The organism is Virgibacillus sp. JSM 102003, from assembly GCF_041949995.1.
GTDB lineage: Bacteria > Bacillota > Bacilli > Bacillales > Amphibacillaceae > Lentibacillus.
In genome coordinates this window covers 57,672-115,182 of record NZ_JBHFQH010000012.1, presented here as the reverse complement: position 1 = coordinate 115,182, position 57,511 = coordinate 57,672, and the positions used below count along the sequence as shown (strand labels likewise).

61 protein-coding genes, 1 pseudogene and 1 riboswitch (2 of these 63 only partly in view) are annotated in these 57,511 nt (G+C 37.0%); of the genes and pseudogenes, 21 read left to right on the top strand and 41 right to left on the bottom strand.

Going from position 1 to position 57,511, the window contains the following annotated elements; genetic code table 11:
- Positions 1-1,356, bottom strand: the 5' portion of a protein-coding gene (locus ACE1TG_RS14065) for a cation:proton antiporter domain-containing protein (protein ID WP_375053028.1). The gene continues 465 nt to the left of window position 1, outside the view; 1,356 of the gene's 1,821 nt are visible here — the first part of the coding sequence; the start codon lies at positions 1,354-1,356; its stop codon lies beyond the left edge, outside the window.
- 224 nt (positions 1,357-1,580) lie between these two features.
- On the opposite strand from ACE1TG_RS14065, the gene ACE1TG_RS14060 reads away from it, so the two are divergent.
- Positions 1,581-2,087, top strand: coding sequence for a hypothetical protein (locus tag ACE1TG_RS14060; protein ID WP_375053027.1), 507 nt, complete (start codon positions 1,581-1,583; stop codon positions 2,085-2,087).
- A gap of 189 nt (positions 2,088-2,276) precedes the next feature.
- Here ACE1TG_RS14060 and ACE1TG_RS14055 read toward each other — a convergent pair whose 3' ends face one another.
- Complete coding sequence (locus tag ACE1TG_RS14055) at positions 2,277-3,308, bottom strand: tellurite resistance/C4-dicarboxylate transporter family protein (RefSeq protein ID WP_375053026.1); 1,032 nt, start codon at positions 3,306-3,308, stop codon at positions 2,277-2,279.
- Positions 3,309-3,521: 213 nt separating this feature from the next.
- On the opposite strand from ACE1TG_RS14055, the gene ACE1TG_RS14050 reads away from it, so the two are divergent.
- The gene (locus ACE1TG_RS14050) at positions 3,522-4,430 is read left to right on the top strand and encodes a Gfo/Idh/MocA family protein (protein ID WP_375053025.1); all 909 of its coding nucleotides are present in this window, start codon (positions 3,522-3,524) and stop codon (positions 4,428-4,430) included.
- Positions 4,431-4,649: 219 nt separating this feature from the next.
- Here the strand turns inward: ACE1TG_RS14050 and tnpB are convergent, their stop codons facing one another.
- The 3 genes from tnpB to ACE1TG_RS14035 form a co-directional block, all read right to left on the bottom strand.
- Positions 4,650-5,822 (bottom strand): IS200/IS605 family element RNA-guided endonuclease TnpB, encoded by a 1,173-nt coding sequence (gene tnpB / locus ACE1TG_RS14045; RefSeq protein WP_375053047.1) that lies wholly within the window; start codon positions 5,820-5,822, stop codon positions 4,650-4,652.
- Between the two features lie 78 nt (positions 5,823-5,900).
- Positions 5,901-6,263: a nucleotide excision repair endonuclease gene (locus tag ACE1TG_RS14040; protein ID WP_375053024.1), complete on the bottom strand. Its 363-nt coding sequence runs from the start codon at positions 6,261-6,263 to the stop codon at positions 5,901-5,903.
- 185 nt (positions 6,264-6,448) lie between these two features.
- A complete protein-coding gene (locus ACE1TG_RS14035) occupies positions 6,449-7,951 on the bottom strand; it encodes a malate:quinone oxidoreductase (RefSeq protein ID WP_375053023.1) in 1,503 nt (500 codons plus the stop codon).
- Positions 7,952-8,371: 420 nt separating this feature from the next.
- On the opposite strand from ACE1TG_RS14035, the gene ACE1TG_RS14030 reads away from it, so the two are divergent.
- Both ACE1TG_RS14030 and ACE1TG_RS14025 read left to right on the top strand, forming a co-directional pair.
- Positions 8,372-8,536, top strand: a complete 165-nt coding sequence (locus ACE1TG_RS14030; RefSeq protein ID WP_375053022.1) for a hypothetical protein — start codon at positions 8,372-8,374, stop codon at positions 8,534-8,536.
- A 19-nt stretch (positions 8,537-8,555) separates the two neighbouring features.
- A complete protein-coding gene (locus ACE1TG_RS14025; RefSeq protein WP_375053021.1) occupies positions 8,556-8,681 on the top strand; it encodes a DUF6254 family protein in 126 nt (41 codons plus the stop codon).
- A gap of 542 nt (positions 8,682-9,223) precedes the next feature.
- Here the strand turns inward: ACE1TG_RS14025 and cudC are convergent.
- The gene (gene cudC, locus ACE1TG_RS14020; RefSeq protein ID WP_375053020.1) at positions 9,224-9,802 is read right to left on the bottom strand and encodes a choline uptake/conversion transcriptional regulator CudC; all 579 of its coding nucleotides are present in this window, start codon (positions 9,800-9,802) and stop codon (positions 9,224-9,226) included.
- Positions 9,803-9,996: 194 nt separating this feature from the next.
- A complete protein-coding gene (locus ACE1TG_RS14015) occupies positions 9,997-10,896 on the bottom strand; it encodes a glycine betaine ABC transporter substrate-binding protein (RefSeq protein ID WP_375053019.1) in 900 nt (299 codons plus the stop codon).
- A 542-nt stretch (positions 10,897-11,438) separates the two neighbouring features.
- Between ACE1TG_RS14015 and betA the strand changes: the two genes are divergently transcribed.
- Complete coding sequence (betA, locus tag ACE1TG_RS14010; protein ID WP_375053018.1) at positions 11,439-13,124, top strand: choline dehydrogenase; 1,686 nt, start codon at positions 11,439-11,441, stop codon at positions 13,122-13,124.
- Positions 13,125-13,820: 696 nt separating this feature from the next.
- Here the strand turns inward: betA and ACE1TG_RS14005 are convergent.
- Together ACE1TG_RS14005 and ACE1TG_RS14000 are read right to left on the bottom strand one after the other, a co-directional pair.
- Positions 13,821-14,300, bottom strand: a complete 480-nt coding sequence (locus tag ACE1TG_RS14005; RefSeq protein WP_375053017.1) for a DinB family protein — start codon at positions 14,298-14,300, stop codon at positions 13,821-13,823.
- Between the two features lie 165 nt (positions 14,301-14,465).
- Positions 14,466-15,419, bottom strand: a complete 954-nt coding sequence (locus tag ACE1TG_RS14000) for a nucleoside hydrolase (protein ID WP_375053016.1) — start codon at positions 15,417-15,419, stop codon at positions 14,466-14,468.
- 94 nt (positions 15,420-15,513) lie between these two features.
- On the opposite strand from ACE1TG_RS14000, the gene ACE1TG_RS13995 reads away from it, so the two are divergent.
- Positions 15,514-16,161, top strand: a complete 648-nt coding sequence (locus tag ACE1TG_RS13995) for a Crp/Fnr family transcriptional regulator (protein WP_375053015.1) — start codon at positions 15,514-15,516, stop codon at positions 16,159-16,161.
- Positions 16,162-16,274: 113 nt separating this feature from the next.
- On the opposite strand, the gene ACE1TG_RS13990 is transcribed toward ACE1TG_RS13995, so the two are convergent.
- A complete protein-coding gene (locus ACE1TG_RS13990; protein WP_375053014.1) occupies positions 16,275-17,186 on the bottom strand; it encodes an SDR family oxidoreductase in 912 nt (303 codons plus the stop codon).
- A 131-nt stretch (positions 17,187-17,317) separates the two neighbouring features.
- Here ACE1TG_RS13990 and ACE1TG_RS13985 point away from each other — a divergent pair, with 131 nt between their 5' ends.
- Entirely contained in the window at positions 17,318-17,494 is a 177-nt protein-coding gene (locus ACE1TG_RS13985) for an HTH domain-containing protein (protein ID WP_375053013.1), read from the top strand.
- A 221-nt stretch (positions 17,495-17,715) separates the two neighbouring features.
- Positions 17,716-17,883: a WYL domain-containing protein gene (locus tag ACE1TG_RS13980; protein ID WP_375053012.1), complete on the top strand. Its 168-nt coding sequence runs from the start codon at positions 17,716-17,718 to the stop codon at positions 17,881-17,883.
- Here ACE1TG_RS13980 and ACE1TG_RS13975 read toward each other — a convergent pair.
- Positions 17,873-19,066, bottom strand: a complete 1,194-nt coding sequence (locus ACE1TG_RS13975) for an aminotransferase-like domain-containing protein (protein ID WP_375053011.1) — start codon at positions 19,064-19,066, stop codon at positions 17,873-17,875. The genes ACE1TG_RS13980 and ACE1TG_RS13975 overlap by 11 nt on opposite strands.
- Positions 19,067-19,505: 439 nt before the next feature.
- Positions 19,506-20,153, bottom strand: coding sequence for an RNA polymerase sigma factor (locus ACE1TG_RS13970; RefSeq protein ID WP_375053010.1), 648 nt, complete (start codon positions 20,151-20,153; stop codon positions 19,506-19,508).
- A gap of 93 nt (positions 20,154-20,246) precedes the next feature.
- Here ACE1TG_RS13970 and ACE1TG_RS13965 point away from each other — a divergent pair, with 93 nt between their 5' ends.
- Entirely contained in the window at positions 20,247-20,672 is a 426-nt protein-coding gene (locus ACE1TG_RS13965; protein WP_375053009.1) for a VOC family protein, read from the top strand.
- Positions 20,673-20,719: 47 nt separating this feature from the next.
- Here ACE1TG_RS13965 and ACE1TG_RS13960 read toward each other — a convergent pair whose 3' ends face one another.
- From ACE1TG_RS13960 to ACE1TG_RS13945, 4 genes are all read right to left on the bottom strand, one after another.
- Positions 20,720-21,112 (bottom strand): MerR family transcriptional regulator, encoded by a 393-nt coding sequence (locus ACE1TG_RS13960; protein ID WP_375053008.1) that lies wholly within the window; start codon positions 21,110-21,112, stop codon positions 20,720-20,722.
- Between the two features lie 10 nt (positions 21,113-21,122).
- Positions 21,123-21,443, bottom strand: coding sequence for a hypothetical protein (locus ACE1TG_RS13955; protein ID WP_375053007.1), 321 nt, complete (start codon positions 21,441-21,443; stop codon positions 21,123-21,125).
- Between the two features lie 167 nt (positions 21,444-21,610).
- Positions 21,611-22,300, bottom strand: a complete 690-nt coding sequence (locus ACE1TG_RS13950) for an LrgB family protein (protein WP_375053006.1) — start codon at positions 22,298-22,300, stop codon at positions 21,611-21,613.
- Complete coding sequence (locus ACE1TG_RS13945; RefSeq protein ID WP_375053005.1) at positions 22,293-22,841, bottom strand: CidA/LrgA family protein; 549 nt, start codon at positions 22,839-22,841, stop codon at positions 22,293-22,295. The genes ACE1TG_RS13950 and ACE1TG_RS13945 overlap by 8 nt, the downstream gene beginning before the upstream one ends.
- Positions 22,842-23,112: 271 nt before the next feature.
- On the opposite strand from ACE1TG_RS13945, the gene ACE1TG_RS13940 reads away from it, so the two are divergent.
- The gene (locus ACE1TG_RS13940; protein ID WP_375053046.1) at positions 23,113-23,559 is read left to right on the top strand and encodes a staygreen family protein; all 447 of its coding nucleotides are present in this window, start codon (positions 23,113-23,115) and stop codon (positions 23,557-23,559) included.
- Positions 23,560-23,760: 201 nt separating this feature from the next.
- Here the strand turns inward: ACE1TG_RS13940 and ACE1TG_RS13935 are convergent, their stop codons facing one another.
- From ACE1TG_RS13935 to ACE1TG_RS13920, 4 genes are all read right to left on the bottom strand, one after another.
- Positions 23,761-24,360 (bottom strand): dihydrofolate reductase family protein, encoded by a 600-nt coding sequence (locus ACE1TG_RS13935; protein ID WP_375053004.1) that lies wholly within the window; start codon positions 24,358-24,360, stop codon positions 23,761-23,763.
- A gap of 12 nt (positions 24,361-24,372) precedes the next feature.
- Positions 24,373-24,825 (bottom strand): SRPBCC family protein, encoded by a 453-nt coding sequence (locus ACE1TG_RS13930; protein WP_375053003.1) that lies wholly within the window; start codon positions 24,823-24,825, stop codon positions 24,373-24,375.
- On the bottom strand, positions 24,809-25,267 hold the full coding sequence (locus tag ACE1TG_RS13925) for an ArsR/SmtB family transcription factor (protein WP_375053002.1): 459 nt from the start codon (positions 25,265-25,267) through the stop codon (positions 24,809-24,811). Before ACE1TG_RS13925 ends, ACE1TG_RS13930 begins: the two co-directional genes overlap by 17 nt.
- Before the next feature lie 535 nt (positions 25,268-25,802).
- Positions 25,803-25,943: a hypothetical protein gene (locus ACE1TG_RS13920; protein ID WP_375053001.1), complete on the bottom strand. Its 141-nt coding sequence runs from the start codon at positions 25,941-25,943 to the stop codon at positions 25,803-25,805.
- Positions 25,944-26,103: 160 nt separating this feature from the next.
- Between ACE1TG_RS13920 and ACE1TG_RS13915 the strand changes: the two genes are divergently transcribed.
- Positions 26,104-26,610: a CBO0543 family protein gene (locus ACE1TG_RS13915; RefSeq protein WP_375053000.1), complete on the top strand. Its 507-nt coding sequence runs from the start codon at positions 26,104-26,106 to the stop codon at positions 26,608-26,610.
- 529 nt (positions 26,611-27,139) lie between these two features.
- Here ACE1TG_RS13915 and ACE1TG_RS13910 read toward each other — a convergent pair.
- The gene (locus ACE1TG_RS13910) at positions 27,140-28,180 is read right to left on the bottom strand and encodes a DUF4179 domain-containing protein (protein ID WP_375052999.1); all 1,041 of its coding nucleotides are present in this window, start codon (positions 28,178-28,180) and stop codon (positions 27,140-27,142) included.
- On the bottom strand, positions 28,173-28,694 hold the full coding sequence (locus ACE1TG_RS13905) for a sigma-70 family RNA polymerase sigma factor (RefSeq protein WP_375052998.1): 522 nt from the start codon (positions 28,692-28,694) through the stop codon (positions 28,173-28,175). Before ACE1TG_RS13905 ends, ACE1TG_RS13910 begins: the two co-directional genes overlap by 8 nt.
- A gap of 194 nt (positions 28,695-28,888) precedes the next feature.
- Between ACE1TG_RS13905 and ACE1TG_RS13900 the strand changes: the two genes are divergently transcribed.
- Both ACE1TG_RS13900 and ACE1TG_RS13895 read left to right on the top strand, forming a co-directional pair.
- Positions 28,889-29,443, top strand: a complete 555-nt coding sequence (locus tag ACE1TG_RS13900; RefSeq protein ID WP_375052997.1) for a PadR family transcriptional regulator — start codon at positions 28,889-28,891, stop codon at positions 29,441-29,443.
- A gap of 2 nt (positions 29,444-29,445) precedes the next feature.
- Entirely contained in the window at positions 29,446-29,928 is a 483-nt protein-coding gene (locus tag ACE1TG_RS13895) for a DUF4188 domain-containing protein (protein ID WP_375052996.1), read from the top strand.
- A gap of 209 nt (positions 29,929-30,137) precedes the next feature.
- Here ACE1TG_RS13895 and clpP read toward each other — a convergent pair whose 3' ends face one another.
- The 4 genes from clpP to ACE1TG_RS13875 all read right to left on the bottom strand — a co-directional run bounded on the left by clpP (position 30,138) and on the right by ACE1TG_RS13875 (position 32,693).
- A complete protein-coding gene (clpP, locus tag ACE1TG_RS13890) occupies positions 30,138-30,719 on the bottom strand; it encodes an ATP-dependent Clp endopeptidase proteolytic subunit ClpP (protein ID WP_375052995.1) in 582 nt (193 codons plus the stop codon).
- Between the two features lie 24 nt (positions 30,720-30,743).
- The gene (locus ACE1TG_RS13885) at positions 30,744-31,433 is read right to left on the bottom strand and encodes a sigma-70 family RNA polymerase sigma factor (RefSeq protein WP_375053045.1); all 690 of its coding nucleotides are present in this window, start codon (positions 31,431-31,433) and stop codon (positions 30,744-30,746) included.
- Positions 31,434-31,581: 148 nt separating this feature from the next.
- A complete protein-coding gene (locus tag ACE1TG_RS13880; RefSeq protein ID WP_375052994.1) occupies positions 31,582-31,968 on the bottom strand; it encodes a nuclear transport factor 2 family protein in 387 nt (128 codons plus the stop codon).
- Between the two features lie 113 nt (positions 31,969-32,081).
- A complete protein-coding gene (locus ACE1TG_RS13875; RefSeq protein ID WP_375052993.1) occupies positions 32,082-32,693 on the bottom strand; it encodes a TetR/AcrR family transcriptional regulator in 612 nt (203 codons plus the stop codon).
- Between the two features lie 397 nt (positions 32,694-33,090).
- A riboswitch (cyclic di-GMP riboswitch) is annotated at positions 33,091-33,172 on the top strand.
- A 23-nt stretch (positions 33,173-33,195) separates the two neighbouring features.
- On the opposite strand from ACE1TG_RS13875, the gene ACE1TG_RS13870 reads away from it, so the two are divergent.
- Positions 33,196-33,378 carry an anti-repressor SinI family protein gene (locus ACE1TG_RS13870; RefSeq protein ID WP_375052992.1) on the top strand — a complete coding sequence of 61 codons (183 nt, stop codon included), beginning with the start codon at positions 33,196-33,198 and terminating at the stop codon, positions 33,376-33,378.
- A 181-nt stretch (positions 33,379-33,559) separates the two neighbouring features.
- Here the strand turns inward: ACE1TG_RS13870 and ACE1TG_RS13865 are convergent, their stop codons facing one another.
- From ACE1TG_RS13865 to ACE1TG_RS13840, 6 genes are all read right to left on the bottom strand, one after another.
- Complete coding sequence (locus tag ACE1TG_RS13865) at positions 33,560-34,126, bottom strand: TetR/AcrR family transcriptional regulator (protein ID WP_375052991.1); 567 nt, start codon at positions 34,124-34,126, stop codon at positions 33,560-33,562.
- A 4-nt stretch (positions 34,127-34,130) separates the two neighbouring features.
- Positions 34,131-35,396 (bottom strand): MFS transporter, encoded by a 1,266-nt coding sequence (locus ACE1TG_RS13860; RefSeq protein WP_375052990.1) that lies wholly within the window; start codon positions 35,394-35,396, stop codon positions 34,131-34,133.
- Positions 35,397-35,901: 505 nt separating this feature from the next.
- Positions 35,902-36,567, bottom strand: coding sequence for a DUF421 domain-containing protein (locus ACE1TG_RS13855; RefSeq protein ID WP_375052989.1), 666 nt, complete (start codon positions 36,565-36,567; stop codon positions 35,902-35,904).
- Positions 36,568-37,069: 502 nt separating this feature from the next.
- Positions 37,070-37,954: a restriction endonuclease gene (locus ACE1TG_RS13850; protein ID WP_375052987.1), complete on the bottom strand. Its 885-nt coding sequence runs from the start codon at positions 37,952-37,954 to the stop codon at positions 37,070-37,072.
- A 412-nt stretch (positions 37,955-38,366) separates the two neighbouring features.
- A complete protein-coding gene (locus tag ACE1TG_RS13845) occupies positions 38,367-39,413 on the bottom strand; it encodes a G5 domain-containing protein (protein WP_375052986.1) in 1,047 nt (348 codons plus the stop codon).
- A 445-nt stretch (positions 39,414-39,858) separates the two neighbouring features.
- Positions 39,859-40,812, bottom strand: a complete 954-nt coding sequence (locus tag ACE1TG_RS13840; protein WP_375052985.1) for an NAD(P)-dependent oxidoreductase — start codon at positions 40,810-40,812, stop codon at positions 39,859-39,861.
- 406 nt (positions 40,813-41,218) lie between these two features.
- Between ACE1TG_RS13840 and ACE1TG_RS13835 the strand changes: the two genes are divergently transcribed.
- From ACE1TG_RS13835 to ACE1TG_RS13810, 6 genes are all read left to right on the top strand, one after another.
- Positions 41,219-41,392 carry a helix-turn-helix domain-containing protein gene (locus ACE1TG_RS13835; RefSeq protein ID WP_375053044.1) on the top strand — a complete coding sequence of 58 codons (174 nt, stop codon included), beginning with the start codon at positions 41,219-41,221 and terminating at the stop codon, positions 41,390-41,392.
- A 302-nt stretch (positions 41,393-41,694) separates the two neighbouring features.
- On the top strand, positions 41,695-42,240 hold the full coding sequence (locus ACE1TG_RS13830; protein WP_375052984.1) for a dihydrofolate reductase family protein: 546 nt from the start codon (positions 41,695-41,697) through the stop codon (positions 42,238-42,240).
- A 227-nt stretch (positions 42,241-42,467) separates the two neighbouring features.
- A complete protein-coding gene (locus ACE1TG_RS13825; RefSeq protein WP_375052983.1) occupies positions 42,468-42,956 on the top strand; it encodes a MerR family transcriptional regulator in 489 nt (162 codons plus the stop codon).
- Between the two features lie 25 nt (positions 42,957-42,981).
- A complete protein-coding gene (locus ACE1TG_RS13820; protein ID WP_375053043.1) occupies positions 42,982-43,434 on the top strand; it encodes an SRPBCC family protein in 453 nt (150 codons plus the stop codon).
- A gap of 24 nt (positions 43,435-43,458) precedes the next feature.
- Positions 43,459-43,935 carry an SRPBCC family protein gene (locus ACE1TG_RS13815; RefSeq protein ID WP_375052982.1) on the top strand — a complete coding sequence of 159 codons (477 nt, stop codon included), beginning with the start codon at positions 43,459-43,461 and terminating at the stop codon, positions 43,933-43,935.
- Between the two features lie 253 nt (positions 43,936-44,188).
- The gene (locus tag ACE1TG_RS13810; RefSeq protein ID WP_375052981.1) at positions 44,189-44,476 is read left to right on the top strand and encodes a DUF771 domain-containing protein; all 288 of its coding nucleotides are present in this window, start codon (positions 44,189-44,191) and stop codon (positions 44,474-44,476) included.
- A gap of 61 nt (positions 44,477-44,537) precedes the next feature.
- Here ACE1TG_RS13810 and ACE1TG_RS13805 read toward each other — a convergent pair.
- Positions 44,538-44,805, bottom strand: a pseudogene (locus tag ACE1TG_RS13805) (recombinase family protein); the annotation flags it as partial.
- Positions 44,806-44,908: 103 nt separating this feature from the next.
- Here ACE1TG_RS13805 and ACE1TG_RS13800 point away from each other — a divergent pair.
- On the top strand, positions 44,909-45,286 hold the full coding sequence (locus tag ACE1TG_RS13800; RefSeq protein ID WP_375052980.1) for a DnaD domain-containing protein: 378 nt from the start codon (positions 44,909-44,911) through the stop codon (positions 45,284-45,286).
- Between the two features lie 317 nt (positions 45,287-45,603).
- Here ACE1TG_RS13800 and ACE1TG_RS13795 read toward each other — a convergent pair whose 3' ends face one another.
- The 8 genes from ACE1TG_RS13795 to ACE1TG_RS13760 form a co-directional block, all read right to left on the bottom strand.
- Entirely contained in the window at positions 45,604-48,228 is a 2,625-nt protein-coding gene (locus tag ACE1TG_RS13795; RefSeq protein ID WP_375052979.1) for a UvrD-helicase domain-containing protein, read from the bottom strand.
- 188 nt (positions 48,229-48,416) lie between these two features.
- Positions 48,417-50,207, bottom strand: coding sequence for a DUF262 domain-containing protein (locus ACE1TG_RS13790; RefSeq protein ID WP_375052978.1), 1,791 nt, complete (start codon positions 50,205-50,207; stop codon positions 48,417-48,419).
- 108 nt (positions 50,208-50,315) lie between these two features.
- Positions 50,316-50,576, bottom strand: a complete 261-nt coding sequence (locus ACE1TG_RS13785) for a hypothetical protein (protein WP_375052977.1) — start codon at positions 50,574-50,576, stop codon at positions 50,316-50,318.
- A 103-nt stretch (positions 50,577-50,679) separates the two neighbouring features.
- Positions 50,680-51,510 carry a TIR domain-containing protein gene (locus tag ACE1TG_RS13780; protein ID WP_375052976.1) on the bottom strand — a complete coding sequence of 277 codons (831 nt, stop codon included), beginning with the start codon at positions 51,508-51,510 and terminating at the stop codon, positions 50,680-50,682.
- Positions 51,511-51,540: 30 nt separating this feature from the next.
- Positions 51,541-51,795 carry a hypothetical protein gene (locus ACE1TG_RS13775; RefSeq protein ID WP_375052975.1) on the bottom strand — a complete coding sequence of 85 codons (255 nt, stop codon included), beginning with the start codon at positions 51,793-51,795 and terminating at the stop codon, positions 51,541-51,543.
- A complete protein-coding gene (locus ACE1TG_RS13770; protein WP_375052974.1) occupies positions 51,788-52,936 on the bottom strand; it encodes a hypothetical protein in 1,149 nt (382 codons plus the stop codon). The genes ACE1TG_RS13775 and ACE1TG_RS13770 overlap by 8 nt, the downstream gene beginning before the upstream one ends.
- A 63-nt stretch (positions 52,937-52,999) precedes the next feature.
- Entirely contained in the window at positions 53,000-53,986 is a 987-nt protein-coding gene (locus ACE1TG_RS13765; protein WP_375052973.1) for a restriction endonuclease, read from the bottom strand.
- 434 nt (positions 53,987-54,420) lie between these two features.
- Positions 54,421-57,511: the 3' portion of an AAA domain-containing protein gene (locus ACE1TG_RS13760; protein WP_375052972.1), read on the bottom strand. 1,649 nt of this gene lie beyond the right edge of the window; only the last 3,091 of its 4,740 coding nucleotides appear in the window; the start codon falls outside the window, past its right edge; it ends in the stop codon at positions 54,421-54,423.

The window sequence follows — 57,511 nt, the reverse complement described above, 5'->3', positions numbered from 1 at the left end:
TTCCAGAGATCCTATCGTTAACTGATCGACATATATATGTGGAAATGAAAACAACTCACTGCCACGGACGGTCTGTGTACTATACACCCGAACAACTGCCTTATCCTCCATCTTATCCCTTGCAACCAGCATTGTTGCTTCATTCGCTCCAATAATAGAAATTCCTAATTGACTTGGACGAGAATTTGATGTTGGAAATAATCTCGTAAACGTAATTGGCGATATCAGACAGGTTAAGATAGATACTAGAATAATTGCTCCATTTAGCACCTCGTTAATCACACCTAGTTCAAGCGCAATTGAGGAGGCCGCAATTACGAGACTCAACTTGGATGTTGTTAAGATACCTACACTAAAAACTTCTTTCCATGTGTACCATTTTTTCAGCACCAATGCAGGAATTACTTTCGCAAGATACATAAACAATAGTAAGAGTGGCATTAATAACAGGATTTTTCGATCTACAAACAGTTCCCAAATATCTAACTCCACACCAACCATTACGAAAAAAATGGGGATCAGAAAGCCAAATCCGAATGAGTCCAGCTGGTGGACAAATTCCTTTCTGGGTGCAAGCAAAGATATAATAACACCAGCAAGAAACGCTCCCAGAATATTTTCTGCACCAATCGTTTCAGAAAGAGAAACAAACAATAATATTAGGGCAAATACCCCTCTTGTCCCGAGTTGAACGGTCCCTTTTAGAAGGTTGTCAAACAGCTCAAATTTAAAATACTTTTTAATCGTTCGATAGGCAAGGAAAACGGCCATGAAAAGTACTAATAACAGTAATATCCTCATACCTTCCTGATCTTTGAACATGGCATATACTGTTAATAGAATCATAGTTGTAAAATCTGCAATAACGGTGATCAGCAGAATAATTTGACCAAGCAGCCCTTCTGTCAGATTCTTCTCTTTAATAACTGGAACGACAATACCAAGTGACACGGTTGAAATGATCAATGTCATTAAGTAAGGGTCCTTAATTAAACCCAGCAAGACCAGTACACAGGAAAGTGCGAATGACACGCTAATAATTAGAGCGAAGATAACGAGCGAAACCTTCACAGGGTCCGGAGAACTTTCATCTTTTATTTTCTTCTTTTTAAAAACACTAAAATCTATTTCTAAACCACTGATAAACATAAGGAATATAAACCCAAGCAGTGAAAGCAACTCAAGCAAAGGGTCGCCTGAAATGATATTAAAACCGCTTTTTCCAATAATCAGCCCGGCAATAATTTCTGCGATAACGACTGGAATAAACCGTAAATTAAACCGCTGCAGCAAAATCGGAATAAAAAAGGCAATCCCAACCACAATCATTAACGATGTCAGTGATTGATGTTCCATAAAACACCCACTTTGAAATATATGATAAGAATAAGATTAACGAATGTTTGTGTTTTTTACAATAATTATGTTTTTTCAATACATATAATAGCAAATAAACAAGGTCTCACCGACGATTGTAAATAGCCAGGTAAAGAGAATCCGTATTTTTATACTCAGGTATAATTTATTAATCTTATGCTCGCTGTTAAGCTATAAAAAAGTATAAGGGGGAACTAACTCCAATGAAAAAGTTTATAACCGTTTTATGTCTATCCTTCGCACTTAGTATATTTGTAGCGGCGTGTGGATCAGATGAAGAGAAATCAAATTCGAAGGCAAATACCGAAGAGGATGGTAATGTTAGTACCACTGATGAAACAAACAAGGAAGAAAATAAACAGGATGATGACGCAGCTCAGGAAGAGGATAAATCGGCATTACCAGAGGAAGTTCCATCAGATCTCCCATTCCCTGCTGAAGCTGATTTACAGGTTCAGTCATATGATACGGCTGGACACAAACAATACGTGGTTGGTTTTTCGTTTTCAGAAGAAATTGATGGGGTCTACAATAAGTTTAAGGAATATGCAGATAGTAATGGATACAATATCATCACAGAAGATAATGAAAACAACGGATTTGAATCAATGAAAGAAACTGATGCAGGTCCCACAACCCTTGGCGTGACTTTTTCAGACATGGGGTCAGTTAAAGTAGGAACTGTGAGTTTTGCTATTCCTTTAGAATAGACATTAGGATCCTGCCCACTGCGAAACGCTGAAAAGTATTAGATGGTTGCCAATAAAGTCACTTTAGCGGAATGAGGATTCACTCCGATTGGTTGATGAATCCTCGATTTTCCTGCCAGACACTCTAGTTTGGATGCGGATCCCCAACCCATGCCCGTGGAAAGGGTTGATGTAACTATGCACCATCTATCATGATTTAAGCCCAAAGTAAATCTGATAGATCAGCCCATAAAAACCTACTATCCATGCGGCCAGAGCAACAAAAACCATAAATTGAGGTATTACTACGAGAAACGGGACACCTAAAGCTGCTGACAGCTGAAATGTGCTAGTGGTATACATGGAAAGCGGGAAGACCATCCCCCAAAATTGCGGGTCATACTTGAATGGATAATGATTGTAAATATGACGCCAAATCATCAGAATAAATAGCAGTGGAATCCACCATGTCCCCGTTATCCAGAAGAATAATGTAAATCCTTTTAAGAATGGCGTGATTTCGTCAAGTAAATTCCAATAGTCAGAATGCAATATCAAGGTAGATCCAGCCAAAGTAGTAATGGCAACTGCTCCCATGTTAATCCAGTAAGGAGGGGTAAGAGCCGCAAATTTAAAATTTACAAAGGTGAACCTGTAAAAAATGAGCGTGATAATATTCAGATACAGCATACAGCCTAGAAAATACATACATAATGTAAAAAATAAAATGATTTCACTGCCGCTTTCCACATGAGGAGATAGAAGAGTCCCCAAGATAGAAACGGATTGTGTAGCAACTGCTGCGATTAACCAAGCGCCATTAATGCCTTCCGCAATTGTCGGCTTATCCCTCCGTACTGTGACCGCTGTAAAAAATGTATACATTATTACTACCCATAGAATAATTGCAAGTATCCACAAATAGACCGGTAATATGTAATTTTCACCAACAATTATTAGCTGACTTCCAAATACACTTGTCCCAGCAACTAATGTAAAAAAACCAGGTCCAAGAGTGTGGCTTGTCAAATCTTCTATTACATCCGGAAAATAGCCAACAAGACGGATAATTGTCAATAACCACAAAGTAAGATATGCAACAATGTTAATATACAACAGTATTGTGGAAATAGACTCCATCCCCAACAGAAATGATCCAATTGATAATGCCCCAGTAGCCATAACCAATGCAAAATAGCCCGGGAAGAGATCCCGTGCCTGCTGTTTTAAAAATTTAATCAATGCTAATCAACTCCCCGAAATTAGGACATTATTGTCACCTAGTTCCTATCTTATCATTTTCTCTTTATTTATAACCTAGGTTATATAAAATTAAAACGAAAAACTTTATATATTAGTTCCATGAAAAAGTAAATATCTTCAAATCCCCATATTAACTTCCAAGCTAATTACCATGTTATCCTATAACTACACTACTATCATCGGGGTGATTAAATGAAAATAGGAATTATTGGATTGGGTGATATTGCCCAGAAAGGCTACTTGCCTGTTCTATCTGAAAAAGAGGGTATCGAACTTGTGCTTTGTACTCGAAATAAAGACACGCTGAACCGTTTATCGGAGAAGTATAGAATTAATGAAAAGGTGCTAACAGTAGATGAACTGATTTCAACGAATATTGATGCTGCATTTGTAAGTGCTGCTACAGAGGCACATTTTGAGATAGCTGAAAAATTACTTAAAAGCGGTATACCTACATATATAGACAAGCCGATATCTATGAAACTCCACGAAACCAAAAAAATAACAGAGCTCTCAAAAGAAACAAACACATTAGCTATGGTAGGTTTTAACAGAAGATTTATTCCGAAAGTTAAAGAGCTAAAGAAACACGGTAAACCAAGTCTGATACTTATTCAAAAAAACAGATTTTCGTTACCCGATTATATAAGAAGATTTGTTGCAGAAGATTTTATACATGTTGTCGATACACTTCGATTTCTGATGGATACAACTGTTCTGGATGTAAAAGTAGTGAGCCAAAAAAATGGTGAAATGCTTGATCAACTGATTATACAGCTTATTGGAGAAGGGTGTATCGCTATGGGGATAATGAACAGAAATGGCGGTGTCACTGAAGAAATCATTGAGTACTCTACCGGACTTGATAAATATGTAGTTAACAATCTTACTGAAACAACCCACTATCACAACAAAGAAATTAGTATTGCTAAGTCCGGTGATTGGGAGCCAACATTATATAAACGTGGCTTCTATCAAATAGTCGATCATTTTATTGATTCCGCAAAAAATAGCAAAGTGCCTGATCCGTCTATTGATGACTCACTGATCACTCATGAAATATGCGAAGGAATCGTGAAGCAGATTGATCAAGATGCTTAATAATCAGCACAAAAAATAATACCCCAGTTTCATTGATGTTACTGGGATATTATACCTTAACTGGATTTGGGGTTTATTTAAAATACACTTTCTCAACGTTGTATTTTGCTTTAAGTTCATTAATAATAAACGTTTCTTGAACTACCCGCCACTTATCAGCCTTGCGGTCTGAATGAGTGGGAGATTCCTAAGAACACCGGCGTAACCGCCAGTTATGGATTAGGCTATCCCCGCAGTTCCTGCGGTTAGAAGTCTTATCGCTTCGTTTTTAAGGTTTAATCCTGCATTGATATCTCGATGGTGATGCGCACCACATACACAGGTCCACTCACGCACACGCAGGTCTTTAACTTCTTTGTTTTGATAGCCACAACACGAACACAGCTGCGAACTGGGAAAGGTTTTACTCACTTCCACAACAGTTTTGCCGTACCATTTAGCTTTATACGTCAACATTACCTTAAATTGATACCAGGACACATCAGCAATGGATGGAGCGCTTTTCTTGTTTTTCATCATATTTGATACCTGTAGACTCTCGATCCCAATCACATCGTGGTTTTTAATGATATCGGTAGAGGTCTTATGCAGGAAATCTTCGCGCTTGTTTGCGATTTTCTCATGAATGCGAGCTATTTTGATTCGTTGTTTGTTCCAGTTGCGGGAACCCACAACACGTCTTGCGAGCACTTTTTGAGCTCTTCCCAGTTTTTGCTCCAGGGACTTGTAGTAACGATTGTTTTTGTAGATAGTTCCATCCGACAGAACAGCGAAGTCTTTCAATCCTAGGTCAACACCCGTATTGGAGTTGGTCTGCGGTAATGGCGCGATCTCCACTTCCGCAAGAACAGACACAAAGTACTTTCCGCTCGGGTTACGTCGGACTGTGGCATTGATAATTCGCCCTTTGATTTCACGACTTTTAGCAAGCCGCATGAGACCAAGTTTAGGCAACTTGATATGGTTATCCAAAACAGCGATATTCCCATTGGTTTGTTTGGTGGTATACGACTGGACCTTATTCTTTTTGCTTTTGAATTGAGGCGCTTTATTTTGTTTTCTGTAATACCGTTGGTGTGCATCAGCCAGATTCTCAACGGACTTTTGAAGGGAAATACTGTCCACTTCCTTTAAAAAAGGATAATGTTCTTTTAACAGGCGAACCGCTTTTATCGTGCCATATTTATTGAAAAACGCACCTTTCCAATTATTAGAAGGCAGCTGGCCGTTTTGTACCATTTCTTCTGTTATGTACCAGTAGGCATCTTTTTGCTTCTGTTTTGCAAGGAAGAAATTGTACACAAATCTGGAGCAACCAATCGTCTTGTTGATTAGCTCGATTTGGCTTCGATTGGGGTATATGCGGAAATTAAAAGCTTTGTTGACGAACATGAAATCCACCCACTTCATAGGAACGTTTGTTCTAATTATACCATAGAAGTAGGTGTTTTGGCTATCGTCAACCGACACTCATCTCCCCCTTATTACTGGGCTGAAGCCCTTCGCACAATTGAAGAGGGAGTCTTCTGTCGGAGAATGATAAATCTCTCTGTGGGCAGGATCCCTTACAATACAAACTTCAATCTTGCTTACTTCATCCCTGTGCAATTTGATCGGTGATACATTATCATTAAAATGCTTTTTAATTCTCGGTCTTAACTTCCTTGCCTTACCAACAAACAATACCTCCTGATTGTCGTTGTAAAACATGAAAATTCCACCCTTATCTCTTGTAATCAGGTGAAAATCTGTAAATCCGTATATATTACTACGTTCCGGATTATCCTGTTTGGTAATGGTGACATCTGGTGTTGGGATGGTTATATTGATCATTATGCTCACTTCCTCTTCCTCTGTTGTTGTGTAAATGCTATCACACATCGACATGCATTACTATTTCCGTACATTTTTTATAACACCAATATAAAAAAAACGGCATTCACCCTTAGAAAGAGCAAATGCCAGGTTTACCTACTTGCGCAGTTTATTATATGGAATATTATCTCTGCACCCTAAAATTAACTATGGACTAGCTTCTTTTCGTTTAAATTGAGCGCCTGCACTATGGAAGTATGAATTTCCTGAAAAAACTCTGGGTTGTCGACTAGTGACACGCCATAAGAGGGAATCATTTCTTTTATTTTCGGTTCCCACTCTTTCATATATTGCGGGAAGCACTTTTCTAGTACCTCAAGCATGACGTGAGCTGCAGTAGAAGCACCCGGAGAAGCACCGAGCAATGCTGCTATCGAACCATCCGCGGAAGTAATTACCTCGGTACCAAATTGAAGCGTTCCTTTGCCGCCTCCCTCTGTATCTTTAATGATCTGCACACGTTGACCCGCTACTACTAAATCCCAGTCCTCGCTTTTGGCATTCGGGATAAACTCTCGTATTTCTTCCATACGCTTTTCTTTCGATAACATAACTTGTTCAATCAAATATTTTGTCAACGGCATCTCTTTTTTGCCTGCCGCCAACATCGTTACGAGGTTATTTGGTTTTACTGAATTCACCAAGTCCAGCATGGAACCAGTTTTCAAGAACTTTGGTGAGAAGCCGGCAAATGGCCCAAACAACAGTGATTTTTTATTCTCTATATATCGTGTATCAAGATGCGGAACAGACATTGGTGGAGCACCAACCTTAGCTTTGCCGTATACTTTTGCTTGATGCTGTGCTACCACTTCTGGGTTGTTACATACCATGAATTGCCCGCTTACCGGGAATCCTCCGACATGTTTTGATTCTGGAATACCAGTTTTTTGAAGTAAAGACAGACTTCCGCCTCCACCACCGACAAAGACGAATTTTGACGTATGGTATTCAATTTTGCCGTTAACGTTATCATGTACTTTTACTTCCCACTTGCCGTCGCTGGTACGTTGTACATCCTCAACACTGTGTTTGTAGTTTACCTCGACATTGTTACTCTCCAAGTGGTCAAACAACTTGCGCGTTAAAGCACCAAAGTTAACATCCGTTCCAGAATCAACTTTTGTAGCCGCTATCGGTTCATTCGATGTACGGCCATCCATAATAAGCGGAATCCATTCCTTCAGTTTTTCAGGAGCATCGGAAAATTCCATCCCATGAAACAGAGGATTCTTTGATAGAGCTGCAAAACGCTTTCTCAGAAACGATACATTTTTTTCACCACGCACAAAACTCATATGAGGTAATGGCATGATAAATTCCTGTGGATTACGAATCAGATTGCTGTTTACAAGATATGACCAAAACTGTCTTGAAAGCTGAAACTGTTCATTAATTTTTACTGCTTTGCTAATATCTATAGATCCGTCCGGTTTTTCGGAAGTATAGTTTAACTCGCACAGTGCAGAATGGCCAGTACCCGCATTATTCCATTCGTTAGAACTTTCTTCCCCTGCTTTGTCGAGCTTCTCAAACGCAGTAATTTCCCATTCTGGTGCCAACTCTTTCAGTAATGAACCCAAAGTCGCGCTCATAACTCCAGCACCAATTAAAATAACGTCTGTTTCTTTAGGCATGTTACTCATATTTATCATCCTTAAAATCTAAAATTTATATAAAAGTTGTAGGCGCGACCCTAGTCACAAACCGTACATTATAACCCTTTTATATTGTATCATATTTAGCAAAATCATAGCCTATAAATAAACAAACTATCTACAAAAAGTGCAAGCTCCCGTTTAGCACCGAACAAACTGCGCTCAGCGCTGCGGGTGGGACGGCATTCCCACAGAAAGGGACGAAGTTAGCCGACGTTGGGCGCATGGACCGCCTTTTGTCGGCCTTTCACTAACGTAGCGAGGAGTGTGAAGGTTGCTAGTTGCTGGTTGTTTGCAGATGAGAACGCCGCGTCATGTACTTAGAAGCTTGTTCCCACCGCCCTTGACACTATGCGCGAATATTTCAATCACCTTGTCCCATACTAAGTCCAAAAAGGAGGGACATTCATGGCAAAACGAACAAAGAAAAACGACCCACAGCAAAAGAATAAACAAGGATTTGATTCAAGTAAAACGGATTCGGAATACTCTAAGGAACTCGGCAGTGCTGCAGCCAATCAGGCACACAAAGAAAAGGCGAAAAAAGAACGGGCATCTAAAACGAAAAATTAGTAGAGAGAATCTAGTAAACATGTCTAAATCCAAACAACAACAAGAACGGGAATGGAAAGACAGAAAGCAATCACAAAACCCACACGGGAAAGTTAGATCTTTTGAAGTGATAGCTGACGAAACACGGAGAGATGGGAAGAAGTAGGCCGGTAATAATTCGGTAAAGGGATTCTTATAATCGTATTTTGCTTTCTTAGAACCCTTTATATTCTGGGGTCAAGCCTAAGCCTTAGCTGCGCTTATGCTGTAAAAAAAACCATTTTTAACGGAATGAGGATCCGGCTTACTGATTTGGCGGATCCTCATTCCGTTATTTGCTTGAAAACCCACGTTTTAAGCTTGGATACGGATCCTCGTTCCGCTATTTGTCATTTCTACGTCAAATTTGGCTGATTTTCTGATAATAACGGAACGAGGATCCGTCTCACCCTTCCGAGAGCACTTTTTCAGCTAATTAGCGGAACGAGGATTCACTTCGTTTGTTTGTCGAATCTGCAATACTAAATTCTCTTTTTTCCTCCCTAAAGCTGAACTCGTAAGACGTAACGTATTTTTTTCGCAATTGAATCCAGATTTCACAATAATAATCTTTAGCAGTTACATCTCCGTCAATAGGGTAAACTTTTATAGGTGTCTTTGCCTGTTGGGATCAAGACACCCTTATATGTTGGGTGGGTCAGCGTGATGCTATTCTTTTTCATCCACATCTTCTAAAGGTATGTACTTATAGATTTCCCCAGATTTGGTGAGCTTGGTAAGCCGCTCCAGCCAATGATAATATATCAAGGCCTCATCTAGTTGTTGATAATCCAACTTGGCTCTTTCTCGTAATGTTTCATCTGTTTCACTATTTTCAATTACCTCATTGAGTTGTTCCTGTGCCTTCCGAATACTAACCAAAAACATACTCACTTCGCGTTCCCATTTCATACCATAGAAATTAGAGAAATAATTGAAGAAGTTTTTTTCAGCCATGAATGAATCTTTTCTCGAGCCTTTCTGCCATACCTTTTGAACAATATTAATTTCTTGAAGCTTTCTTACAGATGTACTCATGCTTGGTTTACTCATGCCGAGTGCTTCTTTCATTTCATCAAGGGTGATTGGCTGATGTTTAAAATACATCATTCCGTACAGACGTCCGACTGAAGGGGTAACACCATAAAGATCCATCGTTTCAGAAATCGTATTAACCATCATATTTTCTGCTAGGTCGATTTTTTCTTTGGCTTTTTCATCATTAAAATTATTTACGTTTCCTTCCATTGCGGCACCTCTTTTTTTGGGAAAATAATAAGAGCATTAGATAATTTTTGATGTTAAATTCATTTATAATTAATTAAATGTTTCTTCCATCTTATAATGAATAGTACTGTTATGCAACTGCCCTGATTAAATTCGAAACTGCCATAGAAAAGAGACGATTCTCTTATCGAGAGTCGTCTCCTGATGTTACACATTTATTTCATCCATTTGTCAATTAGATCCTGGTTTTCTTCAACCCATTTTTCTGCGCCTTTAATAGGATTGTCCTGATTATTTTTGGTGTAAACCATCAATTCACCAAGCTGCTTATCGTTCAATTTAAAGTTTTTCATCCATTTGCTAACTTTTTCAAAGTCTGAGGAAAAACCTTCTCGGGTTGCCATATAGATTTTTTCTACTCCACCGAAAGTATTCTTCGGGTCCTCTAAAAACTTCAAGTCCACTTCAGAAAATATATAATGCGGTTTCCATAGTGGTGCAACGATAGGTTTTTCTTGTTTCACTGCTTTCTTAATGGTTGAAATCATTACTGGTGTACTGCTATCTACCAATTCATAATCAAGACCGTATTCTTTGATCACATCTTCAGTTACCAGCATTGTTCCTGCTCCAGGCTCAAAACCTATTATTTCGCCATCGAATTTTTCTTTGTGTTCATTTAAATCTTTAATACTATTTACATCTTCCATATACGTTGGAACTGCCAATCCAACCTTTCCATTTTCATACCAAGGTTCTTCGAAGAAATTTGCCTCATCTTTATACTCTTTATAATAACTCTTATCTTGTACCGGCAGCCAAATTTCTGGTGCCACATCTAAATCGCCTTCAGCTAATGCAGCCATCTGAGGACCCATCTCAATAAGCTTTAACTTCACGTTATAACCCTTATCTTCAAGAATTGCCTTCCACATGTTTGTAACTGCAATATTTTCGGGCCAATTAATCTGACCTATCGTGATTGTTCCTTTATTTTCATCTGATTTGTCAGCTGCATTGCCGGAATCATCACTTTTACTTTCTGAACCGCAAGCTGCTAGTGCAATAACTAATATAGTAAATAAAACGAATTGACTTATTTTTCGAAAAATCATTAAATGACATACACCTTTCCAATTTATATTTTGTCAAACATCTATTGAAAACACACACCTTTACCAAGAGTGCTAGTAGCATTATATTATTAATTCGGCCCCCTTTTATTAAATAAAATAAATACGTTCAATATTTTCTAAATGTTTGACCTCTACATATTAGGATAACGAAAGATCAACTTTTGTCAAATCTGATAATTTATTTTCACCTTTCTTCATTGTTGTCTTATCAGTGATATAAACATCACATAATTTTTTAATGTTTTAGGTCAATTTCATAATTTAACCGAACAACTTCACGAACTAATTATCGAAACAAACAATACCTCTAAGCCTTTTTTAATAGTAAGGTTTAGAGCTATATACTTCTTCCCCAAGAATACCGCCTCGAGTTTTACAAGTTTAAAAAATCATGTTATGTTTATATTGTTTCGTAAGTTAAAAATATATTTAACAAATTTAACATTAAACACAGTCGAAGAAAATGAAAATCTTCTTTGTCTACTGTATTCCACTTAACAATCTTCAGGGAGGTATTACAGATGAATCAAACATACGACTATATAATTGTTGGCGGCGGCAGTGCAGGTTCTGTACTTGGCAATCGTCTAAGTATGGATAAGAATAAAAGTGTACTAGTTCTGGAAGCGGGGCGTAATGATTACTTTTGGGATTTGTTTATTCAAATGCCGGCAGCTTTGATGTTCCCATCAGGCAATCGCTTCTATGACTGGATCTATTCTACGGATGAAGAGCCTTATATGAATGGACGACAAATCCCACATGCCCGAGGGAAAGTGCTTGGAGGATCAAGTTCCATTAATGGAATGATTTATCAGCGCGGGAACCCGATGGACTATGAACGGTGGGGAGCTGAATCTGGTATGGAAACTTGGGATTATGCACATTGTCTTCCGTACTTTAAACGACTGGAAACAGCCTTTGGAGCAGACCCATCTGATGAGCACCGCGGTCACCATGGTCCAATTAAATTAAAACGCGGACCTGCAACGAATCCTTTATTTCAAGCCTTTTTCGATGCAGCTGTTGAGGCTGGTTACTCGAGAACACCCGATGTAAATGGCTTTCGTCAGGAGGGATTTGGCCCATTTGACAGCCATGTACACAACGGAAGACGGGTTTCCGCTTCACGCGCATATTTACGTCCTGCCATGCGACGTAAAAACCTGTCTGTCGAGACGCGTGCCTTTGTTACCAACATTAACTTTGATGGTAATCAAGCTACGGGCTTAACCTACCAAAAGAATGGGAAAACCCATCATGTTAACGCGGGTGAAGTAATTCTTTCCGGTGGCGCATTCAACACACCGCAGCTGCTTCAATTGTCGGGTATAGGAGACGCCGATCATTTACAGTCACTTGGCATTGAGCCAGTTGTTGATTTGCCTGGTGTAGGTGAAAACCTTGAAGATCATCTCGAAGTATATATACAGCACGCATGTCCGCAGCCGGTTTCGGAACAACCTAGCTTAAATAAAGCAAAAATGCCTTGGATCGGCTTACAATGGCTCCTTGGACGTACTGGTCCGGCAGCAACGAACCATTTTGAAGGAGGCGGGTTCGCTCGTTCAAATAACGATGTAGATTATCCGAATCTGATGTTCCACTTTCTGCCGCTCGCAGTTCGATATGATGGGCAAAAAGCGGACACGGAGCATGGATTCCAAGTACACGTTGGACCAATGTACTCCAATTCAAGAGGCAGTCTGAAGATTCGTTCGCGTAATCCTTTTGAGCATCCAAGCATTGTATTTAACTATCTATCTACCGAAAAGGATCGACAGGAATGGATTGAAACAATACGCGTTTCACGGAATATCCTTTCTCAGCCTGCAATGGCTCCTTACAGTACAGGCGAAATTTCACCTGGACCTTCTGTTGAAACGGATGAAGAAATACTGGAGTGGGTAGCTAATGATGCGGAAACGGCACTTCATCCATCCTGCACCGCAAAAATGGGACCTGCATCTGATCCGATGGCAGTCGTGGATCCGCTGACGATGAAGGTTCATGGCGTGGAAAATTTACGGGTTGTTGATGCATCGGCCATGCCGCATACGACAAACGGAAATATCCATGCACCGGTATTGATGTTGGCAGAAAAAGCAGCTGACATCATTCGTGGACAAAAACCAATGAAGCCTGAGTACAAGGATTATTACCGTCATGGCGTTCATCCAGCAGACGCGGGTACAGTTGAGAAGTAAATTTATATCAGCTTTTATCACAATGAAACAAATTGGGTGAAAAATAATATTATGTATGATGCAGCGAGAAAGTATATATGCTTTCTTGCGTGTCATAATAGGTCAGTCCTTCCTAACGCTATCACTTTAGCATAGTGGAGGACTGATTCATTTAACTATGAAATAATTATTTGGTAACGTTACTTAGTTTTTGAACTCCCTCTACTATCTTTTTTCTTCGCGATACTATATATAGGTTTTACTATTAAACTTTAACGTAAGTATAAAGGCGACTCCTTGGTTGGAATCGCCTTTTCATTTGTTGCAGTTCCCATAAAACGGGATAGATAATTAAATGATAAGTACCCCCGTAAAAAAGTGTAAGCAATATTAATTTCCTGCGTCACTCATTCTGTTTTCTTGTCACCAACAAATTGTTTTCAATATGGCCCGTTTGTTCAGTTATTGACGCAACCGCTTATTAAACGACTGTGCCCGATTACTAAAATCACTGAATCTGCATTTTCGTAATGCCACTATAAATTTTTTATCAAATAAAAAGCCACCGTAGTTCTTTTGCAGACACGCCTAAAACAATAATTGCCCTGTACTGATTGGAAATAAATACTCGAATAGCAAAATAAAGTGTTAACAGAGTTAAGAAAATGTCCAAAGCTAAAGATATCTTATTCCTTATTCCTCAATAACCACGCATGTTCAAATGATACGTTTCATCGCATTAATTTGTCCCATATGGGTCCCTTCATGCATTAAAAGTAAACTCACTAATTCTTCTAAGGTTGTAACTCCCTTAAATGGATGACCCAGTGATTCATCCAACGTTTCATTTAATCGTTCAGCTGGAATTTGTTGAATCCGAACCAACTGATCCTTCAATTGTCTGATAAGATCATCTGTGGCAGGCACATCACCTATCCATTCACTCGGTTTTGTACCCATTCCAAATAAATCTATATAGTTTTCTGGAAGATATGTCGTTGTAATATCGGGATAGCCTATAACTTTTTCAGCACTTGTTAATACGTGGCCAATATGCCAATGGATTGTGTTATTAAAACCTTCTGGCTGCACGTCAACGATTTCTTTCGGGGCTGATTCTGCCATCTTAATAAAAAAACCCCTTGTTGTTTCATATTGTTTCATTAAAAGTTCGTGTTTAGCTAATAGCTTATCCATTGTTTTCTCTCCTTTTTAAGGATATGTTTTTCTTTTTGAGTCACTCTTCCTTAAGAATAACATCTAAACCAGTTAAATATTTCTCATCGATTGCGGCAAACTATTCAAGCATGTTCACTACTTTTCATCAAAAGTTTACCCCCATCTAATAACACATGGTACAAATTATTGTACTAATAAATCTAACAACCTTTGTTTAAACAATTGTTTATCAATTTTCTTACACACATTAGCGTTAGGAGCATGATTAGAAAAACCTTCTGTAATCGCAAGCTTGCTTCCATCATTAATGATTACCTGTCCGTAAGCAGGCTCTTCTTGGTTACAAACATAGCAATGACATAATTTCTCTTCTAGTAATAGATCCTCCCATAATACAACCCCCATAGCAACTGCATCTGGCAAATCAACGAAATGTCCATTTCCAGCTTGCAAATTGTATTCAAGTAAAGAACTATTACATTTTACAGCAAATACTGCTTGTTTCTTATCACTTGATAATAATAATTCCATATCTTCTTTATTTAAAGCAGCATCCCCTAGGCAGACATCAAATCCAATAATAGTTATAGGTATTCCGGAATTCAACATGATGCCATATGCTTCTGCATCAACATACACATTAAACTCTGAAACAGGAGTCGCGTTTCCCGAACCAAATCCTGGTGTTCCCATTGAGTAAATGTGCTTAACTTTTTTCATAATCTCAGGTTCCTTTAAAATGGATAACGCTACATTTGTGGCTGGCCCTATAGTGACAATTTCGATTTCACCTGGATTATTTTCTACCATTTTTAATATAGCATCAACAGCATGCTCACTTTCCGCCTCTATTGAAGGATTAATCAAGTTATCGTCACCCATGCCATCTTCACCATGCACACGTACAGCGGTAACTAAATCTCGCATAAGTGGACTAGAAGCTCCAACATAAAGTGGTGGCTTTTGCCCATTAGTTACTTCGACTGTCATAAGTGCGTTCTTTGTTGCCAACCCTAGCGGCACATTGCCACAAACCGTTGTTATAGCTTCAACTTTTATCTCACTTGATTTCAAAGCCATCATTAACGCAACCGCGTCATCACTTCCCGTATCTGTATCAATAATAATTTTTCTCAATTTCAATCCTCCCATAAGTAGGTTTGAAATCAGTATATATTGTTGGTTATGATTAAAATAGGTCATTAGACCAAAATTCAAGATCAAAGAAGAAATGGTCGGTGAGGAAATGAATCTTGAAATGATTATTAACATGGCCCCAGAAGATATAAAAAAAGAGTTTATTTATCGTAAATATCAAAAAGGCAGCTTTATTATTCATCCTTTTGAGGATAATAATTACCTTTATATATTAGTAACAGGTAGTGCTGAAGTCTTTAGACAAAGCTTGAATGGTTCCATGGTGACTTTATATCGATATCATTCGTATAGCAGTTTTGGAGAAGTTGAGATTTTTAATAATGACATAAAAACTCTAAGTGTCACTGCAAAAACAAATTGTGAAACAATAGCCCTTCATAAGACAATGGTTTATAAATGGATGCGTCAAGATTTTAATTTCACTACTTATTTGATGGAACACTTGGCCGCAAAATTAATTACAAGTTCAGATACTGTAGTTAAACTGTCACTTTTAACAGTTAAGGACCGTATTTTGTACAGTATACATGGTCATTACAAAATTGGTGATTTGGAAACATTGACCAAACACGCACTCTCAAGTGAGGTTTGTGTTCCAATAAGAAGTGTAAATCGTTCAATTTCTCAATGTATAAACGAGAACTACATTGACTTTAAAAAGAAGAGGTTCAAAGTAACGTCCATAGAAAAGCTTGAAAACCATCTTGAAAAAATCATTTAAAAGCAACTATAAGGCGCAGTACCTTATTCCGGTAATGCGCCCTATTATTGAACACAGATAAACTTAACCACCAATGATACTCTCAAATAGTTTAATATAGTAAATAAGTTTTTTTAACGATATCCGGTAGCATCTGCTTGCTTGCCAGCATCCTGCACTTCCAGAATATAGCGCCAGCAATCTGGCTGAGAACCATCAAGATCAGTGAAACCATAAACTTGTGCAAGCTTTCCACTTGACAGAGATTGACCGTTCCAACGTGAGACTTCGGGATCTCCAGCAAGGGCTGCAACAGCTCGCCCCACATAACGTGGCGTTTCTGAGATGACAAAATGAGGTTCCTTCGCAGTAGCGTCAAGCCAGTTTTCTTCCTTGACACTATAATGATCGAGCATGATTTCGGATCGCATCCAACCTGGGGTTAAGGAGACAGCTGTGCAATGATGCTGTTCTAATTCGTGAGCGAGCCCTTCTGCTACACGGATGATTGAGCTTTTTGCTAAATCATAAAACATTGGAAAGCGATAATTCTCATTATTATACTCTTTTGTACCATCGGTCATTTCTATGACAAGTCCACCTTCGTTTTTGATGAGCAATGGTAATGCGTAATGGCTCGTAATCAAATGAGTATCAATCGCTAAACGAAGCATTCTTAAACCTTTTTCAAGCGAATGCTCCCATACTCTCGTATTCCAGTCAACGAGATATTCACCTCCCCAAATATCATTTACAAGTATATCTAACCTTCCATGTTCTTTCTCAATTCTTCCAATTAAGGACTGTACTTGTTCATGAATAAGATGGTCAGCTTGAACAGCAATTCCGATTCCACCTAAATTATTTACTAGATCAGCTGTTTCTTCAATCGTTTCATGGCGACCATATTCAGAAATCTCATGTCGTGTCGTACGCCCAGTGATATAGACAGTAGCTCCTGCAGCACCTAACTCCATAGCAATACCACGTCCGGCTCCTCTTGTTCCACCAGCTACCAAAGCTACTTTACCCTTTAAAGATTTCATTTTTATCTGCCTCCCATTTTGTAATATCTATAGTATAATCTACAATGTTGACACCTTATGTCATATTAAGCTTTTTAATAATTTTTGTTAGGTGGTTATCATGCGAAGCAGACAGACTTATTACCATAGTATTGTTGCTACAAAATAACGAAAAATTAACTACCAAAGCATTGGCGAATGAATTGGTAGTGACAGAACGTACCATTCATCGGGATATGGAAGCCTTGAGCAGAACAGGAATTCCAGTTTTCGCAAGCGTGGAAAAAATGGAGGCTGGTCTTTACTGGAAGGCTATCGGACAAATATAACGGGTTTAAAAGATAATGAAATTAAGGCTTTGTTTATTTCACCATCAATCCAGTTACTCAATGATCTAGGTTTAACAACTGATTGGAGTAAAGCACGTCAAAAACTTATTGCTTCTATTCCAAGTTTTTTGCAGAAAAATGCCAATGATGTTTAAAATCGAATTCATGTTGATACAAGTACATGGAGACAGTCAACTGAAAAAATTGAGTTTTATAAAATTTTGCAACAAGCAATTTGGAATGAAAGAAAACTTCATATGAAATATGAACGAGCAGATGGGAAAATTGTAGAAAGAGTTGTTGATCCGTTAGGAATAGTAGCTAAAGGTAGTACATGGTATTTAATCGCGTCCTCCAATGAAGCATCAAAATTGAATACTATAAAATAATTTGCTTAATAACTTTACTTAGTTTTTGAACTCCCTCTACTATCTCTCTTTCCTCTGCATAACTAAAGGATAGACGAAGGTATTCCGCTCCATCCCGCTGATTCAGGAAAAAATATTTGCCCGGGATATAGGAGACACCTTCATCGAGAGCCTGGGTTAATAGTTCCGACGTATCAACTCCAGCAATTTTGACCCACACAAAGTAGCCACCTTCAGATACATACCAGGAGACCTGTTTTGGCATGTGTTGTTCCAATGCAGAAAGTAAGGCCGTACACTTACGTTGATACGTATCCCTTAAAGATTTGAGCCGCTTCTCGAAGTCATTTTTTTCTAAAAAGGAAGCCATGGTTGCTTGAGCAAATGGATGGTCTAAATCCTTTTTAAACCAAGCCACAGCGTTAATCAATTCAGGTGTTGCAGCTATCCATCCGATTCGCATCCCCGGCGCTACCACCTTGGATAAAGAACCAAGATGCAGCACACGGCCTTCGTTGTACATTGCCTTTAATGGAACTGCTTGTTCATGAAAGAATAATTCGCCATAAGCATCGTCTTCTAGAATAAGGAAATCATATTTGGCAGCAAGCTCCAGCACATGTTTCCGACGTTCCGTTGTCATCGTTGTACCTGTTGGATTTTGAAAAGTCGGGATGGTATATAAAATAGAAGGAAGCGGGAGCCCTTTCCTGTTCCTTTCCGCTAACATAGCTTCTAATTTAGTTGTTTGCAGACCGTGCTCATCCACCGGGATACTAATAAAGTGCTTCGTATAGTTTTGAAATATTTCTAACGCTTCCATATAGGATGGTGATTCTATAGCAACGACAGTTTCATGATCCATTAGTATGCGAGCAACTAGATCAATCGCCTGGCATGCACCGGATGTAACGAGAAGTTCGTTTTCTGAAACACGGATACCACGGCGCAGCAACCTATCTTTAATCTGCTCCTTGAGCTTAGCCATTTTAGGGCTGCCAACATAATGCAACGGTAAATCCTTCTCTTCTTCAAGCAAACGGGTAACAGCTGCTTTCAGCTGCTCAACCGGGATAAGATTAGGTGCCGGGAATCCCGAACTTAACCGTATACAACCATCTGGAAGTATAGGCATCCATTCGCCCGGCGGGTTATTCTTAAGTGCGGCTTTCGTGCTTTCAGTGAAAAAAGATTCACTATTCATTCTATCATTCACCTTTCCATTAAATCACCTTGCTGTTAGATATAAATCACTACTTTCATGACACCATTGTTGCTACACATTTTTGGAAAAGAAAATTAGCATACATTTCGTCCCTTTTGTTGAAGAACACATTTTTAACGGAATGAGGATCCGGCTAACTGATTTGGCGGATCCTCATTCCGCTAATTCCTTGAAAACCCTCGTTTTAAGCAGGGGAGTGAATCCTCATTCCGCTATTTGCCATTTTCACCTCAAATTTGGCTGATTTTCTGCTAATAACGGAACGAGGATCCGTCTCACCCTTCCAAGAGCACCTTTTCTGCTATTTAGCGGAATGAGGATTCACTTCGACTGTTTGTCGTTCCTCATTCGTGTTTTTTATGTTTTCTCCCTGACTCAATATAGTCACAACGCCAAACTTCTACAAGTTATGGAAAACCTACTGTGACAGAATTTCCAATATATTACCGTCTGGATCTATAACATGAAATACAGATCGTTCAGTTCCTCTCCTTACTTGAAAGTTTTGTGATTCTAATAGTCGATAATAATAAAATATTTGCATAGGTTTCGATTCTTGTATTGCTCTTGAAAGTGCTGTAATAATCTCGTGATTAGGTGTTAGAACATCTCTATTTATATCATTGACTGATTTAAGTTTCTTCCTGGAACGATGAAGTGAGGTTTTAATTGACTCATTACTTACTCTCAACATGGATGCTATTTCTTTTGTGGTGTATCCAAAAACATCCTTCAAGGTGATAAGCATGGATTGTTTCAACGGTAAAGAAGTAAGTAAGACTTCAATTAAACTATAATATTCTATAGAATCGTATACTTCTCCATTTAACTCCTCATTAAATTGTATATTCTCTTTATGTTTCCTTTTTTCATCAATAAAATAATTTTTGGCAACCGTACATAAATAAGAAAATGTTAACTCTCTTTTTGGTTCTATACGTTTTATCTTATATACTTTTAGCATCGTTTCTTGTACTAAATCATCAGCCATCCAAGGTGACCCAGACAATTTTAAGCAATATTTAAAAAGTTTATGAATCTCAACCTCTAAATCTTCTAAAACCATGTTTTAACACCTTTTTAAAAAATTTTAATTTATTGTAACTTTTACACTATTATATACGTTATAAATATGAATTTCATTTAAAGGAGGAAGATTATGTTTAAAATAGGTAGTATATTTATTCCAGTTACAGATATTGAAAAATCTGCAGAGTGGTATCGAACTAATCTAGGTGTAAAGAAAATTGATAGTTGGGAAGATGGTGCTGGCTTTTATTTGCCAACTGGTTCTACACAACTAGCCTTAATACAAGTCGAATCTCATCAGCCCACCGAGTTTATCATCAAAGGTAATCAAAAAAATTCCTATTATAACTTTGTAGTTGATAATATTGAAACTGCTTATCAACATTTTAAAAACAATGGTGTAGCAACTTCTGAAATCCATGACTTTGGTGGAATGAAATTCTTTGATATTTTTGATTTAGACGGTAACCCATTTAGTGTGGTTAATGAAGTTGATGGCTCTCCTTACCACTCGGATAATGTTAGAAAAATGCAAGAAAGAGATTTAAATAGTTAATTGATACTTATAAGAATAGAATTACCATTCAAATAGAGCTGGTAATTCTATTTTTTCTTATTCTTCTCTAGCAGATATTCAATTTTATCATCGGCTCGTAACAGTACTTGTTTAATTTCTTTAATTTGTTCTTCCTTTTGCAGCATTTGCTTGTATTTATTTTGGAAAAGCTTTTTTATTTGGTCAAGATTTTGTATTTCCTCTTTTGTTAGTTCTTTATTTTGATCAGTATTTTTTGACCAATCCAATAGAATTTTGATTTCTTCGAGTGAAAAACCAGTTTGTTTTAGTTTGACAATAATTTCAATTATTTCAATGTCTTCTTCATGATAGTCACGATGATGATTTTTCACCTCTGGATGTAACAGATCAATCTTTTCGTAATAACGTATGGTATCTTTACTTAGACCTGTGCATGATGCAATTTCACTGATCTTCATGATAAATCACCTACTTTACAATAAAGTTATAAACCAACAAGACTAGTATAATATGGGCTATAAATCGAATCATATGATGACTGTATGTAATTTGGCTCTTCGTCATGATCCCTTCTGCAACCGCTAATATATGCAATAGGATAAACGCTGCGATTAACATTATAATCATATTATTCTTGTTTGGAATAAATAAAGCTGCTAACATGCTAATTGACACAGCGACAAATAATAATGAGCGAACCTGAAATCCAGTCTGTTTCAATTGCAGTGTGCCTGCCAGTCCTGTTAATACAGCATATAACCCAATCAATACATAAGTAATAATTGTCATTGCCAACACTCCCATCTTTTATTACTATCACTCTAAAAGATGGAGTCGACTCCATGTCAATATTTTTTCAAATTATTTAATCATGGGGAGGGTTCTACGGCTTCCACGCCCCAAAAAAGAATCATGAGAACCTTCACCGTACGTCTTTTTCCGCTATAACAAATCCCCTACATCAAAACCGCAACCATTCCCGGCGTAATAACCGATACAACTACTGCACTGACAACCATTGCAATCGTGCTGACTGATCCTGCGAGCTGGTCCTGTTCCATGATGGTTGCTGTTCCGATGGCATGTGATGCACTACCCATCCCGACACCACGTCCAATTGGATGATTAATCCGGAAATATTTCATAACTGTTGAACTGACGAGTACTCCGCCAATTCCTGCTGTCATCACAAAAACTGCCGCTAAAGGAGTAGCTCCGCCAAGTGTGTCTGCGATTGCCATGGCTACCGGAGTAGTGACGGATTTTGGAGCAAGTGAATGGATAATCAGCTGATCAGCGCCCAGCCATTTTGCCAGTAATACACCTGTTGACACGCCAACTGCCGCTCCTAGCATCGTTCCGCTAAGAATAGGCACCAGAAATTTTTTCAATATACTTCGCCGCTGATAAACCGGATAGGCGAGTGCTACAATCGCAGGACCCAGCATATCGTTTATCCATTCTCCGCCACGCATGTAGGTGTCATAAGGAATCTGAAACGCCAATAAGACAACAATGATAATAACCGTAGCTGTAATGATAGGTATGGTAAACGTGGAATAAAATCTTTTATATATATAGACTGCCGCTGCATAAATCCCAACTGTACCGGTAATAGCGGCAATGGCAATAAGGCTATTAATCATGTTCTACTTCCTTCCCACGCATCATCCACTGCGTCACAAGTCCCGATCCTGCCATAACAAGCACCGTGCTCACGAGAACGATCACAATCAGGAGAAATCCCTTTCCGGAAAAGACCTCGAAATAATTTATAATCCCGACCGTAGCAGGAATGAAAAACAGCGTTAAATGTTTCAAAAAAAAATCGGCACCCTTTTCAACCCACACTTCCCTCACAACATTTGTTGAGAGCAGGATAAACAGAATAATTAACCCGATGACACTCCCGGGCACAAATAGATTCAGTGCTTCCTGAATCCAATGTCCGATTAAATAGATTCCATATAAGAAAGCGATTTGGATAATTATTTTACATAGATTTAGCAATTGCGACACTTCTTTCGGAAAAGATATAATAGAGAAAGATTCGTTGCACGGATGCAGTAAGAAAGTAACTGCTGCTGAAAGTCTATCATAGAATAAATTCTGACTCTTTGAAAAGTGAACAGGCTCCATACTGACAAATATATAATAACGTACAGACTGTGTCAGCAATGATTTCATCCGTCAAAATTATAGTATCGTTTTGTTCTGGCATAATTTAGGACTGCCCTTCTTTGTACTATAATCGAACCTTTTTTTTAAAAAGTGGCATATAAATCTTAGAAATTTCCCCATTCAAAATGACACTTTTTACTGAGTAAAAACGATTATAGTCATGAATAGAGTGGGGCTAGCTGCTTTCATCAGTCAAGTGATATGCTGCTTCAAGTATAAATGATTAATTACCATCATAAATTTAAGAAAAAAGCGTTAGGGAGTGTTTACTTTGAGTATGTTTAACCCTGATAAACTTTATGTTGAGTTTAGAGAAGGAGTTACCGCTACAGAACCTATAATCCATAGGCGCTACACACTGACTCATTCGGATATTACTGCAGAGCTTTTTTTGACAATTGGATTAAGCTTTGCCTGGGATAAAATTGGCCCTATGAGAGATGAAGTACTTGGTGAGTGGACTAAAATTAGAGGTTCTTATGTATATAATGTGTATTTGGATGTAGACGGACAATCTGATCAGACTGTTGCAGCAATACGAAATGACATATTTAGACGTGAATTACCACTTGCCTTGAAAGCAATCAGATATGGAGATAGGAGATTTTTCATTTCACATCCTGAGTTGAATAATTCTCCAATAATAGTTTACTTTAAATCACAATATCCCGAGTTGAATAAGGTAGAAAATTGGGTTACTTTTGCAGAGTATACTAATCTCTGAATTAACGATGAAAAAGAGCATCAAATTGCGTTGCAATTCAATGCTTAGTTAAGTTGTATGTTTAATGTTTGTACTTCAAAATTGAACTACTTCCTCTGGAAATCGCAGCGGTTTTCTCTAAAAGACTACAAATGAATAGCCTTTTGGTATGGTGTAATGCCTGATGGCAAATAAAATATGGTTGCTCGAAATGTTTTAAACTTATTTAACAACTCGATATTGCAGATGAGTAGCTTTGGAAGTATCCATTATGGTGACGGGTTCAAGTAGAATATGCTCGTCTCCAAGCTTTTCAAATAATGGAATACCTTCACCAAACAGTACGGGGACGAGATGAATCGATATCTCATCGACCAGACCAGCCGATATGAACTGTTGGGCGGTGTCCGCACCACCCATGACAGAAACAACTTTACCGTTCGCTGCTTTCTTCGCCTGTTCTAAAGCACTTTCAATTCCATTCACATACGTGTACACACTATCCTCCGGAACATTCTCTGGGGTCTGATGTGTGAGAACAAAAACAGGAATGCGAGCGGGCCCCGTTGGTCCATTTGCACCCCACCACCGAAGGGAATCATCGTATGTAACTCGTCCGGTGATAACCGCCCCTAGACCTTGGCCGGCTTCTTCAAGAAGCTTGCGGTTACGACTGTCTTCATCATCCATCACCCAGCCGTGCAGTCGCTCTCCACCAGCCCCCATCGGTTCTTCTGCAGTACGGTTTGAAGCCGCTATGAAGCCGTCCAGTGACATACTGATATCAAAGACTACTTTACTCTTCGTGCTATTATTTGTCATTAAATACTCCTCCTATTTAAATAATTTACCAAGCTTGTCGAAAGACTGTTCCCATCCACTAATAGCATGATTCATCTCTTTCGAATACGGGCCGTTGTATAACGTCATCTTGGTTTTACCATCTAATTCATCAAATTGAACCCGAGTAATCATGGCAGAAAGCCTGAGATCTGTTTGTTCCTCGGACCGGAGGACAAGAAGACGAGGTTCTACGAGTTCGATAATTTCGTGTTGAATCCATATCTCTGTGCCGGTATTGATTTGAACCATACATAAATTAAACCTACCGCCGACACGAAGGTCAATGTCAATAGATTCCTTCGGGGTTTGGAACCCGGCTGGCCCCCACCATTTAGCCAACAGCTCAGGATTTGTCCAAGACTTCCAAACCAGCTCACGGGGTGCATCAAAAATTCTTGTTAGAGTAAGCTCCTTATCCCCATTTACATCATTCGGGTTCGTCATATTGATCAGCCTTTCCTTCCATATTCTTTTTCATTTCATCTTCCAACACCTTATCTAATGCATCAAAACGTTGAGTCCAAAGCTGTGTAATGTGGTTCGCCCATTCCTCAAGTTCGATTATGGCGTCAGGATTAAGCTGATATATACGCTGTTGAGCTTTTTTTTCCATCCGAACCAGATTCGCTTCTCGAAGAATTTTTAAATGTTGTGAAATCGCAGGTGGACTTATATTAAAACGATCATAAATATCCGTTGCAGTTAACTGCTCTTGACTGGCCAATATCTCTAAGATGTATCGTCGATTAGGCTCGGAAAGAGCATGAAAAATATCCTTAGACACCATGGTAATGTTAAAATCACCTCCTTCTAAAGGAACTTTGGAACCGTTGCATACATAATAAATTATATAATTAATTAAGTCAACACTTAAATAAGCAAACACTTAATAAATATAATAGACCGTATTGTAATTGAATTTCATTTTCTTATTAAAATTAGTGAGAGAGGCCTGGTGCAGAACTATATTCGGTTTCACTAAAACACCAGAAGTCGTATCTGCATCAAACAGTAACATTGTAAGAGTGTGGATGATTATTATGGTTAATCTGGAGAATTTCGTTTCTGTGATAAAAACTGGTAACTTCGTGTGGTCAATGATTCACTCATTTAAAGAAAGACATTTTGGAACCCAATTAACCAGATTATATATCCTCTTTAAAATAAGCGACATAATGAAAACTCCCCTTCAAGTATCCAAATACTCAAAGGGGAGAATATATTACTTATGCGACTTATTCTGCGGGTTTAAGATCTTCAATGGAATCAATGTCCATATAAGCCGGTACAGCTAAACCAGACTAGGAAGAGCTCTCTTGTAATTTTTAAGGGAAGCACGGTAACTTCCTTCTAATTACTACTTCTTAGACACCTAACTGATTTATGTTTGGGATATTATGCTTGGGAAGTCTCTGGTAGGTTTATCTCTTCAGATTTTTGGATGGAGCGTTGCCGAACAGTAAACGGAAGAACAAACCTTTATATTTCAGATCGGCTAGACCAGCAATCACAAGTAAAATTATGACTGGCAGCAATAGTCTATTTTTTCCTGTAAAATTCATTTAATCAAGCTCCTTTACTATATGTTTATTGATTACCAAACGGATTCTGTTCATACGAGCACTAAGGGTATGGCACAATACAGCAAAAGCTTAATTGCATAAAAGTGATTATCTTTGTCGATAATACCTGATAGTTTCTACTAATCTCAAGAGGTGGACTATGTATTTATTATTAGTTTTGGTTATTTGGACACTATTTGCTTATAAATTTATTGATTGGTCACGCGTAAAAGATCAATATCCTACGATTTTATTTTTTATTGCCATAAACATGACGTATAACACGATTTATCACGATCAATTACTGTGGGCTTTTCAGGGGATCACTGCAGAGTGGTTAAACCATACGACGATTAATTTATTTTTCACGTTTTATATTTGTCCGGTGACTCTAATTATTTTTTTCCAGCGAATGCCTGTAGCCAGAAATGCAAAAATTATTTATGTAGCAGTTTGGGTGATTTTTTACACGATTATTGAGGCGTTGTTTGCTTATAAAGATATGTATGTTTACGGAGATGGATGGAATAGCTGGCAAAATATCTGGCTAAACGCTATATTTTTTATATTTTTACTTATCCATTACAGAAAACCTGCTTTGGCACTTATTCTAGCTTTACCTGCAGTAGCGCTTTTCTATTTCATGTTTCCGGTTCCGCTCTATTAAATAAATCATTACAGAGGTGAGGTCCTATATGTTCACACAAAATGTTTTGTCCACACCAGTCTTTTTGCTGCTACTATTTTTGACTTATTTATCCATGGCGTTCTATTTATTTAAAATTGAAGGAAGAAAGCCTAAAAAATAATAATGAAAACAGTTTAAAAGGGTCAGCCCTTCACAACGCTGGTATTCTACCACAGTGGGGGGTGACCCTTTAAACTGAATGTACCACGTTTGTCATCTGCACTTAACAATGGGGTAAACACCTAATTCCTCCTTCTTTTTAGCGAGAAATCAGGCTTTTGATTTTCAACAATCGCGACAGATCATGGCATAGTCCGTTAGATTATCCAAAGTCACCATGTACAACACAGCTCACATCAATCAACCTTGGTAATTTGATCATAAACGCCTTCAGTTCGTTCGTCATTATCAACGCTTTCCATCACCTGATCGTGGTGAGATTTATCAATTATTAATATCTCAGTAAAATTAAAAAGAAGCCCACGGGACTTCTTTTAAATTTGTTTATCTAGTTGATTTTCTTATTATCTTTACTATATATGTTCACTTCATAAGGAAATTCGTTTGTTATCTGATCAAAACTATCAGAATTTAGGATTTTGTTCACATTTTCTTCGATGCCTTTAGCAAGTTCATTTGCGGAGTAATCTGAACCTTTCAATGATGTGGTAATCTTCAACAACATCCTATTCTCTTTCATTGCTGATTTGACTTCTGTAACATGGTAACCCTTTTTCCCCATTAATTCCTGAGTAACAACCGGCATAAGATCAAGTTTCCATTTTTCCTGTATCACCTTTTTGGTCGGTTGGTGAGAAACATTCACGGTATAACCTTTTATATTTGATGCTTGTAACTCATCATTTACCGTGCTTTTTACAATATCTTTCATCTTATTATAGTATTCTTCAGACCCTTCTATTGGGATTTCAATGGTCTTTGAAGAATAATTTCTCATTAAAGAAAATTCATGCTTGTAATCAATTTTGTTCATGGCTTCCATAACTTTTAAAGGTATCACTAACTGTTCCTGCTTTTCCTCCTCGCTTACAGGCTTAGGTTTGTCACCCTCTTCAGGCGCAACATCCCACGTTTCCATAACCTTTACACTATATGTATCGTAGTGTTTGGTTTCTAAGACTTTTTCAGCAATATTCTTCACTTCATCTTGCACTTCGGCAATATACGCTTCTGAACCGCCAACTCGAATTTCGACAGCTCTTTCAGGTTGATATCTGTAACTAACATCTTTGACATTATATCCCTGTTCATTCAATGCACTTAAAATATCTTGGCCAGGTTCACCAAGCTCAAAGACCGATCCAAGAAGCGGGATTTTTGACAATGTATCTGCCCAAGCTGGTGAAGCAACTGCAGATCCAAATAACAAACCAACAAATAAGGTGGCTGCGCTGGTAAAATAGATGATTTTCTTTCCTAAACTCCTTTTTGGTTTTTCGTCCTTCATTGCGGTTTTAATTGTCATATCCAGCCGTTCTTCAGGTACTTTAATGCTGTCGACTTCTTTTTTAAACTCTGAATTATTCATAAAAGCAGTCCTCCCTTAAATTACTTCTTAATTGGTTTGTTGCCCGATGTAAATTTGTTTTCACCGTTCCCTCGGGACAATTCAAAACTTCCGCAATCTGCTTAATCGTAAAATCTTTGTAGTACCTCAATATAATCACTGTTTTGTACGTTTCATCCAGGCAATCAATTGCATCCACTAAATCGATGTGATTCTCAATTGATGTATGTTCTGAAGACTCCTGAAACTTTTCCATTTCTTTTTCATCAAACGGAACAACATTTCTATTTTTTTTAATAAAATTCAAAGCGTTGTTAATCAGAATTCGGGTCAACCAGGTAGAAAAGTATTCGGTATTTTTTAATTTGTCTTTTGACCGGTATGCCTTATATATTGTTTCCTGTACAATATCTAGTGCGTCGTTTTCATTTTTTACGTACAAGTATGCCATCCGGTAAAGTTTGTTCTTTTCTTGATGAATAAGGTCCTGAAAAGCATAGTTATTTTCTTTCATCGGTTTTTTTGAATGATCCATCCAAATCCTCCCTTCTTCCTCTTAGACAATCGATCTATGTAAAACGTTTCAAGAAAAAACGGTCGTTATGATAAATGCCTATCACCATGCAAATCACAAATAACGCAAATAATTATCAGAATTTTACTTGAACTTTTTTCATACTCGTGTATACTATATCAAAAAGATACATATCATAATGATAGGTGGTTTACATGACAAAACATAATCATACAACATACGCCATATTGGGGCTGCTTACAATTGGATGCCATTCAGGCTACGCCATTAAGCAAATGATTGACCAGAGTCTAAATCATTTTTGGAAGGTCAGCTATGGGCAGATTTATCCAACGTTGAAGAAGCTTGTTGCGGATGGATTGGCGACCGTTCAGGAATCCTCACAGGAAGGCACACCAGACAAGAAGGAATATTTTATTACCGCAAAAGGAAAGACAGCGTTACTGGAGTGGCTGCAAAGCCCTGTAGGTGATATTCCGGTTGAAAAAAATGACGTATTGCTCAAAGTTTTTTTCAGCCGTCACCAGCCTCATGACAAAACCATTGCCCATCTTAAAAAATACAGACAAAAACTGCAGGAGCGCTACCAGACGTACGAGGCGATTGAAGAAATGATCACATCAAATTTACACAACGAGGATGATGCACCATATTGGCTGTTTACCCTGAATTATGGAAAACGGATGACAGCTGCTGCGATTGACTGGTGCAGCGATACCGTCCGTGAAATAAACGATTGGGAGGAATAACCATGGGAAAAACCATATATAATGGTCGGTATACGACGGAAAATGACCAGAGTCTAGTTGTGTTTCTAATTGGCATGCGGATTAACAAGCGACTTGCCGTCCGGAAATGGCTCCCGGTGTTCACCGCGATGCCGGGGATGATCAGGGAACTGTATGAAAACCAGGAGGAGCTTGGATTTCTGTCGATGGAAAATTATTTCGGACTCCGCACAACGGTTATGATCACATACTGGCGGTCAGAGGAGGATCTGCTTGCCTACTCAAAGGGGCAGAAGCATTTGACAGCGTGGAAGAATTTTAACCGGAAAATCGGCGATACCGATGCGGTTGGGATTTATCATGAAACATATGTCGTGCCAGAGGGAAGGTATGAGGCGATTTATGGGAACATGCCCGTTTATGGGCTGGCTAAGGCCGCTGGGCACATACCGGTTACTCGTGAAATTAGAACTGCGAAAAAACGGCTGAAAACTGAAACGGATTAATCACGCCTATTATATGCGATACCGTTTTACAAGCATGAGAACCGTCCCCAAAATCGAAGGAAGAAAGCCTAAACAATAATGATGAAAACAGTTTAAACAAGCCAAAATAAACAAGTTTCTTATACTAAACTTGATATTTTGGCTTGTTCCTTTTATATCTTCCACCATTCTAACGGTTCCCTGTACGGCACATTTAAGTCCAACGCCTATTAACTCGCTTGTACGATGGCGTCAATGATTCCGTAATCTTTCGCTTCTTTTGCACTTAAGAAATAATCACGGTCTGTATCGACTGCAACCTTTTCAACCGGTTGGCCAGTTCGTTCTGCTATTAATTGATTCAATTGTTTACGCAGCTTTATAATCCTTTTAGCTGATATATCAATATCCGTTGCTTGACCTCGTGCACCACCAAGTGGCTGATGAAGCATAATTTCACTATTTGGGAGTGCATATCGTTTACCCTTTGTTCCTGCGAGTAAAAGCATTGCAGCGAATGAGGCCGACATTCCTGTACAAATCGTGCTAATATCTGGTTTAATATATTGCATCGTATCATAAATTGCAAACCCTGCAGAGGTTGAACCACCTGGGCTATTGATGTAGAGAGAAATATCCTTATCAGCATCATTAGCCGCTAAGAATAGTAGTTGCGCTACAACACTGTTAGCCATGTGGTCATTAATTTCATCACTTACCATGATAATTCGGTCTTTCAACAACCTGGAATATATATCATACGATCGTTCACCGTGACTTGATTGTTCAATAACATATGGGATTGCAGTCATCCTTTTTCCTCCTTTGTATACAGCCTAAGCTGCCATCGAGAAGGAGCCAGAAGGAGGAGAGAATTGATAAAGTTTCAGCTTCGGTTGCGTTTCCATTGGGAATAAAATTGGTATAAGCCTGATCACACCAGTAGGATCATTCAACCGGACCGCCTGGGTTATTGCCGGGGTTAGTAGTTCTACATTCTCCTCGGACCAATAATCCCTGACAGAATGAATTTCTTCATCTACTAACAGCCTTGTAAGCCTTTTTCTGGCTCGGTTTAAAACTGCTTTGACAGCTGTTTCAGTCATATCGAACATCTCGGCGATCTCCATAATTTGATACCGAAACACATCTTTTAACGCAACTATAACCGATTGCTTTGGTGTGAGTTTAGAGATCAACTCTTCCACCAAGTCCATCATGTCATCCTTATACGCATTTGTTTCATCAGTTTCTTCAAACGTAAATCCGATTATTTCTCGATTACGTTTTTGGAGTAAATCCATCCACAAATTAAATGCCATCTTTTTTAACAATGCAGCGTTCAAATCTTTATGTTGTCCATAGTGGTTTATCGCTTTGAATAACGTTTCCTGGACAAGATCCTCAGCATCCCATTTGTTTTTGGTCAAATAATGGCAATAAGGAATAAGTTTCGAATAAAGATCTTTCAGGTCAGAAGAATTAACTTTTTCAGTTTGTACTTTTATGCCAGGCCTGGCGTACATTTTACTCACTCCTTTAGCTCCTCTCTTTACTTATTTAACGATTAAAGAAGGAAAAAAGATACGGGAGTTATATTTATTTTTATTTCATCTAACATTTATACCTCATACATAAGGGAAAAATGATTATATGTAGATCTCTATCATACTATTAGAACATCCCATTGTTGTTAGGAGAACTCTCTGGTATGGGTTGACCTAAATCCCATAATTCAACCATATGACCATCATGAAAACGGAAGATATGAACAACAGCTGCTCCAAGATCTTCAGGATTCTGTTTCACATGGGAGTGAACCATAACCATATCTCCCTCTTCAATAGCATGTTTGATTTCAAATATCTTGTTAGGGTTTTCAGTTGCATCCTCTTTCATTGCTTGTTTGAGTGATTCTACATCGCCTTGGAAAAAGGCATTATGATGGCTGAATTCCGGACTGACGTATCTTTGGTATGCTTCGTCTACATTCCCCGATGCTACAAGCTTTAGAAATGATACCGCCTGCTCTTTAAAAGAACTCTGCTTTTCCGTATTCATAACAATCATCCTTTCATTTTGGGAGCTCAACTAACATAACCCATATTGTTCGAGATAACCTTTTATTATGGTTCTTCCACTAATCCTTCATGACTGTCTGATAACAAAAATCGTTAATTTTTCAATATTTTTGCATATGCATTAACAACGATATCAACATCATCCAGATCATAAATATAATAATTTACTAAATATCCGTACGTGAGTGAAACAAGCTGCCATAACGCTTTCTTCTCATCGATATGTTCATCAATAAATCCTTGTTTCTTCAAAGCTTGCAGGAATAGTATTAAATCGTCTTCAAAGTTCTCATGAAGCTGCTTCATACGCTTTTTCACACCTGGTATGTCCTTGGCATTTTGATAAAAGTCAATAACCAGTAGAAGCCACCCGGTAAGTGGTTTCTCGTAAACGTTTTGCCACAACGAAAAAATAGACTCCTTTAACAACGATTCTAAGGATGTCTCTTGGGCATTATAGTGATAAGGGATTTCAGCCCAACTGCCTCGCCTTTTATCATGATCTTCCAATACATGAAGGAAAAACTCTTCTTTACTATTAAAATGAAAATAAAAGGCACCTCGCGTATAACCAGCCGCTCGAACAATATCACTAAGATTCGTCTTGGCAAAACCTTTATCCATCATCGGCACAATACCAAACTTGATCAGATTCTCATAGGTTTCTTCCCGACGAATTTGAAATTTAGTTTTTGTATTACTCATGCTTGATAGCCCCTTTCACTGACTCCCCCACTAAATAACATTAGACTTATTATACAATACTTAATATGGAAACGACACTGATTGTCGTTTATCTTCTAGTAGTAAATATGAAAAAAATCATTCATAGACGGTAAAAGAATGTCCTCAAATGGGGCTTCATAGATAGTTGACAAAATATTTGTAATCAACTAATATTAAATACATACATAATTGTATTTAATTTTACAGCTAAGGAAAAAGATGTCCCAAACCTTACATTAATAGATACGAAGATGGGACATTTCAACAGCAAGAAATGAATGACGTAAATCGCATCCACTTGGACATATCCCTCATATAGCCTATGGGACCATAGGGCGATATGGAAAGATATATAAAGACATGATACTAAAATCCGATGCAGTAAAGGCAAACCTTTTGAAAGGAAGGGACGCAAAGCTAGTGGTCTAAGGGTTACCTAGGATAGCACAGCTGCCTCATCTTGGTTGAGAGGGGAGGAATAATGGTTATTATGACTCACTACAAAAAAGGGGCTGAACAACAACTGGATCGTGATTGGGTAATACTTATCAAACAAGCGAAAGAATTAGGTATTACCGAGGAAGAAATCAGAGATTTTCTGCAGCATCAACGTACAAATATATTAGTTCCTAACCCGCATCTAAAAACGGCTCACCGTGGATAAATAATATCCACGGCCTTTTTTATGTTTACAGACAATCACGTGATTACAACTGTTTCATTTCTATATAGATTTCCATACAATAATTTTCTAAGAAGAAGCAAGGGGGACGGCGCCGCTTCCACGCCTCAAAAAGACCCGAGCTTCTTCTACATGAAATAATCATGCACCACACCAGATGACATTACATTCTTACATCCAAGGCCATTTTCAAATATTCAATGAACAGGCTAGACTGCTGTTCCAGCTGTACGTCCTTTTCCGCTAGGATTGCGTCGTCGAGGGCGAGACCATCGATGAACGTAATGATTGATCGCGAAAGCAGTTCACTGTCGAAACGATCACTAAATTCTCCAGATTCCTGCCCAGCTTTAATAACATCCGCATAAACACGAACACCTAAGTTATATCGCTTCCTGCCATATTCTCGTCTTCGCTCATCATTTCTTCCAGTAATGAAGAATTCCAGTTTACTTGGCGCGAGTGGATCCATTTCGGCATCAGGCTTGCCGTCTTCCCCAAACAGCAGCTGCATGAGAAGCTTCCAATGCGATTCAGTCTTTCTCAACAATTCCGCTGTGTTCTCGGCTTCATTACTGAGTCCCTCTTCAACGATTGCCTCGAATAAGTCTTCCTTATTGGAAAAATACTGATAGAGTCCGCCCCGGCTGACACCAGCTGCATCCATGACGTGCTTCATCGTTGTGTGTTCATAACCATGTTCGATAAAAACATCCCTTGCGGCGCTCATAATATTAGCCCGTCGTTGCTGGAGATGCTCCTCGCTCACTCGTGGAGCCATGTGAATCCCCCCGTTCTACTTTCCTTCTTGTAAAATACCCGATCAACGACACTAGAACCAGCAAGCCTGCCGTAATGGTGAAAGTTGGAATAACCCCAATAACGGTTGACAGCCATCCACCGAGCAACGGTCCAATAATCGTTGCCGTTGTCATAACACTGTTGATAACCCCAAAGACTCGACCCGTCATCTGAACAGGTGTGTCGACTTGAACAGTTGCCTGGAATGGTACAAAAATCATACTGGCTGAAAACCCTCCGGCAAATCCGAGAACTGGTGCCCAGATTACGGAGTAGCTAAGATCGTAATTTGTTAGTACACCCATCATACCAAAGCTCAATCCAATTCCACAAGCACCCACCAGCATAAGCGGGTATGCCTTGTAATCGGTTTTTTTAGCAAGCCGGTAGCCAGCAAAGAACATACCTAAACCGGATCCTGTAACCAGATAACCGAATAAATCAGGCGAGGCATTCGTTAACTCCCGAATTAAAACAATCAACTGCGAGTCTGCCAATTGAAGAATTAAAAGACTAACCCCCATAATCAGTAAGCCTATTACCATAAAGCGGCTTGATTTGATAAAAGAAAGTCCCTCGACGAACTCCTCTTTGAATGATCCTTGTTCCTTTTCATCTTCCTCTACGGTCTCTACTTTGATTGCATTAGGTATAAAAAGTAACAATAAAGCTGAGACAAAGAACGTTGCTGAGTCGATAATAAATACCTGCTGCGCACCTAATGCCAAAACGAGAACCCCACTAAGGAGTGGCCCAATAATTTTTGTCGATGAATCAATCATTGACGTAATGGACATAGCAGCCTTCATATCACCTTCCCCAACAACCTCCTTCAACTTGCCATTTTTAGCTGGAATGAACACAGCCGAAAGCGTTCCAATTGCAAACAGCGTGGCATACACCATCCAGAGTGAACTTGCGATCGTGAGGATAAGAATCAACCCAGCCCGGGTGACATCAGAAATAATCATAATTGTTTTGCGACTGAAGCGATCGGCAACAATTCCCGCTACCGGTCCAAGTAAGGCCATTGGAACAGCCAAACATAGAATAACCAACGAAACTTCCATAGGTGACGCATTCCACTTCAGCCCAACAAGCGTGAATATCGCCACTATACTCAACCAGTCACCAATACTCGAAATTGCCTGCGCACTCATTAACGTCATATATCCCTTATTCTTCAACAAACTTTTCATACCGATCTCCCTCTTCCTTAAAACGACACTATCGTCGTTATTGGTTAATACTTATTATATCGACACGAGTGTCATTTTGCAACTGTTTTTTGCCTATTTTGAGAAAAGTTTTGAGAACCTGCTTGAACACGTAAAAAGCCTCCTGCTTGTTAGGCAGAAGGCTTGGTGATTTCATTGTTGTTTATGAAGATAGTGTGATTTCATTTACTTATGGTACGGGTTAGCGTGGTCATTAGAATTGCCAAAACATATGCCGGATTGGCTACTGAAGCACCTTTTTGACGTATTAAAGATGTATTTAAAGAAGAAACTTCACCTATCTTTAAAGCTTTCTCAAATTCGTCCCTAGGTATTCTCCTTACTTTACCAGTACTTTCAAAATGCTTTATTTATATTCGGATACTAATAAATTAAATTTAAAAGAACGCTTATCAATACAGAATACAGCCAAAGAAGTAACGAGTCTATCTTGTACATTGAAGTCATTCATTAAAAAAATATGTACTTACTTACTGGTTCGTTTATTAATATTTAATTTTTTTGTCTTTTCATTTACATATGCATATATTATTTCTTTTAGGAACAGGTTTTGTTTATCCAGGTGTTCTAAAAGCCATTTTTCTGATTTTCCGATTAATTTTAGGTTTCTATATTGTATTTTCCCGTCAATTATAACTGATATAGGTAATCCCTCGTCGTCAATCGATATTTCAAAATGTTGTACAGTAACGGGTGTATTCTCAGATTTGGGAATTACACTTATTTCTCCTATTGGTTCCAATAGGGCGTAATCAATATCAGAAACTTTAGGATATCCTTTACTTCTCAATATTGAAAGTAGTTGTGCTATCGATAATCTGGATTTTTCAATATTATCTTCAATTATCTTACCATTTTTGATAAGAATAGTCGGTTCGCCTAAAAAGAAACGGTTTCCCCATTGCCAAAGGGTTAACTTAGCGAACAAAATATGTAATGTAACAAGAATTGCTAAAGTCAAAATAGTAGGAAAGAACTTAGTGCTGATTAAAGGTTCCGATGCTACGGTACCAACGATTATTATCGCTACTAAATCATAAGGTGTCATTTGGATAATTGTTGATTTCCCCATTAATCTCATAATCGCAATTGTAATAAGATACAGTATTAATACCTTTATGAACAACGCCAAACAGACACCCCATTTCTCATTTCTCTTTTATATCATCTTTCCCGATTTACTATAAACTATCCCGTAATGACCCTTACGATAAGACACTGCTTCCATGCTTGGTATCAAAATTTACCCATGAAAGACTTCTATTCGATAGAATCCTGTACGAAAATTTCTTCTAATTCGGTTGCACGGACTATTATCTTGTCTTCCGGTTTTGTTGATTCCATAAACTAAATGGTTGTCGATAGTCCCATTGAGGTTTTTCCAAATGCATTACAGGCTACTGAATATGTTTCGTCTGCTAATGCATAAATAATTGTTCCGTGAACTGTTCCGTCTGCATTAACCAAATGGTCATGCACTTCTATAAATGCTTCTGCAAAACCAGCCTCGAATTTCGTTAACTGAATGCCGAGTGGTAAAGAATATGGATCACATTAAATATGGAAACTATAATCAAAAAATCAATTGCACCAAAATCATGTACATAGAGCAATATTTATAAGAGCATAAATTTCTACTCCACCTCACTATCCAACATCCAAACCCTCTTAATAGGAATCTCCTTCTTAATTTCATCGCTAAGCTTTTCATAATTCTCAAAAATCTGTTGAATAATCGTTTTCGAATCCCAAAGGCGAACCTTAAAGAATTGCTTAGGGATTTCTTTCGTAACGGATGATTTAAAACCACTCCATGAAACTAATAGGCCAAAGTCTGCGCTATAATTGCTCATTGTACCTATTAATTGGTCTAATGTAGGTCTATCAAGAGGCGAGTCTGCCGTCTTTACTTGAACACAAATTCTTGGATCTCCAAAACCTAATGTGTTGGCAGCCGCTAATATATCAACGCCCTGATCCGCACCTTCTGGACTTCTATATGTTGTAAATCCTTTAGCTTTCAGGACCTCTTCAACCAAATTTTCCATCTTATGACCTTTAAAACGTTGAATAATTCTTTCTGAGATTTGGTCATAAATATATTCTTCTAAATCAATCGAAACAGTTTCTTCATTTTCCTCAACTAGTTCACTCACATTTTTATTTTTTGGTACATGCCAATTATTGTTACGCATTTCTTTTATACGTTCTTCTGCATGATTTCTATGTATTTTACAAACGGTCATAAAAGCACCTAGTGAATATAATATATCCTGGTCAAATCGATCTCTAGGTATATCTTTCGCAATCCACTTCACATTGCGATAATGATAATAAGGACTTCCGAGTGATTCATCATAGACGTAATCACCATCAACCTCACCAACATGTATCGTCCGATTAAATTTAGAAGGCAAGACTACTAAATCTCCTTGCTCCATTGCATGTGCAATTGGCCAAATTTGAGAAGCCCAGTTGATTGCTGTTTTTTCTTTATCTAAATCATAATGTTTAACCAAGCTCTTATATAGAGTTTCCTTTGATTCAATTCCTCTTAGGTCTATGTTAAGTTCATCCCATGTTAATTAGATCCTTTCATCTTCTAAAAACTTGTTTTCAAATTCCCCTTGTTTTCCTGCTCGAAATAACCAAACTGTCATAGAAATCTCCAATCCTTTCTAATTTCTTATAGAGATGATAAAAAAAGTGAAACGGTCAAACTAGTAAAGGGACGGTTTCTGGAATTAGTTAGTATTAGTAGTCCCTTTGCTAGTTTTCTACCCAAATAGATCGCTTTATTTAGTACAATTAATTCCTGCAACCATTTTTATCACAGGTTATTTTAGAATTAGAACTCACCCAGTGGTTAGATTTTTGCTGGTGTTGAATCCGCATAGTTCTATGCTCTTCTCTCTCCATTCATTATTCTCTCTAAAATGATTTAGAGTAACTACTCCCAGCACCAATCATTTGACTGTAAAGAGCGTTTGCTTTGGAAGTACCCGCTCCGTATACAGAATTAGCGGCAGCACGAACAGCTCTTTTTATCTTATTCAGTTCTTTTTGAGCCGCATTGTATTCTTTCGTTCCTTCTTCTTCTCCGAACATGCTTATCAAATCTGATTTCGAAAGGTTGAGTGCTTTGTAAGGTCCTGAATTGTAATATACAGAAGATACATGGTTGCTGCCAACCTTTACTATAACCGATGTTGGGTAAGAACGAATTCCCAGACTGTACTGACTTCCAGACTTACTCATCCCTGAACTACCCAATATACTATGTGCTTGAGAAGCTAAAATATAGGTTGGTGCAGATGCTTTTGTACCGACTTTCACAATTTTGTTAACTGGTTGTTTTGTTACCTCGGAACTGATTTGCTCTTTGGATACCTGACTACCGTCTTTGTACGTTACCTTATAGGTGATCTTCCGTGTTCCATTTTGTCCGTTTTGAGTTACTTTCGTCTTTCCTTTTTCTAGTGAACTGTCATTTTGCTTCACTGTTTTATAGGCAATCGATTGAGTATTACTTGTCGTTTTTGTTGTAATTACAGGCTCATCTTCCTGATCATCTGAACTGGATGTGTTGCTGGATGTATTATTGGCTGTGCTACTAGATGTGTTACTGGATGAAGACTTTTCTATTTTGGTAGTATTGGAGTGAGAAGAGATTTTAGAGTTAGAATCTTCTTCTTTGTCTTTGTTTTCTTGTTCCCCAGCATCATCTTTCTCATCCTTGTTATGTATTTCCTTATCCTTTTCTTCCTTGTCAGTTTCCTCTCCTTTTTCAACATTTTCAGGATCTTTATATTCTTCTAATTGATTGTTTTCTTCGTTTTTTTCCTCTGAATCAGATAAAACTTCCTTTGATTGACTATTATCCGATCCAATTAGCGTTACAATAACTGCAATTGCAACCATAGTAACAACACTTGTAAAAACAACCATTAGTTTCTTGTTTTGCATAAAACTAGCCATTCTTTCTTCCTTCTCTCTAGGTATAATTGATTAGTCCAAAAAAGACTGCTTATTATCATAATAATACTGTTGGAAAATTTTTCAATACTTTTATAAGATATTGGATACTTGATTGTTAGTTTTTGAAAGAATAAAAAATTAGAACCCACACCAGTATAAGACAAGTTAGTGATTGCTTAAGTTAACTCTAAAAGCTGGGGACAACAAGTAAAGAAAAAATTGCTAACCCCACAATTTCATCAAAAAATCCAATTGGAAAAAAGGGTCATCCCCCCATAACGCTAACACTTTAGCACAGTGGGGGCTGACCCTTTTAAATTCGTTACTGGTATTTTTAAACTTTACGGAATAACTACAAAATCCATCACTTCTGAAACACAGAGGCGGTTCGACCGCTTCCATTAGGTAATATGAAGCAAAAGCTCCTTCCCCATGCTTCTTAACCTCAATATACCGGTGTTAATGGTTTTTCGTCCTTTAATACACGCAGGATGTTCTTTGCTGTAAGAATTGCCATCTCATTCCTTGTTTCAATTGTTGCATTACCAATATGCGGAGTCATTACAACGTTCTTGAGTGTCTTTAAGCTTGCCGTGATTTCTGGTTCAAATTCAAACACATCCAGTGCTGCACCAGCAATCTCTTTCTTTTCCAACGCTTCAGCAAGGTCTGCTTCCTTCACTACAGGTCCTCTTGACAAGTTAAGAAAAAAAGTGTCTTTTTTCATGCGGACAAAAGTATCTTGATTAAACATGTGATGTGTATCTTCATTATAGGAAGTGTGCACAGTTATTACATCACAAGTTTGTATCAGTTCATCAAATGCAAGATATGTTGCATTCATCTCTTTTTCTAATTCAGCATCTTTTTGTGTTCTGCTTGTATAATAGATATTCATGCCAAAAGCTTTAGCTCGCTTTGCTACTGCCTGACCAATATTTCCAAACCCTACAATTCCCAAATTCTTATCGGTTAGCTCTCTTCCCAAAAAGAAAAGTGGTGCCCATCCGTTGAAACCCTCTGTCCGGCAAAGCTGATCTCCTTCAGGAATACGTCTTGTAACAGCTGTCATTAAACCCAGTGTTAACTCTGCCGTTGCCTCAGTAGAAACTCCAGGTGTATTAGTTACTTGAATGTTTTTTTCCTTGGCAGCTTCTACATCAATATTATCATAGCCGGCTCCAAAGTTTGCAATGATTTTTAAATTGGGAGCAGCATTTATCACTTCTCTTGACACCTTCGTTGAAAGAGGACAAAGCAAGGCGTCTGCTTCACGGAGACCCTCTAGTAATTCTTCCTCCTTAATCAGTCTGTCTCCTTTAAATATATCCAATTGATGGTCGGCGAGGAATTCATAACCGACACTCGGAATTTCTCCGGAAATAAATATGTTTGCCATTTTTAATCAAGTCCTTTCGATTATTCATCTGTACTACATTCAATAATTAATTAAATTAACGCGCCTTTAGTTGAAAACAGTTCTAATTGAAATTTATTTAAATTAGTTCAACAAGTATAACATTTGTAATTTAAAATACGCATGGCTTATAACTTTGATCAACCAGAAAGTGTCATGGTAATCATATGTTATTTACTGGTACATTTCTTTTCATTCATTGGCAAATTGTATGTCAACGTTGTCCAACTTTGAATAACAGCTTAATTCTCCTCTTTAAGTAAAGTCTTTATATTATATTAAATTTTTTTAATATAACCCCAAAATACCACATATATGTTGTGTACCTTTCACCCTTCTACAAGGATAATAATTCTTGAGAATGGTGATCGTTATGGACAAGGAATAAATTTTAATAGATTTCGGCAAAGAAGTTCGGCAATATAGGGAAAAAAAGAACTATACGCAGCTGGAATTGGCTGAAAAAGTAAACATTAGCAATAATCATATGGGACGTATCGAAAGAGGGGAATTTGATACTGTCATACTTCATTTTAGCTTAAATTTTAGATATCCCGGATAGTCTCCTGACTGAGATGAAAAAGAAAGAAATAATGATCCAAGTTTTCGAAATTTTCTTCCCACATATTACAGTATTCATCGAGCCATAAGTCAAAAGCTTCAAACAAAACCTATACAAGTCTAATTATAGGAAACTAAAACCTTCCCTCGAGAAGCTTGACCCTTCCGTGACGTAACGGTGTATACTAAAGTCATCGGTAAAAGAATTCGTGCGAAATGAGGGGATGATTATTGCAGAAAAATACTGGAACATTGGCGAGCTTGCTAGCTTATCGAGAATGTGTAACGAAAGGATAAATAAATATGTCAAAAGTATATCTAGGCATGACTTTATCAATCGATGGATTCGTCAACGATAGAAAAGGCAAATTTGATAAACTCTTTGCCAGCTTCGAACCAAATGAAGAATTAGCGGCGATGTTGAAAAATACCGGAGCTGTGGTTATGGGACGTAATACCTTTGAGGAGGCTGACGATACTGATTCGTATGCTGATTCATACGAATTCCAGGTACCTTTGTTTGTGTTGACAGAAAAACCGCCAGCTAAGCATCCCAGGGAAAACGACGAATTGACTATTACCTTTGTGACCGATGGGATTGAAAGTGCAATAAAACAAGCTAAGATCGCTGCTAAGGGTAAGGACGTTGCGGTGATGGGTACAAATGTCGGCCGGCAATTACTTAAAGCTAACTTGGCAGATGAACTTCAAATAACGATCGCACCTATTTTACTCGGCAAGGGACTGCGACTATTCGAGCATTTGGAAGATCTTGAAATTCATTTAGAAAAACAGCGAACGATTGAGACCAAACAACAAGTAGAAATTTGGTATAAAGTAATCCGGTAAAGCAAGGTGCGACTCCTTATGGGCCACCAGCTTTATAACTGTTAAAGCTTAATTGTTTGATTATACCATTGATATCTGGGATGCACTTTTCTCCTATCTTAGACCCGGTTAACTCGTCCTACTCATAGGAAATAATTTAGAAATTTATTTTTTCTTAACCTTGATCCTTACGTGACGTAACGGTTTATAATAAAGTCACCGGTAAAAAAATCGCGCGAAATGAGGGGATGATTATTGCAGGAAGAACATATTGGAAAATAGGCGAACTTGCTAAGTTAACAGGCTTAACCATTCGAACCTTAAGATATTATGATCAAATTGGTTTATATTCTCCATCTGAATATTCGGATGCAGGATACAGGTTGTATAATAAATCTGATATATCCCGCCTACAACAAATTTTAGCATTAAAAGATCTTGGTTTATCCCTTGATGAAATTAAATCTATTCTTTCGGAGGAAGATTACAATCCAGCCGAAATCGTATCCCTTCAAATAGATCGACTAAAAGAAAAAATAAGAATTCAACAGAAGCTGTTAAAAGAATTACAAAATGTATCAAACCTGATGAAAATGGAAGAACCCTTGACTGTGGAGGATTTCACAAAATTATTAGACATGATGAAACAGAGTCATGAAAAATATTTTAACGAACAACAAAAAAGCATGGAGCACCACCTCGACAAGCTTGGTGACTTTTTCGAGAACCAGCCTTAATGTTATTCCAAAGGAGGAATGAATGATGAGCAAACGATTTGCAACCCATGACACGTTTGTTATTGAGAGGATCTATGATGTTTCACCGGATAAAGTATTCGCTGCCTGGTCAGCTCCCGAAACGAAAGCCCAATGGTTTCCAAAAGCTGATGAGTTCGACTTTCGAGTTGGCGGGAAAGAGAGCAATAGAGGGGGTCCACAAGACGGCCCCATCTTCACTTTTGAAGCTCTCTATCAGGAAATCGTTCCTGATGAACGTATCGTCTATTCCTATACCATGGACCTCGGTGAAACACGAATATCTGTATCAGTGACGACGGTAGAGTTCCACCATACGGAAACCGGGACTCAACTCGTCTATACCGAGCAAGGAGCCTTTCTCGACGGCCACGATACTTCCTCCCAGCGCGAACACGGAACGAAAATTATCTTGGACAAGCTGGGGAAAGTACTACGGAATGAACGTGAAACTAATTAACATACAAAGGAGGAGGATTTTCCAATGGCTTTTAACGATGCGACAAATAATAACACATCTGAGAAAATTCCAGACCGCGAGATCGTCAACACACGCATCTTCCATGCCTCTCGAGAACAAATTTTTAAAGCATTCAGCAATCCGGATAAACTGAAAAAATGGTGGGGACCGAAAGGGTTTACGAACACTTTCTTCAAATTCGATATGAACCCTGGTGGCCATTGGCACTACGTCATGCATGGACCCGATGGCATCGACTATGAAAATAAGAGTGTCTTTTTAGAGGTCGTTGAATCTGAAAAAATCGCCCTTCGTCATCTGGAACCGGATCACGAGTTTCTACTGACAATTACCTTATCCGAACTGGATGGGCAAACCAAGCTCACCTGGCATATGCTCTTCGATACGCCGGATGAATGCAATAAAGTAAAGAGTTTTGTCATCAAGGCGAACGAACAGAACTTGGACCGCCTTGATGACCAGCTAAAATTATCTTACTGAAGCGAATAAATTTAAATGAAATAAAGGAGAAATGTAAAAATACTTTTGATCTTAATATTCTGGCAAAAAAACATTATGACCTATAATCATTTAAAAACCCAGGATTCGTTAGTGTAATGAATTCTGGGTTTTTAAAATATAAAATGGATTGCATTACTTTTCACGGTAAAATGAGGATAACTCCAATAAAGATTAAATAAAAAGTAGGGTTCTCGCAATATTAAAGAACATTATTCCTATAGGGAGATAATCTATGCAAAAATTGAAAGCAGAAATTGTTATAACGATTCCAGCTGATACGGTGCTAGTAACAAAAGTGGAATATGATGAACTGAAACAAAAAGAATTGTCAGGTGTGTATTGGAATATGAAGGAATTAGAGGAACGTATTAATAAAAATTCTGAATGGATAAAAGAGAATATACTCTATCCAACACGATTTAAAAAAACTCTTGATAGTGACAATGGCGGTTTTGTCTTTTATCCCAAAAGTAAAGGGCAAACATGGTCATTCCAAGCTACTAAGATTCTCAACACCTAGTTTGCAGAAATAATAGGGGATATCCCCCCATGTCTCACCCCAACTGAACTATATATTCTTTTCACTTTATTATCTTCTTCTTAACACGAATCAAAGTACTTTTAGAAATCCCTGTCATGATTTCAACTTGCTTATATGAATTAGTTTCTAACAAGCTTAAAGCATGTTCTAATTGCTTTTTACTGTATTTATTGGGACGTCCTTCCCTGAAGTCATCACGTTGCCTAGCAATCGTTTTTCCCTCTTGTGTACGTTCTTACTATCATTTCCCTTTCAAACTCTGCAAAGGCACTCAAAACGTTAAATATAAGCCTTCCTGTAGGTGTATTCACCGCAGTTGCAACACAATATGAGCAAACTTCATCGACAACCGCTTCTGTAACAGACCACTCCGGAAACAAACTTAAAGAAGCCCCAATTGATATCCAGCCAATGAAAAACAACACGGACCCCAATCCGGCAGACAAAACGGTACATAAACTGAACCGCAATGCGGACCCATTAATTAAACAAAATAGAAAGCAAACTAAAAAAATAGATCAACCAACAACTACATCCGATGCCGTCCGGTTTTACCAGGAAAACTTCGGAGTCGCCAGTTCATATGTTACCACTGATATTTGCCATTGGATCAATTACTTAAGCGAACCACTCGTTATGGAAGCCATGAAAAGGGCATTGAAACAGAACAAGACAACGTGGAGTTATGTCAAAAGCATTCTCAAAGCATGGGCGAGCAAAGGGATAACAACCATTGGACAGGCAGAAGCCGATGAAGCAGCATTCCGTAACAGGCAAAACCAGAAATAAATCAATCTTCCCAGGCTAGTGGCGAAGTCGTGCCGGATTGGTTTAAAGGGCGAAAACGGAAGCAGGCTGAAGATAAAAAGCCGCTTACTCCTGAGTTAAATTCAGAGGAACAGGAGGAGGTGGAACGGTTGTTGCTGGAGTATAGGAATAGGGAGGTTAGGGGGCAAGATCTTCTAGCTTGCCATTTATGATAGAGTTCACCGTACCGGTTTGTAGGGTAAAATAACTTGCTATTTATGTACAATTTAACGAGGCACAATCCTTCAGTTAGGATGTACCTCGTTATTTTTTGGACGATGGCAACAAATTTATTATCCTTAATGTCTATTGCGAATCTGTACCATATTAGATTTATGACCGTTAATAATCATAAATGACACGACGTTTTGCTCAAATTCATCTCTAACTTTGACCACAACATTATTAGCTTTACCTATCCAATTCTCCTTTAATAAATTGTCCTCACTAAAATTCTGTGCTCCAACAACCTTGTACCAAGATTTTGTTGGAGAGTGGTACGAGTAATTCTGACTTTTTAACAAATCCTTAATAGCAATTGTGCCCATTGTACCTTTTTTGTTTGAAACAACTATCCTGTAGCTTGTTCCTTCTTTAACTGGATAATTTAATGTATTAATATCTAAGTAACTCTGAATCTTACTGTTGCTTAAACCACTTAAGAATGGTGAGCTATTTAAAGACTCTGTAATAATAATCAACTTGTTTTTTGCTCTCGTAAGACCTACATAAAATAGTCTTTTTTCTTCATCATAAACTTTTTCAAAAGTGTGACCTAAAATTTTATAAAATACATTCCTCGGGTGTATTAAAGGGAAACTTCTTGGAACTGCGTCCATCAGAATTATTACTTCATCTTCTCTTCCTTTAAACGAATGTACGGTGTCAACTGATTTGATTAAACCTCTTTGCTCTACTGAAAACTCCTTTCTAATAGTATTAATTAATTTCTCTCGAAAGTCACCTTTACCACCATTATGAATGTTGTAAAAAGGTAGACCACTTCTCCTTCTACTTAGCAAAGTAACACGATGCCCCGTATCCACTTGACTCTTCACAATTCTAATCAACGCAGGAGTGATTTTATCCCCTTTATATTTTGCTTTTTCATGATCAGAAGGATTGAATAAATCAATCTTTGCAACCTTAACAGTACCTTCTTGCTCTTTGTTGTACTCTGAAGGTTTACCTTCGTTCATCATTAACTGGTTGCCTGCTTCAACTATCTTTTTTGCCGAGCGATAGTTTGTGGATATATTCATTTTTCTAGCACCTTTAATATCTTCTTTAAAGTCATTAAAATATTTAAGATCAGATCCAGCAAACCCATTAATTGCTTGCCAGTCATCCCCAACACAAAATAATTTAACTTCATTATTTATTAATCGTATTGAGGAGACTAGTTCATGGAATAACAGCGAGAAATCCTGAAATTCGTCTATAAATAGATATTTAATTTGATTCAAATTTCCTGAACCTTTTTTTCTTGTCCAATTAAACTGACCATGCTTAACAAATTCAATTGCTCGATATAACAACCCATCAAAGTCTTCATCGTGATTAGCCGACAATTGATCGAGGTAATCAGAATATATTTTCCAAATGACTCTTAAGAAATGTAATTCTAAATCAGATAAATCTTGTTTACGTTCTAGTACTAATTCTTTTATATCATTAGGATCTAACTTCAACTTTCTAGACCTTTCAATAAACGTTTTGCAAACCTTACTAAATTCATCAACAGATCTATCTTTTATTCTATACCAAATTTCATCATCAGATAATTTTCTCATACTAGGGAAATATGTCTTTAAAATATTGCTTACCTTATAATAAATTTCCTTTGAAGAAAGAGCATCACCTGGCCACATACTTATAAAATCATAATCTGCCCTTCCATTCCAAAAATGAATTTTTTGCATCGATTCGTTGTCGTAGTCTGGATCTCCGCTCATACCAAAAAATTCAATTACAATGCCTTTTGACCCTTCACATTCTTTTAAAATCGTAAAGTCAGGATTATAATTGAGACCATTCCACCAAAAGTTTTTTTCATAATAGTACGGTATATCATGTTCAAAGAGAAAATCGGCTATTCTTTTTTCCCCCATTGACTTATAATATTTCCCGTCTAATCCTATATAAGGTAATGACCTACGATATTTTAGCATTTCAACTTTACTGAGATTGTATCCCATACTAATCAAACGATCCCAATCTTCACGAAAATATTTCATCATTACTTTTTTAATCTTAGCAGAATAATTGGGGTCATCTAAATTTGAATTAATCACTTTTTGAACTGAAGAGCTTTTCTCTAGTTTTTCGAGTTCATCATAAACCATGTTCTCTTCTGGGTGAACAATACCATATGCCAGTGCATGAAATGTCATCGCTTGAGGAACTTCCTCTTTCAATACTTTTTCCAATCTATTTGTAATTTCCATTGCAGCTTTTTTGTTAAAAGCTAATATTAATATTTCCGATGGATGAACATTGCAGTGTTTGATCAAAAAAATGGCACGATTAATAATTGTTCTTGTTTTACCACTCCCAGCTCTTGCTACTACCTGTACATTATCCCAAACGTTGGCGATAGTTTCTGCTTGTTCATGACCTGGGAGTTCCAATTTGCGTTGATGAAACCAATCTCGTACAAATTGTTTAATAATTGCAGTGAAATCATCTTCTGTAATCCATTCCCTCATGTAGTTATCCCAATAATTTCTTGAGTTATAGTAGTTCTCATTTAGAACTTTATATAGTTCTTCTCTTTTAAGGTCTTTGTGTCTTTCCTGAGCAAGAAGTTTCTCTTTCTTCTCTTTCTCAATGATCCGTTTCTCCATTTTTTCTTTCTCATCTAATTCTTTTTGATGAATTTTTCCCTGATTATATATAAACTCTTTCAATTCACTACTTTCCATTGATTGATAATTTCGATCGAATAATGATTCTTCACATTCATTATTTAGTATTATATAGGCGCTAACACCCGGAAAATTTAATTGGAGACCACAACCAACACACCTATACATAATGCTATATATTGCATTATCTGATTTAAAGTACCTTGAATCACAATTCTGGCATTTTAAACTTATTACCTTGGCCATTATTTCTCATCGACCTTTCGAAAACGCCAAATTCGAACCGCTTTTTCTCCTAATTCTTTGCACCGTTCTACAACTTGTTCGAACTTAAACTCATCATAATCCGCAATTTCCTTTGTAATGTGTATGTTTGACTTCTTATATTCCTCAACTTTTGATTTGAAAGGGTTATTTGAAGCACTAATATTTAGCGATTGTGCTAAAAGAGTTAAATTGCCAATTTTATTGACATGCTCTCTATGCAGTTCAACAGCATTGGCCCCTAAGTAACTCTCCCAATCACCAAATTCATTCTTAGATTTCTTGGTTAGTATTTTTTGAGGGATAATATGTTCTAAATGTAAGTCAACACTTGAGTTTAAAATGTATTCACCCTGATCATTTATTAGATCATATTCAATCTCCTCTAGTACATATTTTGCTCTTGCTTCATTATTTTTAAAGCTATGCATTGATAATTTTTCTTTAAATTCACTATTGCTAGGCAAGTGCTTTAATAGCTTTTCCTCTACTTCTGAAACAGCAAGATTATCTTGTATATTTACTAAACTTGCAAAAATAGCATCCAGCTCACCAGTTCTATACTCACAGACATGTCTTCTCAACATAAAGGTTTCTATTAATTTTAGGATTTGAATTTTACCTTTCTCGTTAATATTTCTTTGAAATAAATCTATTAGAAATATATTGCTCGGAAACGATTTAATCATGGATAAATTTCTTAGATGTCTATTAAATACTTTATTTTCAAAAGATTGATTTCTAATTTGTTTATAAATATTAGAAGCATTACGAAGCCTCTTTGCAAACTCGATAATTGAGATTTTGCCAATACTGTTTATTTCTTCTTGAACTTCTGTATCAAGATCTTCATATGAAACATCATCATCTGTTTCATCAGTTATATCCTCATATACGATGAATTCATTTAAGTTTTCCGCTTCTTTTACAGTGTTGAAATAGAGATTCTTAAATTCTACAACTATGTTAGTTGCAGTAATCTTTTTCTTTAATAAGTAAGATAGATACTGCCTAAAGAAGTCATCTGTTTTAATTCCATCTAAATTGATAACCACTTCTGTCCAATATCGTTTGACTTCTTCTAGAGTGTTTTCATCTATTAATGAGGCGTGTCCTAACAAGAAATTCTTTATGATATCCGTAGGGCTTAACTTGAGCCCACGATTATTGATCGTCTCAAATAATTTATAAGCATCTTTAGCTTCAGCAACATCTAATCGAATAACAAAAGTATTACTAGTTAATTTATGAACAAACTCATACATTTCTGTTCTATTAAATAGTTTTATTTCTTCAGAAAAAAAATCATAAGCATCTATAAAACGCTGATTTTTAGAAAACTCTACATCATTTTTCTTCAAGAACCTCACGTAATCTGGGTCATCCAAATCCCCTAATATCAATTTTCGTTTTGGAACTCTATCAAATCCTTTACACGCAAGCATAGCTTCTAGTTCTTTATGTAAATCTTCAATCCCTAACTCTTTGAATCTGTCCGATAAAGCTTTTATAAGAATGGTTAAAGTGGTCGTTCTCTGCTGTCCATCGACTAGTTCTAATTTATTAATTCCTACAGTATGATCAGATATTAAACATAAGATATTACCTAACAAGTGAGTGTCACTTTGATTCAAGAGCTTAATATCATTAAACAAATCTGCCCACTGTTTTTCTCCCCAAGAATACCTTCGCTGATACGCAGGTATAATAAACTGTTCGCTATTACTACTAAATAGTTGATTAATCGTTAAAGTAGTAGGCGTGATTTTCATATTAACTATCCTTTCAGGAGAGAAATCTCCTAATTATTATTTTAGTATATAAGTATTTGAAGTAATGAACATTCTAGAAGATAAGCTTGCAATTAATAATGTCGATTTCTATTCAACTGACGATGTAAATGTAATTACTTTGAAAGGAAATGTAAGCCAAAATTTAATTCGTGGCTTATGTATTTCTAAAAATGTGTCAACATCTTCGCACTCATCATCAATTAAACAACCTTCAAGTTCTTTTAATTCACTGGGAATCCAATGTTCTCCACACCCTCTGTAATCTCTAATAACTTTTCCGGTTAATTTCGTTAATTCTAATAAATATTCATAAAACCGTATCTCTTTAGGTATGCTACTTATTTGCATGAAATTAAAATTAAAGATATAAAAAAAGTGCCCTAAGTTCTTCTTAATAACACTTCCACAATTAACCTAGAGAAAAGGGAGGCAGACCCTAGTTCCTTCGATTCTAAGTAAAAAATCGATTCATATCTATCTCATATCCAGAACTTTTTAATTCCTTAGCTAGCTCTATCTGCCATCGCTCATATTCATCCATCGTGATATAAACTACTCCTGATATATCATTAGGTTTTTCAAGCTCTTCTTTTACCAAAGCCGCTACGTTTTCCCTACCTATTCTTCCAATTAAAAAACCATGTTCAAAAATAACATTCTGTCTAGCACGGGGATTTAATTCATCCCTGTTTTCTTTTTTGGCACCAACATCGTCAGGTGTATACAGCACAACTCCAAAACCTACATTAGAATTGGCTTCAATTTTTTCAATTATTGTCTTACCTTGATTTGGTTGCTCACGCAGAATAATCGGATCTAATCCTAACTTCCTAATAAACAGAGCAATCTCTTTTATTGCTAATTCATCATGTCCATGTACAACAAAGACCTTTGTTTTATCAGGGTTATTTTCTTCTTTAGTATTAACTGTGTATTCCTCACAGTTTTCTAATATTTCCTTTCCTGATGAAAATATCTTTTTTGTTACATCAACAGCGTACTCATCATAATCAATTATATCTTCAGGAGATACAACCATTATAAGTCCCGTTGGCATATTATCATTTTCGTAGTTTGCAAGTTCTCTTGTAGTTTTCTTTGTTTCTTTTATTACAATTCTGTCGATTGTATTATATTGCAGAAAATATCCATCAAACTGAAAATCCTTTTTCTGTAAATATGGAATAACAATTTCCTTTATAACATCTGCTTGTTCTTCTTTGTCTAACTCATACATCTTCTTTTTGCCATCTTTTTTCTCAATTAATACTTGATAATACATACTGTGTGCCACCTCAGCCCGCATCCTATTTTATTTACCCTTCCTTAACACCTTTAATGCAATACCACCTACAGCAAGTAATGCAGTTAGACCTGCTGATCCACCACTTTTAATGCCTTTACCAATACATTCTTTACAAACGAACCCAAGATTTACGAGATTTGAACAATTTTCTACTTTACACTGTCTATATACATTTTTGCAGGATTCACATTCATATTTATTCATTTCTTTTTCTATAAAGACCCTTCTTCTTTTACAATTTGGACAATTTAATTCAGTCATTATTTATGTCTCCCATCAATAATTGTGTATCAACATCATAAGAAATTTGGATCTCTTCAAATTGTGAAACAAGTCTTTTATGCATGTTTCTAACTTCATCTACTTTAATATCGTTTGAATTTATTTCTTGTAATAAAGTTTTAGGTAACTTTCTATCTTTTAGCCTTTCCGCAACATGTAAAAGAGAAACATCATCATTGATACTAATTCCATCAACATTCAGCAAATATATTAACTTAGAAACTAGTTCTGTCGAATAGTAGTTCATTTTAGTTTCAATTTTCCTATAATATTTCGAAGCATGATGATATTCATTAGTTATTTGATAACAGGTTCCTATAAGACCAAGAGTTTGGAAATATAAATCCAATAAAAAACCATACTCATGAATAAATAATTGGATTTCATCATTATATTTTTTATTGTATTCATTCCTATATTTACTTCTCCATTCCCAAACCTTCAAACCATCTATGAAATTCGGAATAAGTTTATAATCTATTTTTCTACTTAATACTTCTTCGATAGTTTCTTCAATAAAGTCGGATAGGAACTTCAAATCTTTAATACAATCGTTAATTCTTACCATGGCATTCTTATTGGGAAGTGATTCAATGGCCTCTTCAATAACCGAATTTATACTATGCACCCTAGAAACTTTCTCTCTCCATAAAAACTCACCAAGTAAATCTATTTTTTCGTGTATCACATCGAGTTTTTTTGAGATTTCGGCCATTTGTAGTTGCCCCGATATGCTGGCAATGTTTCTAGTAATATTAGAGAGTGTGGATGGCTTATTTTTCTTGATAAGTTCTTCTGTTGTCATCTCATTAAGTTGAGCCTTTCCAACAAATTGCCCAGTCTTAGCATTTCTAATCTCTAGAGATCCTTTTTTAATTGAGAGGCTACCATTATCAATCCCACCTCGAAACTCTGGGTTTATGGTTATTTTCCATAAATCATCAAGTTTTTCTTTGTTTAACGGAATATCATTATTGTTAATATTTTCCCAAATAATTTTATTAACTGTATCAATTAACTCAGAAGGGACTGATACTTCATTATCTTTATTTGTTTTAGTTGAATTATTATAGGTTAATTCACCGCCTGTAGTGTTGATAATCCTTGGATTATTATCCAAAAAGGTACGCCCCCTTCTTTAAAGTGCCTGAATTCCGGAAACTAATTTTCACTATATAGTTTCTTATTCAGGCACATACATCTTTTGCAACGGCAACAATGCCCTAACGTCATTAGGCATATTTTCATACCATTTTACTGACAAATTAACTAGTTCCTCTATATCTACTAATCTAACAGAGTTATGTTTAGCTACCGCCTTAGCTTGTGAAGTAAATCCACCTGTTGAAACAAATAAACTATTAGAATCAATTGGGTTTGCCCCAAGTAACTGCTGAATCTCTGGTGCTGATGCAGAAGATTTTCGATGCTTTACTTGTACCTTAATAATAGGCTTTTCAAATCCAAATGCATCTTTAAATGCTAGGACATCTACGCCTCCATCAGGGCCTTTGGGACTTACCTGAACATTGTAGTCCATTGCTTGTAAGAGTCCTCCTACCAATTCTTGCATTTGCCATGGATCGAGTTTATCGACCTTGTCTTGTACCATAACCAAAGCTTTACTGACAAGATCTTCAATAATTTCGCTGTCTTCTATTTCATCTTCATCGTTATCATCAGGCTCATAAAATGGATGCTCAACTAACTCTTGAATTTCACTTCCCCAATCATCCGCACGAAAGACTGTTAACACAGAACCCAAACTATTTTTGGCTGCTTGCGATAATGAATCTCGTTCTACAGTGATTTCTTCCCATTCAACTCTTACATTATTAGGATAATCGGGGTTTCCAATAGACTTATCATAAAAATGCGATTCTGTAACTGTTCCTACCATATATTGTCGTGTCTCTTTAAAATAAGTTATTACTCGATCACCTTTGTTAATTTCTCTACTGAAACGCCATACTTGATTCACCCAACTGTTCCTGGACTTAGGTTTACTTTCCAAAAAAACAGTATCAGCTATTGCAACCAGTTCTTCTTTTGATTGGTATTGGTTTGGATCACCTAATTTAGGCCATCCAATAGAAGCAATACCTTTTTCTTTCCAAACAGGGATTAACTCATTATTATCCCCTGCACGAATCATCCACCACTTTTTCATGACCTTCACCCCGTAATTATTGAAATATTAATATTGTTTATAGCATGTATTCAGTTATATTATGATTAGCGAGCTCTTACACAAAAACCTTTGCCATAATAGCTTCATAGTCTTCTTAAACTAATCGTTCTTTAAATCGATGTAGATCACAGGTTATAGTGTTCGATTACTTTCGCCATCCGCTTCTACACTTATAAAAAATAAATTAGACAGAATGGTCTTTGTGCTTTCACATTCAGTCGTCCTTGTTGCATCATACTTTTCAATTAATGTTTGACAATTTTCAAGAATGAAGTATGGTGCAAAATGAATCCATTCACCATTATCTCTTTTCCCAATGATAAGTACAGTGGGGACTAACCCTTATTTCCTAAGTTTTACTTGCACAATAGGCTTTGCAAATCAAAACTCTTTTGTATCGCACGTTTATTAATTTATTTATCAGGATTCATATACCAACCAGGTTGCTTTTTAGTTGAACGGCTTCCATTAGGTACATATTCAAAGTGAATACCTTTACTGGTTAGTTCCTTTAAAGTTGGTTCGAGTTCCGATCCACCAACAACCCATAAACTTCCACCCTTAACCCGTTTATCAATAATATTTAACCCTTTAGATACTAAATATTCAGTTAAGCTATCATTGGAATTTCGAGAATTACTAGCATTTTCTATATCAAATAATTTCATTTGTTGAGTATCAACAGAATCATCTTCAAATAATTTCATTTGTTTTTCATTATCTGAACCCTCACTATTAGAGTAGCTTATAATACTCTGATATTCGTAAGATGACTCCTCGGGATTATCAATCATAGTCTGACGTTCCATATTACTATCCATACTACTTTCATCTAGATGTGGTTCAATCCTCATATCATCCAATTTCGCCCAGAGACTTTCCATTGCCTTCTTCCTGTTAAAATAAAATTCTCTACCCCGAATACGCCAAAACTTCCAACCAGCTCTCTCCAGTGACGCTTGACGTTGCTTATCTTCTTCAAATCTTTCAGAACCATGCCATTTCTCTCCGTCACATTCTACAGCAAGTCTATCGCGAATACCCTCAATGACAAGATCAATACGATATCCACCAACCTTAACTTGTGGAGTAACTTTATAACCTTTAGCTAAGATTAACTTTAGTACATCTACCTCAAAGGGAGAATCACATAACTTTTCTAAATCCTCTAGTTCTTCGTTGATCCTAGTGGGATTTTTGCTATAGCTTAATAAAGCGTATCTATAATCATCGCTTTTTAGCTCATTTGTATCAACTGAATGATATAATCGCATTTGATTCTTTGCGCGACTTGCCGCTACATTATAACGCTGTTTTTCGCTAGGCTGAGTTAGTTTTCTGAAATTCCTATTCGGAGCAACTACCATTGAAAGGAATATAATGTCACGTTCATCTCCTTGTAATTCATAAGGGTTTCCACAGATAATTTTCCGGGAGACGTATTCAGCATCGCCTATTTTATCTCTTATTAAATTTTCGAGAAGTTTATGCTGCCTATTTCCTTGTAGCGTTATAACGCCAAAAGTCTGATTACTGTATTTCGAGTCATTAACAACTTCAAAAATATCATTAGCGATTGCTTCAGCTTCAGGAAGGTTAATATCTTTATCTTTTTCATCATTATAACCACCGTTAACTTTAACTGCCATTACAGGTGGTTCAATTTTTTCTTCCTCCAACGGTAACCTTAAAGGTATCATTTCTCCGCCATAACTAAGGTCATTAGAGAACTGAATAATTTCAGGAACACATCTAAAGTGTTCCCTCAGCATCAACTTTCCTTCCTTAGGAAAAGACTGTTCGGCTATTTCATATAAAGATATATTACCATCAAGCAAATCAGAATTTGGAATATCAGATAAATATCGATGAACTAATTCATTCACATCATCTTGATTAACACCTATTGCTTGTGGACTGATTTGTTCATCGTCACCAACGACAATCATTCTTTTACCTCTTAATAGTACATTTGCCGAAAAAATGTCAGATTGACTGCTTTCATCAAATATAACAACATCAAACTTATCGTTAGTAATCGGAAAGTTTTCAAGAACTTGTGTGATTGGCATTATCCATACCGGAATGGCACTTTGAGCATCCTTCATAGATTCTCTTATACTACTTAAATACCGTTTGTTTTTACCTGTTGCTTTACCATACCTCTTTATATAGGTCTTCCAAGAATTCAATGCTCTTTTTTCTTTTTCTGTTATTCTTTTAATTTGGCTTTCCCATGATGCATCCCTTACAATATCTTGAATCAATTTCCTTTGATTAGTCTTTTCATTTTCAATTAATTTTCTTAATTTAGTGGCATTAATATCCCTAGTCTCATCAAGCCATGTCCTTAGTTTTCTGAGTTCAAAAGAGTTTAAGTAGCAATCAGGATATTCCCATACTTTCCCAAGTGACATTTCGATCGACTTTTCAGTTAAAGGAAGAATTTGATTCATTTTTGTTAATAATTCATAGAACCTACGAACATCTTTTTTCACTTCATATAATTCTAATAAATGATTTAATAAGTAATTCCATTGAATAATACTTTCACTTTCAAAGGCACTAATAAAATCATGTATCAGTGAATGAGTACTATCCTTATTACCAAAGGACTTTAAGTTTGATAATTCTTGGTGGTAAACTTCTAGCCATTCTTTATAATCCAAATATGCTTTAGCTTGCTTTATATCCGCTAACAAAGAACTTACATCGTAAACTGAATATAAATCAACGTGATTGATTGACAACTTATCATCTATCTCATTCATTGCTTCAAAAACTTTTATTACGGTTTTTAACTCTTTCAGTCGTTCTTCAAGAATATGTGGAAAACGTGCTGCATCCGGATCTATTTTAGACTGATTGATCTCATTTAAATTACCATTAATTATTCTTGCCGTTTCAGCCTTCAATTCTTCGTATTCAATATAATCATCAATGGGCTTAAAATCATCAATGGTTGATAATGGTTTATCGTTTAATATTGGATCTTCAAATAAATATTTAGTTTGTTTACCTTTAAATAGGAAAAAGGCGAAATTAGGTTTTTTCCCACTTTTAATTCGTTCTTTTGCAATTTCAATATTTTCTTTTAGTTCGCTAAGTCCTTTCTCAGGAAGCTTCACCATATGGGTAACTAATCCATTATAGTATTTAAACAATTTATTGCAGTTATCTTCCATGCTGTCCACTAAATCTTTCCAACGCTCTTCCCGTATTCCTCCTGCTCTCAAATCATTTAATAAGAGTTTATAACCCTCATCTTGTATAACATGTTTAAAATCTAAAATAGTGTTAAGAGACTGGATATACTTTTCTATTTCAGTAATATCATAAGATAAATGAAGTGCATACAACTGTTTAGAACCTTCATCTTTGTTTTTTGATAATTTTTCACCTTCATCAATGAGAGCTTTAAAGGATTGTTCATTTCTTAAATCCGCATCAATCTTTGGAAGTGTTTTGGAATATAATTTTAGATCCTCAGTACTTAATTGATCT

What these genes read in the sequence shown, in the direction of transcription:
- ACE1TG_RS13870 (WP_375052992.1), top strand. Translation starts at nt 33,196, where the DNA reads ATGGTTATTATGACTCACTACAAAAAAGGGGCTGAACAACAACTGGAT.
- ACE1TG_RS13895 (WP_375052996.1), top strand. Translation starts at nt 29,446, where the DNA reads ATGGGAAAAACCATATATAATGGTCGGTATACGACGGAAAATGACCAG.
- ACE1TG_RS14030 (WP_375053022.1), top strand. Translation starts at nt 8,372, where the DNA reads ATGGCAAAACGAACAAAGAAAAACGACCCACAGCAAAAGAATAAACAA.
- ACE1TG_RS14060 (WP_375053027.1), top strand. Translation starts at nt 1,581, where the DNA reads ATGAAAAAGTTTATAACCGTTTTATGTCTATCCTTCGCACTTAGTATA.
- ACE1TG_RS13840 (WP_375052985.1), bottom strand. Translation starts at nt 40,812, where the DNA reads ATGGCAAACATATTTATTTCCGGAGAAATTCCGAGTGTCGGTTATGAA.
- ACE1TG_RS13875 (WP_375052993.1), bottom strand. Translation starts at nt 32,693, where the DNA reads ATGAGTAATACAAAAACTAAATTTCAAATTCGTCGGGAAGAAACCTAT.
- ACE1TG_RS13940 (WP_375053046.1), top strand. Translation starts at nt 23,113, where the DNA reads ATGTTTAACCCTGATAAACTTTATGTTGAGTTTAGAGAAGGAGTTACC.
- ACE1TG_RS13935 (WP_375053004.1), bottom strand. Translation starts at nt 24,360, where the DNA reads ATGACAAATAATAGCACGAAGAGTAAAGTAGTCTTTGATATCAGTATG.
- ACE1TG_RS13780 (WP_375052976.1), bottom strand. Translation starts at nt 51,510, where the DNA reads ATGTATTATCAAGTATTAATTGAGAAAAAAGATGGCAAAAAGAAGATG.
- betA (WP_375053018.1), top strand. Translation starts at nt 11,439, where the DNA reads ATGAATCAAACATACGACTATATAATTGTTGGCGGCGGCAGTGCAGGT.
- ACE1TG_RS13800 (WP_375052980.1), top strand. Translation starts at nt 44,909, where the DNA reads ATGAAAAACAACACGGACCCCAATCCGGCAGACAAAACGGTACATAAA.
- ACE1TG_RS13960 (WP_375053008.1), bottom strand. Translation starts at nt 21,112, where the DNA reads ATGAAGATCAGTGAAATTGCATCATGCACAGGTCTAAGTAAAGATACC.
- ACE1TG_RS13830 (WP_375052984.1), top strand. Translation starts at nt 41,695, where the DNA reads ATGTCAAAAGTATATCTAGGCATGACTTTATCAATCGATGGATTCGTC.
- ACE1TG_RS13900 (WP_375052997.1), top strand. Translation starts at nt 28,889, where the DNA reads ATGACAAAACATAATCATACAACATACGCCATATTGGGGCTGCTTACA.
- ACE1TG_RS13765 (WP_375052973.1), bottom strand. Translation starts at nt 53,986, where the DNA reads ATGAAAAAGTGGTGGATGATTCGTGCAGGGGATAATAATGAGTTAATC.
- ACE1TG_RS14005 (WP_375053017.1), bottom strand. Translation starts at nt 14,300, where the DNA reads ATGGATAAGCTATTAGCTAAACACGAACTTTTAATGAAACAATATGAA.
- ACE1TG_RS13950 (WP_375053006.1), bottom strand. Translation starts at nt 22,300, where the DNA reads ATGATTAATAGCCTTATTGCCATTGCCGCTATTACCGGTACAGTTGGG.
- ACE1TG_RS13820 (WP_375053043.1), top strand. Translation starts at nt 42,982, where the DNA reads ATGAGCAAACGATTTGCAACCCATGACACGTTTGTTATTGAGAGGATC.
- ACE1TG_RS13930 (WP_375053003.1), bottom strand. Translation starts at nt 24,825, where the DNA reads ATGACGAACCCGAATGATGTAAATGGGGATAAGGAGCTTACTCTAACA.
- ACE1TG_RS13995 (WP_375053015.1), top strand. Translation starts at nt 15,514, where the DNA reads ATGGTCGGTGAGGAAATGAATCTTGAAATGATTATTAACATGGCCCCA.
- ACE1TG_RS13775 (WP_375052975.1), bottom strand. Translation starts at nt 51,795, where the DNA reads ATGACTGAATTAAATTGTCCAAATTGTAAAAGAAGAAGGGTCTTTATA.
- ACE1TG_RS13905 (WP_375052998.1), bottom strand. Translation starts at nt 28,694, where the DNA reads ATGGATCATTCAAAAAAACCGATGAAAGAAAATAACTATGCTTTTCAG.
- ACE1TG_RS14040 (WP_375053024.1), bottom strand. Translation starts at nt 6,263, where the DNA reads ATGATCAATATAACCATCCCAACACCAGATGTCACCATTACCAAACAG.
- ACE1TG_RS13915 (WP_375053000.1), top strand. Translation starts at nt 26,104, where the DNA reads ATGTATTTATTATTAGTTTTGGTTATTTGGACACTATTTGCTTATAAA.
- ACE1TG_RS13990 (WP_375053014.1), bottom strand. Translation starts at nt 17,186, where the DNA reads ATGAAATCTTTAAAGGGTAAAGTAGCTTTGGTAGCTGGTGGAACAAGA.
- ACE1TG_RS13945 (WP_375053005.1), bottom strand. Translation starts at nt 22,841, where the DNA reads ATGAAATCATTGCTGACACAGTCTGTACGTTATTATATATTTGTCAGT.
- ACE1TG_RS14035 (WP_375053023.1), bottom strand. Translation starts at nt 7,951, where the DNA reads ATGAGTAACATGCCTAAAGAAACAGACGTTATTTTAATTGGTGCTGGA.
- ACE1TG_RS14015 (WP_375053019.1), bottom strand. Translation starts at nt 10,896, where the DNA reads ATGATTTTTCGAAAAATAAGTCAATTCGTTTTATTTACTATATTAGTT.
- ACE1TG_RS13970 (WP_375053010.1), bottom strand. Translation starts at nt 20,153, where the DNA reads ATGGTTTTAGAAGATTTAGAGGTTGAGATTCATAAACTTTTTAAATAT.
- ACE1TG_RS13810 (WP_375052981.1), top strand. Translation starts at nt 44,189, where the DNA reads ATGCAAAAATTGAAAGCAGAAATTGTTATAACGATTCCAGCTGATACG.
- ACE1TG_RS13865 (WP_375052991.1), bottom strand. Translation starts at nt 34,126, where the DNA reads ATGAGCGCCGCAAGGGATGTTTTTATCGAACATGGTTATGAACACACA.
- ACE1TG_RS13975 (WP_375053011.1), bottom strand. Translation starts at nt 19,066, where the DNA reads ATGAATAGTGAATCTTTTTTCACTGAAAGCACGAAAGCCGCACTTAAG.
- ACE1TG_RS13790 (WP_375052978.1), bottom strand. Translation starts at nt 50,207, where the DNA reads ATGAAAATCACGCCTACTACTTTAACGATTAATCAACTATTTAGTAGT.
- cudC (WP_375053020.1), bottom strand. Translation starts at nt 9,802, where the DNA reads ATGGAAGGAAACGTAAATAATTTTAATGATGAAAAAGCCAAAGAAAAA.
- ACE1TG_RS14025 (WP_375053021.1), top strand. Translation starts at nt 8,556, where the DNA reads ATGTCTAAATCCAAACAACAACAAGAACGGGAATGGAAAGACAGAAAG.
- ACE1TG_RS14050 (WP_375053025.1), top strand. Translation starts at nt 3,522, where the DNA reads ATGAAAATAGGAATTATTGGATTGGGTGATATTGCCCAGAAAGGCTAC.
- ACE1TG_RS13910 (WP_375052999.1), bottom strand. Translation starts at nt 28,180, where the DNA reads ATGAATAATTCAGAGTTTAAAAAAGAAGTCGACAGCATTAAAGTACCT.
- ACE1TG_RS13955 (WP_375053007.1), bottom strand. Translation starts at nt 21,443, where the DNA reads ATGACAATTATTACTTATGTATTGATTGGGTTATATGCTGTATTAACA.
- clpP (WP_375052995.1), bottom strand. Translation starts at nt 30,719, where the DNA reads ATGACTGCAATCCCATATGTTATTGAACAATCAAGTCACGGTGAACGA.
- ACE1TG_RS13815 (WP_375052982.1), top strand. Translation starts at nt 43,459, where the DNA reads ATGGCTTTTAACGATGCGACAAATAATAACACATCTGAGAAAATTCCA.
- ACE1TG_RS13965 (WP_375053009.1), top strand. Translation starts at nt 20,247, where the DNA reads ATGTTTAAAATAGGTAGTATATTTATTCCAGTTACAGATATTGAAAAA.
- ACE1TG_RS13845 (WP_375052986.1), bottom strand. Translation starts at nt 39,413, where the DNA reads ATGGCTAGTTTTATGCAAAACAAGAAACTAATGGTTGTTTTTACAAGT.
- ACE1TG_RS13785 (WP_375052977.1), bottom strand. Translation starts at nt 50,576, where the DNA reads ATGCAAATAAGTAGCATACCTAAAGAGATACGGTTTTATGAATATTTA.
- ACE1TG_RS13860 (WP_375052990.1), bottom strand. Translation starts at nt 35,396, where the DNA reads ATGAAAAGTTTGTTGAAGAATAAGGGATATATGACGTTAATGAGTGCG.
- ACE1TG_RS13920 (WP_375053001.1), bottom strand. Translation starts at nt 25,943, where the DNA reads ATGAATTTTACAGGAAAAAATAGACTATTGCTGCCAGTCATAATTTTA.
- ACE1TG_RS13825 (WP_375052983.1), top strand. Translation starts at nt 42,468, where the DNA reads ATGATTATTGCAGGAAGAACATATTGGAAAATAGGCGAACTTGCTAAG.
- ACE1TG_RS13795 (WP_375052979.1), bottom strand. Translation starts at nt 48,228, where the DNA reads ATGGAAAGTAGTGAATTGAAAGAGTTTATATATAATCAGGGAAAAATT.
- tnpB (WP_375053047.1), bottom strand. Translation starts at nt 5,822, where the DNA reads ATGTTCGTCAACAAAGCTTTTAATTTCCGCATATACCCCAATCGAAGC.
- ACE1TG_RS13880 (WP_375052994.1), bottom strand. Translation starts at nt 31,968, where the DNA reads ATGAATACGGAAAAGCAGAGTTCTTTTAAAGAGCAGGCGGTATCATTT.
- ACE1TG_RS13885 (WP_375053045.1), bottom strand. Translation starts at nt 31,433, where the DNA reads ATGTACGCCAGGCCTGGCATAAAAGTACAAACTGAAAAAGTTAATTCT.